Consider the following 57129-nt stretch of genomic DNA (forward strand, 5'->3'; position numbering starts at 1 on the left):
TGCAACCCCAAGTCAAGGAAGGAGGACGAAGTCCGCTTGTACTTCTGGGGAGTTGCAAGCCCCCACTTCAAGCGTTAGCTAAGTGGGGGTAGTTGACATCGTTGCGGCAGTTAAGCAATAATGTCGGGGGCACAAAGTTGCCGCGCTCCAGCCCTTTCGGAACGCCCGGGGCATAGACGTCCGCCCCTTCCTGTTTGGCGATCTCAATATAGCGGTTCACCCGCTCCCAATGATCGCGATGAATGAGCGGTCCCAGTTCGGTCGCGGGGTTCATCGGATCGCCGATGACGATGCGGTCGACGCGCTCTTTCAGCCGGGCGACAAATTCATCGTAAATCGACTGTTCAAGCAAAAGCCGCGAGTTGGCCGTGCACCGCTCGCCATTGAGCGAAAATACGCCCCACACCGCTGCGTCAAGCGCCCGATCGAGATCGGCGTCGGCGAACACGATGAGCGGCGACTTGCCGCCGAGCTCCATCGATGTTTTTTTCAACGTTGCCGCGCTGTTGCGGATGATCTCCATGCCGGTCGTCGTCTCGCCGGTAAACGTGATGAGGCGCACGTCCGGATGGGCGACCAATGCGGCGCCCGCCGTTTCGCCAAACCCGTGCACGACGTTGAACACCCTGCGAGGCAGCCCGGCTTCATCGATGATTTCCGCCAGTTTATTCGCCGTCAACGGCGACCATTCGGCCGGCTTCAAGACAACGGTGTTGCCGGTCGCCAGCGCGGGAGCCACCTTCCACGTTTCCAGCATAAACGGCGTATTCCACGGCGTAATGAGCCCGGCGACGCCGACTGGTTTATAAACGGTATAGTTTAAAAACTGACCATTCACATGATACGCCTCGCCAACAAGGCGCGTCTTCACCATTTCCGCGTAAAAGCGGAAGTTTTCCGCCGCGCGGGCGGCCTGTTTTTTCGCCTGGCTGATCGGAATGCCGGTGTCGAGCGCCTCTAAATAGGCGATGTCGTCCGCATATGTTTCAATCAGCTCGGCAATGCGGAACAAATAACGGAGCCTCTTTTCAACCGGCATCGTCCGCCACGGCCCGTGATCAAACGCCTCCTTCGCCGCCCGAACCGCCGCATCGATGTCTTCTTTCCGCCCCTCGGCGACTTCGTCATGGCTGACGATCCATGGGCCGAGCGGCGTCGCCTGGTCGCGGTTTTTGACGCGGAAATTCGGCCGGTAATAATTTTCTAAGTAATCGCGGACTGCGTAATCGTTGGCAATGGTGTAGCCGGAAATGTAGTCGTACGCCTGTTCCGCCCTCACCCGGCGGGCCGGGCGGCCGATCACCACCGCAAGCTCGCATTCGTAATGCATCATGTTCACCCCCTCCGGACGTGACGGAAATGCCGTGCGTGCCGCTTTCAATATGCCAATCGATGAGCGCGGCAAGCGCCGCAAAATCCACGTTTCCTTCCTCATCAAACGGCGTGACGACCGGCGCAATTGAGCCGCGCAGCCGTTCTTTCGCCTCGCGGTATGCCATCCCTTCTCCCCCTGTCGACTTGTTTTTTCTGAATCTTATTTACATTTTACACAAAATCATATATGAAACCAATCATAAAATCATATATCATGATGATCGCGAAAACGGCCGGCAGAAAACGGCGGTCTTTCTAAATGAGAAAGGTCGGTTTCCGCTTCGCCAATGTCGGTTCGCTTTGCTCGATCGGCTGGCCGCTGTGAACGTCAAGAACGACGGACGCCTCTTCAAACCAGCTGTCCGGCGCCGCATGCCCCCAAAACGTCTGGCGCCTTGGGTCATCCAAATCCCAACGGATCGGCGGAAAATCGGGGTCGCTCGTCAAATAATCGCCGTTATACAGCTCAATGCGATGGCCATCCGGATCGCGCAAATAGACAAAGAAGGCGTTCGACAATCCGTGGCGGCCCGGCCCGCGTTCAATGTTCGGCGCATATCCGGCCGCCGCCAGCACATCGCACGCATGGATCAGGCTGAGCGGGTCCGGCAGCCAAAACCCGATATGGTGAAGGCGCGGCCCTTTTCCGTTCATCAGCGCCAAATCGTGGACGTTTTGCTTCCGGTGCAGCCATGCAGCACAAAGTTTCCCATCCTCTGTTTCCGTATACTCCGAGCAGGCAAAGCCCAAACCATGGACATAAAAGTCGTACGCGTTCTTTACATCTCTAACCGCGCAGTTGAAATGATCGATGCGCTGCACGCGGGCGCCGCGGTATACGTCATACCGCTGCAAAAGCCGCTCTGTTTTCTCCATCTGGGCAAAAAACTCAAGCGGCAGCCCGGGCGGATCTTGCACGCGAAACGCTCTCCCGACGGCGTGCTGGCTTCCTGCTTCCAGCCATTTCGGCTGCAGCGTTTGCGCCGCAAACCATTCATAAAGCGCTTCCAATTGCTGTTCGAAACCGACTTTGTAGCCAAGCGCTTCAACCGCAGGGCGGGGCGCCTTTTTCAATAGAAGGCTATGATGATGATATTCTTCCAGCCCCCCGCAAATACAGATGGCTCTCATCCGCTTCCGTCACGACAAACCCAAGCACCCGTTCGTAAAAATCGCGGGCGGCGGCCAAATCGGTCACATGCAGCACCGCGCGGGCGCAGCGAATAATAGAAAATTTCACCATCCTTCTCCCCTTTCGATCAAATTCAACTCCATTTGCACTGTCACCGCTGGGTGTCAGAAGGAATGAACACGCTTTTGGCGCCGCGCAGAAATTCACGCACGAACTGTTGATACGGCTCTTTTTCATATGCGTCGAAATACGCCATCCCCATCCGAACGGGATCGCCGAAAAAGTCATATTCGTAATGCGTCTGCCGGGCTCCGAACGCGCTCATCGTGAGATCCCAGGCGAGCCGGAACAGCTGAACGCGCTCATAGCCCCACCGTCGCCCCTTGCATCGCGCGGCGGACGATATCGCCAATTTCTTCGTTGTCAAAGTCGGCTTCCGTCGGAATCGCCATCATGCCCGATGCCCCTAAAATGCGAATGATTTCCGAGTGAAGGGAAAAAACAACATTGGCGTCATCTCTTCGTTGCGCCGCCCTTTTTGTTCAACGACCGGCTTTCCAAAAAAAAATCAGGCGCCGTTGGGCGCCTCATCACAACCCTGCCGACCGCTGCAGCCGCTTGGCGATTTCCAAAAAATCTTCGGCCGAAATCCCGGGAGCGAATTCTTCCGGCACTTCGTCCAAATCGGGGATCGCCCCCCCTTGGGGCGCTCCTTCGACCACCTCGAGCGGCTGGCCGTCGCTTGGATGGGTTCCTTTCCAAATGCGGACGATTTCTTTGTAATAGCGATCGCTGAACGTATAAAGACGGCGGTGGACGCCTTGATCCTCATACTTTCTCGCCGCATCGAACACGCGGTTATCGAGGTTCGGGATTGGCAGAAGCTTCGTCACATCAACGCCCGTCGCCACTTCCAACGCCTTGGCGTACGCCAAAACATGAACGCCCCCGCGCACAAGCAAGTAGCCGATCATCTCGCGGGCGGTAGGGTGGTCCGTCATTTCATAGACGCGCATTTTATGCGTGCGCGCTCCGCATTCCAGGAAAAAGTTGTGAAGCAAATCCAAAATCAAGTTGCCGCTGTTGAACACGTACTCCCCCGTCCACGCCTTCCCCATCGAATCGCCGGGAAACGCCGTCTGCGCCGTCGCGATAAAATGATACGTATTGCGCTTGTCTTTCGCATCCTTCATCGGCGCTGTATCCGGATCACCTGGATGGGTGGAGCCGGTCAAGCAAAGGTTGATCGCATTGGACACGAGCTCGACATGGCCAAACTCTTCGGCGGTGATGCTCGCCACCAACTCGTAAAACGGGCGCAGCTTCTTTTTTTGCCGAAAATTGAATGACTGAAACAAATAATTGTTTAACGTCGACATTTCTCCGAAACGGCCGCCAAGCAGCTCCTGGACAGCGGCAGCCGCATTGGGGTCCGCGTATTTGGGCTTCGGCAATTCAATCGCCAGCCGGTCGATCCGCTGAAATACCACGACTCTTTTCCTCCTTTTCCATTAATTGCTGAGGCGAACAGACACCACTTGCGCCAAGCGGATGTAATAAACCGCCTGATGCGCCGAGATGACGATATGGTCTGGCTTCACATCCCTCACCGTTCCTTGGATCGAACCGCGGACGGTTTCCACTACCACTTCTTTGCCGTTCAAAGCTTGGAAAGCGTGGTACACATACGGGTCAACCAAGGCAATAAGCTGCGGCGGCGAAGCATGGGACGCGTAGGGCTGGTTCATTCTCATTTCCTCCCTTTTGATGCGTTGAAGAAGATTCCCTTTTTATCCATATGCCGCCCCGTGCCAAACATGACAAAAAACCAAGCTCCCTAAAAAAGAAAGCGGCCTTGATGCCTACTCATCAAGCCGCTTCCGACGATGGTTACGCCGCGAGAAAGCGGCGAACGCTCGGAATCTTCTGCACCACAAAACGGTCAAACAGCCAAATGACAACAAGCGACAACGCAAACAGCGGCATCACGACCGCCGCAGCGATCATGCCCCCACACCGTTTTCGCCGCTTGGGGATCCTTCACCCGCCTAGGGGCGCCGAGGACGCCTTTCGGTTTGCGCTTGCGCTGCTCAACGCCAAAATGATCAGAAACGGCGCAAAGATGATCCCCGCATAGAAATGCCACCTCCAGACCGCCGCATACATCGGCGGCTGTTTGTCCTCCGCCTTCACCGTTTGTTCCACAGTTTTTCCCCCTGCCATGTTTTTCAGTAGGCAGTATAGAACAAAACTGTGTCCAAACGGTGAGCAATCGGCGAAAATGGTGTGAAATGAAACGGCCGGACAGACTAGTCCGCCTCGTCATCCAATCAACCCAAGACGCAGCGCTTTTGCCACCGCTTCCGTCCGATTTTTGGCGCGAAGCTTCCTTAAGGCACTGGAAATGTAGTCGCGCACCGTAAATTCGCTCAAATAAAGCTGACAGGCCGCTTCCAATGTCGAAGCTCCGTCGGCGAGCAGCTTCAAAATCTCAATTTCTCTTGGCGACAAGGATTCCGCCATCCCTTCCCATTCTTTTTTTGGCGCCTTGATCCATTTCAACAGCAACTCCCCCGCGCTTTGACCAAATTTCATCAGCGCGGGAAACAGGCGGCGGTCAACGGCAAAGAAGCGGCCCGGTCCGCGGTCGAGAACGACGCCTCCAATCATCCGCCCTTCCGTCGGCACATACACCGGAACGATCACCAGCGAGGCCAAACCGAACAGGTCCACATACAGGCGCGGAAACTGTTCGCTCGCCCTCGGCACATAAATCGGACGAAAATGGCGAAACTCATGCACTTCCGCTTTCAATTTCCCCACACTTTCTTTCAACATCGGAATGCTGTCCAATTCCACGCACAAGTGCTGAATTTGCCCGTTGTCCACGCCATACCCGTGCAGGCCGATGGCTGTGCTCTCCTGATTGACAAATTGAAACAGCGCACAGCGGGTGAAAGGAAGAAAATAAGAAAAACCAAAACAAATATGCGCCGCCGATTCCTCAAACGTCTGCGCCCGCAAAATCCATTCGTTAAACAAAATGACGGCGTCTTTCCACAAGGATTCTTTTTTCCACGCGGAATCGCTACTGGGTTTGAATGATTGTTCATTCACTTCATACAACAACCATTCATTCCATTTAAAAAACAAATACCGCACGGCTGGGTGCAGCGCAGCAGCCGCTGACGCATGTGCCTTCAACACTTGATGAACCGTATTTTCCATTAAATTCAGGGAAAATATGACCATCTCCGGATGAAACGCCGCAATGCGTTCGAGCTGCCCATTCGCTGGATGTTCACCCCCGTACGGGAGCAATCTTGCCTGAACGAATGCGCACAGCGTGGAAAACACCTCTTGAACCCGCTCATTCCGCTTGCCAAGCGCTTCGCCGATCCGCTTCCATTCCCGGTTCAATTCCGCCGCATACCTATGCAAGATGTCGGCCGCTTCATGAAGCAAACGAAGCAAATGATCATTTAATTCCTTCGACATCCCCATCCTCCCCCCGCATCCCCGCTAGTGATCGACTACTTTGATCATCTAATTTCTTAATTCGATCGGTCAATTCCTTCTTTTGCCCGTCACGGTTGTCCAACAGCACTTAAAAAATCCGACAAACATAGGGATGTAATGGAATGTATAATTGTCATAAAATTTAAACAGATTCACTAAAGCGCTTACAGCGCTGATCATTCAAAAAAAGGGGGAGGAGAAACGCCATGGAAATGGCAACAAAACCGGTCATCATTGGGGGGCGCACAGCGAAAAAGCCGCTGATCGCCGCGCTGTTGGGAGGGTTCCTGCTGTTAGGCGCCTTGCTGTCGATCTTCGGGCTGACAGGCGTCGCCTATGCCGTACCAATCAGCGGGGTCGGCGAATTTACCGTTCAATTTGACAAACTGAACGGCAGCGGGTTTAAAATGTACGGCGGCGTGGCGGAAGCAGGCAATGCGCCGCAGACGCCGGTCTTCGTCAATGAAATGGATAAAGCGACGATTCAAGGTCTTCGGATTTCGAAAGACTTCCCGGCCTTGGGCATTCGCGTCGTCATCGTGGCGAGCCAACCGGTCTCGATTGACGGCCTCGTACAAAAAGCGACGCAAATCAACGGCAACATCTCCTTCGGCAGCTTGACGATGAAAGAAAGCTATGTCGGCGATACGAGCAACCCAGTCGAGAAAGCGGCCAAAGAATTCACACAAGGAGCCGACAGCATTACGATCGAAAACGGTGATATCAAAACCGTCTACTTATTCCAGCAAAAAGTGTCGCTGCCGGGCATGAAAGTGTACTTTGAAAAACTCAACTAATTCTCGGTAAGGATGAGGGACATTGGGCATCATTCGTTCCAGCTGGCAGGCGTTCGGTCGCTGGCGGAAACGCCGCCCGTTTTGGGGGGCAACGTTTCTCTTGTTATCAAGCCTTGTGATTTTATGGGTTCCGATGCAGCTATACGAAATTTCTCTCGTTCCCGGAAGCATGGTGTTCGTCGGCTTTTTCCTCGGCGGCATGGTCATGTTGATGGGGATTCTTTCCTACGCCATGCCGCGGCTATCCACCTTGCTCGGCATCATCGGTATGTTCAGTGCCATTCTGTCGATCATGGGCGCCTTGGGTGGCTTCTTAGTCGGCACCATTCTCGGCATCATCGGCGGGGCGCTTTGCATCGCCTGGCGCCCGCAATGGGCTGAAGCCGACGCTCCTGCTGCTCATCATGAAGCGGCGGCGGACAAAGAGCCATCCGCCGCAATCGACTAACAGGCGCCGATCGCTCGGCCGAACGAAGCGAAATATTCGTTCGTTCGGCCTTCTTTTTTTATCTCTTTTTCCCGATCACGAATCCATTCATCATGAACAAACGAGGCGCATATTCATATTATGGGCCCATCATCGCTGCAGAACAAGATCGGCGCTAGAGCTGAGGCCGCCTCCGAAGATTCTAGGCATCCATCCTCGCGCCTAGATACACGCTGGAAGGATGCCCAAATGCCTCTTGTCCCTTTGGCATCAAGGGATGAGAGGCATTTTGTTTACTTAGTCACTGTCGAACTCGGTATACAATGCAAGGTAAAAACGCGGTGCAAAATTCGTGCAAAATTTTTTCGTATTCTATCGTTTTTTGGGGATTCCCAAAAAATGAAAAACGACTGCAAATGCAGTCGTATCAAGGGTTTCACAGTTTCTCGTCCGAACCGTTCGGATATCGGAAATGGAGACGGTGGGAGTCGAACCCACGTCCAGAGGCATCGCCACTTAAGCATCTACGAGCGTAGTCGGTATATTTCGCTTCGCCGTCCGTTCCGCCTACCGACAGGCCTCCCGGCGGCTAGCCTGGTTCGTCTCTTCCCTCATCCTCAGGCGGCGGATTTGGGCGTAGCCCGCTTCATATGAGCCCCTCGAACGCCACGCGGGCGATGGCGGGAGGAGCTAGCTGCAGCAATTAGGCAGCTAAAGCGTAGTTTTGTTTGCCAGTTATCTTTAGGTGACGTTTTTACGAGGACGTCCCCCTCGGCTCGCCGCTTAAGCTCGACCTACCCCTGTCGAATCCGGATCGTCCCCGCGGTGCGAAGAGATCGGAACAGCTTAAGCATGGAATAACTGGCTGTTGCACTTTTTATTATACCATGACGCGGTGCATTTTCAATGGGAATGTTTTCAATCTCGCCAAAAAACAGGCTCTTCTCCGAATGTTGTGCCGGATGATTGAGAACACGGCTTCTTGGCACTTGCCAAGAAAAATCAGCCCATCCCATTTTCCGTACACGGCGACGCAAGAAATGCCCCCGCTTGCCGCGATGAACCAAACATCCCTCCGCCGTTCCCAAACCGGCAATGCCCGCCAAAAGCCCGATGTTTCAGGCTCCCGCCCTCGGCAAATGCCCGCTCGGCGGCTTGCCTCTCTACAGCTTTTGCCGCTCGCGGAACGCCCGCTCGATTTCGCGCTGCGCTTCTTTCCGCTTCATGTCTTCCCGTTTGTCGTATTTTTTCTTCCCTTTGGCCACTCCAAGCTCCACTTTGGCAAAGCCATTTTTAATATACAATTTCAGCGGCACGAGCGTATACCCTTGCTCTTTCGTATAGCCGATCAGCTTGTTGATTTCGCGCCGGTGCAGCAAAAGCTTTCTCGTCCGCAGCGGGTCGTGGTTGTAGCGGTTGCCTTGTTCGTACGGGCTGATATGCATGTTATGGAGAAACACTTCCCCTTTTTCCACTTTGGCGAACGAATCTTTCAAGTTCACCCGGCCGTTGCGGATCGATTTGATCTCCGTCCCTTGCAAAACGAGGCCGGCTTCATACGTTTCTTCGATGAAATAGTCGTGGTGCGCTTTTTTGTTTTGGGCGATCACTTTTCCTTCGCCTTTCGGCATCCGTTTTCCCCCTCCTCATCGGCGTTTCTTATTTTACCAAAAACGAAAAGGAAGGAAAAGCCGCCCGTTCGGCTTTTCCTCACCGTTTTTTCTTTTTCTTCTTTTTTGCTTTCGCGGCGCGGCCCGCACCGGTTTTTCCTTTTGCCTCTGCTTTCGGCTTGCCGTTCTTTTGTTTTTTTCCTTCAATAACGACCGGCGCGGCTTTTGCCTTCGGCGGGCGGCGTCCTTTCATGCCGACGACTTCAAAATCGACGATCCGTTCGTCTTTGTTGACGTTGATGACACGGACGGTGATTTCATCGCCGATGCGGTACATTTTTCCCGTCCGCTCGCCGATCATCGCATAACTGCGCTCGTCATAGCGGTAGTAGTCGTCGGTTAAGTAGCTGACGTGCACCAGGCCTTCGATCGTGTTTGGCAGCTCAACGAACAAGCCGAAGTTCGTCACCGAGCTGATGATGCCGTCAAATTCCATGCCGATTTTGTCTTCCATAAACTCGGTTTTCTTCAGATCGTCCGTCTCCCGCTCGGCCTCGACGGCGCGCCGCTCCATGTTGGATGCATGCTCGGCAATCTCCGGCAGCTTTTCCGCCCATTTTCGCTGCGTCTCCGGATCCATCTGCCCGTTGATCAAGTAGGTCCGGATGAGCCGGTGGACGATCAAGTCCGGATAGCGGCGGATCGGCGACGTAAAATGGGTGTAAAACTCAGTCGACAGCCCATAATGGCCGAGGCTCTCGGCGTCATAGCGCGCTTGCTTCATCGACCGAAGCATGACGGTGGAGATCACCATTTCTTCCGGCTCGCCGCGCACCGCTTCGAGAATTTGTTGGAGGGCGCGCGGGTGGATTTGGTTGCCCGTTCCTTTCACGACATAGCCGAAGTTCGTGATGAACTCCAAGAAACGTTGCAGTTTTTCCGGCTTTGGATCCTCATGGACGCGGTACATAAACGGTACGTTCAGCCAATGGAAATGCTCAGCGACCGTTTCGTTCGCCGCCAACATAAACTCTTCAATCAACCGCTCGGCGACCGACCGCTCGCGCAAGACGACATCGTACGGCTTGCCATTTTCATCGACGAGCACTTTCGCTTCTTTGAAATCAAAATCGATCGCCCCGCGCTTCATCCGCTTCGTGCGCAAAATGTCGGCGAGCTCAGCCATCAGCTCAAACATCGGCACAAGCGGCGCGTATTTTTCCCGCAAGGCTTCATCTTTGTCCACCAAAATTTTATTGACATCGGAATACGTCATCCGCTCTGTCGTGCGGATGACGCTTTGGAAAATGTCATGGCGGACGACTTCGCCTTGCGGGGTGATCTCCATCTCGCACGACAGCGTCAGCCGGTCGACTTTCGGGTTGAGCGAACAAATGCCGTTGGACAGCCGGTGCGGAATCATCGGGATGACGCGGTCGACCAAATAGACGCTCGTGCCGCGCTCATACGCCTCGCGGTCGATCGGCGAGCCTTCTTCGACGTAATGGCTCACGTCGGCGATGTGGACGCCGAGCTTATAGTTGCCGTTTTCCAGCTTCGTCACCGTCACCGCATCGTCTAAGTCTTTCGCATCCTCGCCGTCAATGGTGACGATCATCTCGCCGCGCAAATCGCGCCGCCCTTCCAAATCTTGCTCGGTAATCACATCGGGCACACGGTTCGCATGCTCGATGACGTCATCGGGAAATTGAAGCGGCAGCCCATGCTTATAGATGATCGACAAAATGTCGACGCCCGGGTCGTTTTTATGGCCGAGAATTCGGACGACTTCCCCTTCAGCGCTCATCCGTCCTTCTGGATACGAGGTGAGCCGGACGACGACTTTATGCCCTTCGACCGCACCGTTCGCGGCGTGTTTCGGAATGAAAATGTCGTTGACGATCCGCTTGTCATCCGGGATGACAAAGCCGAAATATTTGCTTTCGGTGTACGTGCCGACGACTTCTTTCACCCCGCGCTCCACAATGCGGACGATCGTCCCTTCACGGCGCGCCCCCGATGAATCGGCCTGGACGCGCACAAGCACGGTGTCGCCATGCATCGCGTTTTTCAATTCGGACGGCGGGATGAAAATATCATCCAGTCCCGGCTCCTCCGGTGTGACAAACGCGAATCCTTTCGGGTGGCCAATCACCTTGCCGCGCACGAGATTCATCCGCTCGGGCACGCCGTAGCGGTTGCTGCGCGTCCGGACGATGAGTCCTTCCTCTTCCAGGGCGACAAGCGTTTTGACAAACTCCTTGAATCCATCGGCATCCTCGATGCCAAACGCTTCTTCCAACTCTTCGACCGTCAGCGGCTTATACGCCTCATCGCGCATAAACGTTAAGATGCGTTCGGCCAACACATGATCCATTGTCCATCCCCTCCTTTCTCCATTACCAATCTAACGATTCAAGAAATGCATAAATATCTTCATGCAGCTGATCTTTTTCTTGATCAAGCGTAATCACATGGCCTGATTGCTCATACCACTTGATTTGTTTGACCGGCGATTCAATTTCGTTATAAATGATGTTCGCGCTGTCCGGGTTGATCATCTCATCATGGCGCGCCTGCACAACAAACGTCGGGGCATAAATCAAATCAAGATGGTCACGCACATCGGCGATCAGCTCCTGCAGCGCCTTTAACGTCTTCATCGGCGTCTGCTTGAACTTCTCCATCTCCTGTTCGATCTGCTCCTCTGATTTTCCTTCCCGCTTTTTATACTCGCGCGCATACTCGAGCACGCCTTCGTACATCGTTTCCTCGCTTTTGATGTACATCGGCGCGCACATCGTCACAATGCCCTCTATAGGTACAGTGTAACCTAATTTCAATGAAAATACGCCTCCAAGCGACAGTCCGGCGACGGCGATTTTTTCGTAGCCCTTGTTTTTCAAAAACTCGTAGCCGTTCATGACATCTTGCCACCAGTCATCCGGCCCGGTGTGGACGAGCTCCTCAGGCGGCACGCCGTGTCCTTTGTAAATCGGCGCATGGCACGTATAGCCTTTGGATTCTAAAAAACGCCCGAGCATCCGAACATCAGCGGAATTGCCGGTAAACCCATGCAACAGCAGCACCGCCCGCTCCCCGGCTTCAAAGAAAAACGGCTTCGGCGGAACAATTTTCATCATTCGTTCTCCTTCCTTTCTTGCTGAAATAGAAAAGGCAGCCCGCTTCCCTTTGGACCGCCCCCGTTTTTTGCTTATGATGGTTGGACATAAACAACAAGAATCGCCAACACAAAGAACAAAACGGCCAACACAACCGTCACGCGCTGAAACACCGCATCGAGCCCGCGTGCTTTCTGCTTCCCGAACAATTGCTCGGCGCCGCCGGTGATCGCCCCCGACAGCCCTGCGCTTCGGCCTGACTGCAACAACACAATCGCAATCAGCGCAATCGATACAATGACAAGCAACGTCACAAGCAAGGCATGCATGCCTGACACCTCCAACGACCGACATTGCAATACTTTCACTATACCATAGATCGCCGTTGGCGGCAACTGGCGGGCCTGTCTCAACACGACGAAAGCCCCCTCATTCCTTTTTTGGTGAAACATGTAATCATTTTGAATCATTTTGTATATACTGTGTATATACATTTAGGAACGGAGATGATACAATGAATTCAAAACAAAACAACAGCGTAAAAAAGAAAGGAGAGAATGTGATGTCTACTGTCATCGTGCAAAAGTGGGGGAACAGTTTGGGCATCCGCATCCCAAAAGACGCGGCTGACCAAATCGGGATTCAACAAGGTTCTGAAATGGAATTACATGTCATTGAAAACGAAGGAATCATCACATTAAAGCCGAAAAGAGCACGGAAGAAATACACATTGGAAGAGCTACTCTCACAAATTACCCCTGAAAATCGACATAAGGAGATCGATTTTGGGGTAGAAGGGCGTGAGTGGATCTAATGGCCGCAGACGCGCCGGAAAGAGGAGATTTCGTTGTGTTGAACTTCCATCCACAAGCTGGCCATGAACAAGCAGGAAGAAGAATTGCTCTTGTTTTATCTCCACAAAAATTCAATCAAGCAACAGGATTTGCAGTTGTTTGTCCCATCACCAATCAGAAGAAAGGCTATCCGTTTGAAGTGGATTTGCCAAAAGAAGGAATACTCCTTGAAGGCGGCGCTCCCATTACAGGGGTCATTTTATCCGACCAAATCAAATCATTGGATTGGAAAGCTCGTCATCTAAAAATTTTTAAAAAATACAATCGAGAAGATGCGCAAATAGAGGAAATCGATGAAATCATTGACGAATGCCTGGCTAAAATCGCCACGTATCTGACTTGACCACATCGATGGAGCCGCGAATGAACGAAACGATGCTGAAGAAAAGGCGACAACTCCTTGCCTTTCTCATCCATTCAACGGAATGGCAACGGGAGCGCAGCAAACATTCGCTCCCTCTTCTCTTTGGCAGAGATGAAGGAACGTTTCATCCTCCATCTGCTTGACGCTCCATGAATCGGATGCGGTATGATCATTGTCGTCCACCGCCGAAATGCGTTACAATAGAAAGCAAATCGGCAACGACTGGAGGGACTTCAATGGCAAGACCGGACGAACGAGTCGTCATCGCGATTGACGGCTATCAATTCAAACGGGCGCGTGAGGCAAAGGAAGGGAAAATTTTCGTCACCTCGCCGATCGGGGTGAACTTTACGTTTGACATCAACGTCATGCGCAAGCTGCTTGAGGCGATCGACCGCGACCCGGCGCTCGCGGAACAGTTTGGGCTTCCTTCTCAGGGGGCAAACGAATAACAAAGGAACGGCGGTTGGCCGTTCCTTTGTTGGTTTAGCGGAGAGAGGCCGAAGCTCCATTTTTCCGCAGACGGCGGTGCTCCCTCACGAATCAAATCTTCTAGCGTCCTTGCCATGCCGCCCGCTCGCGGCCGAACGGGTCGTCCTCGACATGGCTGGCGGCCGAAAAGACAAAGGCCGCCTTGCGCTCGCTCGTATACGCCGGCCATGCTTCCGGCAAGTGAGCACCGTTCGGGTCTCCGGTGCGGGCAAACGAGAGCCAAGCGTAATGCATTTCATTGGCGATCGCCTCGCGCTCCGGCCGGTTGCCGACGAAATTCGCGACGCCCGGCTGATGGAGATTGTGAAACACAAACGGCAGCTCGAGCGCGTGGCATGCTTTCAGCTGGCCGCCGAACACCGGCGTCTCATAGTCAAATCGGTACATGTACACATCCGCCCCTTGCGCCGCTTGGGCGTCCGCCGTCCGCAGCATCCCCTCGACAAACACGCGGTACGTCATGATGCGAAGCCACGTTTGCCAAGTAGGCGCCGACGGCTCCGCCGTTTCTTTGTAATAGCGGATGGCCTCTTCTGGCACCGGCCCGACTTCCCGGTTGATTCGGTCAAGAAGTTCCTTTTCGCCAAGCTTTGTCCATGACGGATCCGTCAAGGTAAACAAGTTGTACTCGTCTTTCGTCACGCCGATGAGAATCGGAATGCCGCTGGCCGCCCCGTCGCGGAGCGCTTCAATCGGATGGCGGCGCAATACGCGGCCATCCACCACCGGACCGTACATGACCCCTGAACCGAGCGACAGCGCCGCCCGCAGCAGCTCCTCGGCAGGAATCGACAACAGCCGTTCGCGGTCGCCCGGACGGATGCCAGCCTTATCGAGAATGCGTTCGGTCATCGCCATCGCGGTCTCCGGCGAACGGAGAAGAAGCGATCCCGAACCGCTTTGCAACATGGCGCGCCGAAACAGCCCCTTCGCCTCCGGAAGCGACAACAGCACGCCGACGCTCGCCGCTCCCGCCGATTCACCGAAAATCGTCACATTGTCCGGATCACCGCCAAACGCCGCAATGTTCTCCTTCACCCAGCGCAGCGCCGCCACTTGGTCCAAAATGCCGAGATTCCCGGCTTGCGCGTACGCTTCGCCGAACGAATCACCGAGATGCAAAAAGCCAAACACGTTCATTCGGTAGTTGATCGTCACGACGACGACATCGCCGTGTTTCGCAAACGCCGTCCCGTCATACCACGGCGAAGAACCCGAGCCGAACAAAAAGGCGCCGCCGTGAATCCAGACGAGCACCGGCCGCTTCTTCCCATCCGCCGCCGGCGACCAAACGTTCAGGTACAGCCCGTCTTCGCTCGGCGGCTCGCTCATCCGCCCGAGCAATCCGCTGAAAATCGGATCCGACGGCTGCATCACGACAGGACCGAAGGCAGTCGCCTCCCGCACCCCATCCCATGCCTCAGGCGGTTCCGGCGGCAGAAAACGGCGTTCACCGACCGGCGCTTTCGCGTACGGAATCCCTTTCCAATAGAAAACCCCTTCATTTGTTCCCCCGCGCAACCGACCGTACTTTGTTTCAACAACGGTTTGTTCCATCTTTATCACTCCTGAATATTCAAATGATTCAAAAATAGTATAAACCACCACCTCACCCACGTCTATCGTTTTGCGCCCGCATGAGAGGTGTTCATGCCGCTTCGAAAAGAGAGATGCCTCGCCCATGTACAAAAGTAAAGATAGCCGCAGCCGAAGCAGTGAACACCATGAAGGAGATGATTCGAGGCGCGATCACGCCAAAAACATTTTGTTTAAGTCACGGTGAAACGGTATGGGGCAGTGGTGCTTTAGCCTGCGTGTACAGCATTGCCGAATCCCAACAAACCCTTTCCGCTGGGCTGGAGTTGCTTCGATCGCGGAAAGGCCACAGCATCGTCGAGTTCATTGATAACGCTGCGAAGCAAGATATTCCCATTGATGCGATCAAAAAACAGCTCCATGTCGCCTAAGGAGTACCCTGTTTACCTCTTATGACATGGAAATTATTATAATGAAAAATACTCATCTACAGATAAAAAAACTATTTAAAACCTTTCTATATTTTGTTAAAATTATATAAAAGATTTTGTTCAATCCATTTTCCAGTAAAAGGTGAAAGTGTAAATGAAGAAAATAATTCTTCCTGTAATTTTATTTATCAATCTTGTTTTTATAGTGGGTTACCTCATAGATACCGGGTTCCCCTTCGGTTCTTTATGGCTGGTATGGCTACCCTTTTTCGTTGCTGGTATCATCCTGTCCATTATGTTTCTAGTTCGTTATAGAAAGGAATCCAATGCCAACCTATTTTTATCGCTTGCTGTCTTGTTAAGTAGCCTTAGTTCTTTAGGTCTTTGGAGTTTTTATTATTATTTAGCCCGTGTTATGGGAGGATAAGAGCACGAAAAGAGAAGGTTGGAATAGACCTTCTCTTTTCATAAAAACATTTAGAAAATGCTACCTAATTTTCCTTGCGAGCACAATAATCCAAACTCGGCAACCATCCACCAGCCCGGATCATAAGTAGCGTATGCACAGAGATATCATTCGTAATCGCAACCATCGTCTCCTTTCCCAAAATTAGCCCAACAACGATCGTGAGCTTGGCAGCATCGGTCTAATGCGTTAATTGGTGTTCCACTTCTACACTTGGCTCCAAAGTAATTTTGGTAACAATATTTTTCATTACCAGAACCATAGGAAACTAAGCATCCCTCATACCAGGCTTCGGGTGCGATTTCACCTTCCATTATTTTATCAGTCCCCATTGGTTTTTTAAGCTCTTCTACAAACAAGAAGTAAGAAGCTTCAAAAGGAATTTCAACTTATCTCTAGGAGCCCGGTGATTTACTTAGCAACGAGGTAAAACCTATATTTTCTCAAATTCAGAAACCTTGATAAAACGTGCTTTTGTTTCTCATTCAGCTTCGTCGATTTCTCAAGTATCCTCGTTTTTCACCGGCCTTCTAGAGACAAAGATGTGATTGTTTAAGTATGAGAGTGAAATCATGGGAAATATTTGCAAGAAAATTAAAAAATATAATCAAATCAAAATTGATCTTCTCAAAATAGTTAAGTGTATTGATTGTTGTACGGAAGATGAAAAAGAACTTTACCAGAACAAAGAAGTGACAAGCTTGTTGCCCAAATGATTCGCCGATTTGTTTGAAATCCCTAAGACCCAATATTCAATCACTGTGTATGTAATGGGTGTAATATGGGAAAACGATTGCCTTCTTTTTGTCTCCACCGCCCTTGACGATTCTTTCCCACCTTTGTCGGGTGTTGGTCAAGGGCGACTCCATCCTTGAACATCCCTCCGATACTCAAGGGGATGGTCTATGTGGAGTCTTCATAACGCGCTTTTGACGCGACCCTTTGCTATCCTCGCCCGCCGCAAAAAAAGGCACCTTTCTTGGCAAACAGCCGAAAGGTGCCTGTAATGATTCTGTTATCGGTTATTTTTTCAAATTGTAAAACGAACGGATGCCTTGGTAAATGGCCGTATGGCCGAGTTCATCCTCAATGCGGAGCAGCTGGTTGTATTTCGCGACGCGGTCGGTGCGCGACGGCGCGCCTGTTTTGATTTGGCCGGCGTTCGTGGCGACGGCGATGTCGGCGATCGTGCTGTCTTCCGTTTCGCCGGAGCGGTGCGAGACGACAGCCGTGTAGCCGGCGCGTTTCGCCATTTCGATGGCGTCAAACGTTTCCGTCAGCGTGCCGATTTGGTTCACTTTGATCAAAATCGAGTTGCCGACGCCTTTTTCAATGCCTTCGGCCAGTTTTTTCGTGTTCGTGACGAACAAGTCGTCGCCGACAAGCTGCACTTTTTTGCCGAGCCGCTCGGTCAGCAGTTTATGGCCTTCCCAGTCGTTTTCATCGAGCCCGTCTTCGATCGAGATGATCGGGTATTTCGAGACAAGTTCTTCATACCAAGCGACCATTTCTTCGGACGTTTTGACAACGCCTTCGCCTTCCAAATGATATTTGCCGTCTTCTTTGTTGTACAGCTCGGATGAAGCAACGTCCATGGCGAGCATCACTTGTTCGCCCGGTTTGTAGCCGGCTTTTTCGATCGCTTCGATGATCGTTTGCAGCGCTTCTTCGTTCGATTTCAAGTTCGGGGCGAAGCCGCCTTCATCGCCGACCGCGGTGTTGTAGCCTTTCGCTTTCAGCACCGCTTTTAAGCTGTGGAAAATTTCCGCCCCCATGCGCAGCGCTTCGCGGAAACTTTCCGCCCCGACTGGCATGATCATAAATTCTTGAATGTCGACGTTGTTGTCCGCATGCGCACCGCCGTTTAAAATGTTCATCATCGGCACCGGCAGCGTTTTGGCATTAAAGCCTCCTAAGTATTGGTACAGCGGCAAACCGAGCTCGTCCGCCGCCGCGCGGGCCACGGCAAGCGAAACGCCCAAAATGGCGTTGGCGCCAAGTTTGCTTTTGTTTTCCGTGCCGTCAAGCTCAATCAACGCGCGGTCGATCGCCACTTGGTCGGTCACTTCAAGGCCGATGATTTCCGGAGCGATCACTTCGTTGACGTTTTCCACCGCTTTTAACACCCCTTTGCCGAGGTAGCGGTTTTTGTCGCCGTCGCGCAGTTCGACTGCTTCATATTCCCCAGTCGAGGCGCCGCTTGGCACCAGGGCGCGGCCGAAACCGCCTTCTTCTGTATACACTTCCACTTCTACGGTTGGGTTGCCGCGCGAATCGAGCACTTCGCGGGCGTAAACATCAATAATCGCAGACATGAACACACACTCCTTTTCCTTCGTATCGTTATTTGACAATCAACGATTTCCCTGTCATTTCGTTCGGCTGCGGCAAACCGAGCAAATCAAGCATCGTCGGCGCCAAATCTCCTAAAATGCCGCCGTCTCTCAGCTTGATGCCTTTTTTCGTCACGATCACCGGCACCGGATTCGTTGTATGCGCCGTTTGCGGCTTGCCGTCCGGCGTCAGCACTTCATCGGCGTTGCCGTGGTCGGCGGTGATGATGGCGATGCCGCCTTTGGCCAAAATGGCGTCGACGACTTTGCCGAGGCATTCGTCCACGGCTTCCACCGCCTTGATCGTCGGCTCAAGCTTGCCCGAGTGGCCGACCATATCCGGGTTGGCGTAGTTCAAGATGATCGCGTCGTACTTGTCAGCTGCAATCTCTTTCAGCAGCGCGTCTGTCACTTCATAGGCGCTCATTTCCGGTTTCAGGTCGTACGTCGCCACTTTCGGCGAGTTGATCAAAATCCGGTCTTCGCCTGGAAATTTCTCTTCGCGGCCGCCGCTGATGAAAAACGTCACGTGCGGGTATTTTTCGGTCTCGGCGATGCGCAGCTGGCGCAAGCCGTGCTGCGACAGCACTTCCCCGAGCGTGTTGTCCAAGTTCGTCGGCTTGAACGCCACATACCCTTTCACCGTTTCGCTGAAATGGGTCAAGCAGACAAAGAACAAATGCTTCGGATGTTTCGGGCCGCGGTCAAATTCGCGGAAATCTTCATTCGTAAACGTGTTCGAAATTTGAATCGCCCGGTCGGGGCGGAAGTTGTAGAAAATAATCGCGTCGTTGTCTTGAATCGTCGCCACCGGCCGGCCGTCTTCGCGGACGATGACCGACGGCAGGACGAACTCGTCGTAAATGCCGTGTTGGTACGAATCTTCGATGCACTCAAGCGGATCGCGGTACGTCGGGCCTTCGCCGTACACCATCGCCCGGTACGCCTTCTCGACGCGGTCCCACCGCTTGTCGCGGTCCATCGAGTAGTAGCGGCCCGACAACGTCGCGATTTCGCCGACGCCGTACTCCTTGATTTTTTCCTGCAGTTCTTTGATGTATTGCGGCGCCGTTTGCGGGCCGACGTCGCGGCCGTCCAAAAAGCCGTGGATGTACACGCGCTTCACGCCTTCTTTCGCCGCTAAGCGCAAGAGGGCGTACAAATGGTGAATATGGCTGTGCACCCCGCCGTCGGAAAGCAAGCCGAACAAATGCAAGCTTGTCCCATGCTCTTTCACATGGTTCATCGCTGCCAAAAACGTTTCATTCCGGTCAAACTCGCCTTCGCGGATGGCAATGTTGACCCGCGTTAAGCTTTGGTATACAATGCGCCCGGCGCCGATGTTCAAGTGTCCGACCTCGGAGTTGCCCATCTGCCCTTCCGGAAGCCCGACCGCCTCGCCGCACGCCTTGAGCGTTGTGTGCGGGTATTCGTTCCAATAGCGGTCAAAGTTCGGTTTGTTCGCCTGAGCGACCGCATTGCCGTACGTTTCCTCGCGCAGCGCAAACCCGTCCAAAATGATGAGCGCAACCGGTCGTTTACTCATGGCGCCCCGCCTCCACCAATTGCAAGAATGAAGCCGGCTCCAAGCTCGCCCCGCCGACTAAGGCGCCGTCGATCTGTTCTTGCGCCAAAAAGTCGCGGATGTTGTCCGGTTTGACGCTGCCGCCGTATTGGATGCGGATCGCTTCCGCCGCTTCCGGGCCAAACAGGCGCGAGACGACCGAACGAATATGGCCGCACACGTCGTTCGCATCTTCCGCCGTCGACGACTTCCCCGTGCCGATCGCCCAAATCGGCTCGTAAGCGATGACCGCTTGCTTCACTTGATCCGGCGTCAAGCCGGCGAGCGCTTTTTCCACTTGTGAAGCGACGACCGCATTCGTCTGCCCGGCTTCCCGCTCCTCGATCGTTTCCCCGCAGCAAACAATCGGCACAAGCCCACGGGTGAAAGCCGCCAATACTTTTTTATTGACGGTCTCATCCGTCTCCGCAAACATCTGCCGGCGCTCCGAATGGCCGAGGATGACGTACGTGACGCCGAGGTCTTTCAGCATGACCGGGCTCACTTCGCCGGTGTACGCCCCTTGGTCGGCAAAATGCATGTTTTGCGCCCCGATTTTTAAATTCGTGCCGTCTGCCGCTTGCACCAGCCGATCCAAAAAGAGAAACGGCGCGCAAACGACGGAATCGACTTCATCGGCCGGCGGCACGAGCCCTTTTACGTTCTCGACAAATTGAACCGCTTCCGCTAATGTTTTATGCATTTTCCAGTTGCCTGCAATGATCGGTTTTCTCATCGTTCACCCTTCCTTTCGCTGGGCGGCGCGGACCGCCCCGCTCCCCTCGGGGAATGAAGCTTGGTGTTGGCTGGCGCCCCTCCGTTGGCGAAAAGGCCGCCGCCCATCGCCGCCGGGTTGTCGTCAGCGGCCATTATCGCTTGCCGGGCGGCGCCAACGCGCCCCCAAGCTGCCGCTGCATCGTCATTTGTCGTTTAACGCCACGACCCCTGGGAGCTGTTTTCCTTCCATAAACTCAAGCGACGCGCCGCCGCCGGTGGAAATATGATCCATTTTGTCGGCTAAGCCGAATTTCTCAACCGCCGCCGCCGAATCCCCGCCGCCAATGACCGAGTATGTATCGGCAGCTTCCGCCAATGCTTCAGCGACCGCTCTCGTCCCGTGCGCGAACGCCTCCATTTCAAAGACGCCCATCGGGCCGTTCCAGACAACGAGATTCGACTCGCGAATGACATCGCGGTACAATTCGCGCGTTTTCGGACCGATGTCAAGCGCCTCCCAATCGGCTGGAATCGCGTCAATCGGCACGACTTTCGTGTTGGCGTCGTTCGCAAACCGGTCGGCGACGACCACGTCCACCGGCATATAAAAACGGACGCCTTTTTCTTTTGCTTTTTCCATAAACGATTTCGCCAGTTCGATTTTATCTTCTTCAAGCAGCGACTTGCCGACATCATGCCCAAGCGCTTTGACGAACGTGTACGCCAGTCCGCCGCCGATGATCAAGTTGTCGACTTTTTCAAGCAAATTGTCGATGACGCCGATTTTGTCTTTCACTTTCGCGCCGCCGATGATCGCTGTAAACGGGCGGTCCGGATTCGAAAGCGCCTTGCCAAGCACTTCGAGTTCTTTTTCCATCAAAAATCCGGCCACCGCCGGCAAGTAATGGGCGATGCCTTCCGTCGACGCATGAGCGCGGTGGGCGGCGCCGAACGCATCGTTGACATATAGATCCGCGAGCTCCGCAAACGCTTTGGCCAGCTCTGGATCGTTTTTCTCTTCGCCAGGGTAAAAACGGACGTTCTCAAGCAAGAGCACGTCGCCTTCGTTCAAACGGTCGACCGCCGCTTTCACCTCATCGCCGATCGCTTCATTCGTTTTCACGACCGGCCGTTCAAGCAGCTCGCCGAGCCGCTTGGCAACGGCATCCAAACGCAATTCTTCGACCACTTTTCCTTTCGGGCGGCCGAGGTGGCTCGCCAAAATGACTTTCGCCCCGTGCTCGATCAAATAGCGGATCGTCGGGAGTGCGGCGCGAATGCGTGTGTCATCAGTGATCGCGCCTTCTTCCATCGGCACGTTGAAATCAACGCGGCAGAAGACGCGCTTTCCCCTCACCTCAACGTCGCGGATCGTCTTCTTGTTCATCGTTCGTGCCCCCTTTTGGCTACAGTTTGGACAAAGGAAAAGGAGTGGGGATCATTTCCCCGCTCCCCTCCATTTCCCTATTATAGACTTGAACGGATGGAAAACTCAACGCCAAGCTGGTTTTACAGCCCTTTCAAGGCGATGTAGGCGGCCAAGTCGACGACGCGGTGCGAATAGCCCGTTTCGTTGTCATACCACGAAACGACTTTCACCATTTTGCCTTCAATGACCATTGTCGACAACGCGTCGATCGTCGACGAAGCGGTGCTGCCGTTGTAGTCGCGCGACACGAGCGGTTCTTCGCTGTAGGCCAAAATGCCTTTCAGCTCGCCTTCCGCTGCTGCTTTCAACGCGGCATTCACTTCTTCGACCGTCACTTCTTTTTCCAATTCCGCCACCAAGTCGACAACGGATACGTTCGGCGTCGGCACGCGCATCGCCATGCCGTTCAACTTTCCTTTCAATTCCGGCAAAACGAGCGCGACCGCTTTCGCCGCCCCGGTCGTCGTCGGAATGATCGATTCGGCCGCGGCGCGAGCCCGGCGCAAATCTTTATGCGGCAAGTCCAAAATTTGTTGGTCGTTTGTGTACGAGTGAACGGTCGTCATCATGCCGCGGACGATGCCGAATTGTTCATGCAGCACTTTGGCAAACGGCGCCAAGCAGTTCGTCGTGCACGACGCGTTCGAGATAACATGGTGGCTTTTCGGGTCGTATTTGTCTTGGTTGACGCCCATGACGATCGTAATGTCTTCGTTTTTCGCCGGGGCGGAAATGATCACTTTTTTCGCACCCGCTTCCAAATGTTTGGCGGCGTCTTCGCGTTTCGTGAAGCGGCCGGTCGACTCAACGACGATGTCAACGCCGATCTCGCCCCACGCCAAGTTCGCCGGATCGCGTTCCGCCTTGACGATGATTTCTTTGCCGTTGACGACCAAGTTGTTACCGTTGACGGACACTTCGGCATCCAGACGGCCATGGACAGAGTCGTACTTCAACAAATGAGCAAGCGTATTCGCATCGGTTAAATCGTTCACCGCCACCACTTCAATGTCCGGGTTTTTCAATGCCGCGCGGAAGACGTTGCGTCCGATGCGGCCAAATCCGTTGATTCCCACTTTGACTGCCATCTTATTTTCCTCCTTGCGATTGGATTGTATCAGCAAGGGAGATTACTCCCCTACGAACGCTTTTGCGGCTCCTTCGTCCGTCACCAATAGCGAGTGCGGCGCCCGTTTCATGTACGCGCGAATGGCTTTCGCCTTCGATGCCCCTCCGGCGACGGCGATGACGTGTTCGACATGCGGGAGATGCTCAAGTTGAATGCCGACCGTTTTCACTTTATGGACGACGTCGCCGTACTCGTTGAAATAGTAGCCGAACGCCTCGGCGACCGCATGGCGGGCGATGATGTTCTCCATCTCTACAGGCGGCGTCTTCCGCCGCTTGGCCATCGTCACCGCTTCACCGATGCCATGGACGACCATGCGGCATGATTGGATGAGCTCAAGCACTTCTTTTACCGCCGGCTCTTCGACAAGCGACGCGTACGCTTCATCGCTCAGCTGGTCAGGCACGTGCAGCAACCGATAGCGGCCCATCGCTTTTTCCGCCATTTTCGCACAAATCGTGTTCGCCTGATTCTCGACATCTTCGCCAAGGCCGCCACGCGCCGGCACGAACAACACATCGCGAAGCTTCGAATCCGGCGTCATCATCTCCGCGACCGCCGCCATCGTCGTTCCGCCGGCCACGGCGACGATGTCCCCGGGCTCAAGCAGCTCCTTCATGCAGGCGACACACGCTCTACCCATTTCTTTTTTTACCCAAGGGGAACGGTCGCTATCCCCGGCAACGACAATCACCCGCGGAATGCCGAGCTGTTCCTGCAGCGCGGCTTCCAGCTCTTTGAGTCCGAGCGCTTCCCGCATCAAATCATTGAGCGTATGAAGGAGCGCCTGGCCTTCCTCCGTCAACCGCATGCCCGACACATCGGCGGAAAGCAAGTTTTGTCCTTTCAAAAATTCTGTTTCCGACCGGAGCACCCGCTCACTCATGCCGAGGCTCGCCGCCAGCGCCCGCCGCCCGATCGGCGCCATAAGCGAAATGGAGTGCAAAATCTCGTACCGTTTTTGCATAACGTCAAGCAAGTCGGGCGATAATTTTTTTAATGCCTCTACTAACGGTTGCATCGATCCTTCCCCTTAGCAGAACGTAGGGACGTTTTTTGTCCCGGTATGACATATTATGTCCCACCAATCGATAAAAAATTCCTCCCGCGCCATTTTCATTATAGCAGGAGGACGATAGCCGTTCAACTGTTTCGCACTTGCCGCAACCGCTTTCTCACCATTTCTTTTTCAATCATCCCATACCCGATTTCTTCCCCGTCAAGCTCGACGACCGGAATCATCAACTGATATTTCTCGAGAAGCGCGTCGTCTTCATAAATATCGATCTCTTCCATCGTAAACCGATAGTCTGCCTGCAGCTCCGTCAAAACCGCTTTCGCTTTGTCGCAAAGCGGACAGTTCGTCTTCGTGTACAACCGGATGTGCATCGCGTTCTTCCTTTCTTTCACCGGTCGCATCAAGCTCCGGTGTATTGCTTTCGTTTCGCCGAAGAAGGAATGCGCAGCTGCTCGCGGTATTTGGCGACCGTGCGGCGCGAAATGGCGATGCCGTATCGGCCATGAAGCAAATCGGCCAGCTGTTGGTCAGAAAGCGGCGCCTGTCGGTCTTCCGCCGCGATCAGCTCTTGGATGATCGATTTCACTTGAGCGGAGGAAGCCACCTCGATCGTTTCCTTGACCGTCGCGGCGTTCGAAAAGAAGCGGCGCAGCTCGATCGTGCCAAACGGCGTTTGCACATATTTATGACGCGCCGCACGGCTTACCGTCGATTCATGGACGCCGAGCTCCTCGGCCACCTCGCGCATCGTCATCGGCTTGAGCGCCGAAAGCCCAAACTCCAAACACGGGCGCTGGCGGTCGACAATGACCGCCATGAGCCGAAGAAGCGTCTGTTTTCGCTGCTCTAGGCTTTTTGCAAGCCATGTAAATTGCCGATATTTTTCTTTGATAAACTGTTCGGCATGCCGATCGCTCGATGCGGCGATGCGCCGCTCGTACTCCCGATTCCATCCGAGCTCCGGATGGATGTCATCATTATAGGCGGCCATCCAGTCCCCTTCCGCCCCGCGGACGACGATGACATCCGGCACCACCAAAGGCGGTGTTTCGCTCGAATAGTGAATGCCCGGCCGCGGCTCGAGTGTGCGAATGAGCTCGAAGACGCGCTGCAGTTCGCCAAGGCTGACGCCAAGCTGCTTGGCCAGCGTTTTCCACGACTTTTCCGCAAAAGGAATAAAATGATCACGAACGATCGTTTCCGCCAGCTCGTCGCGCTCCGGAAGACGTTCCAGCTGCAAAAGAAGGCATTCCGCCAAATCGCGGGCGCCGACTCCCGGCGGGTCAAGCGACTGCACAAGGCGCAGCCCCCGTTCCATCTCTTGTTCCGATGTGGAAAACCGCTCCGCCAGCTCGGCAAGCGGCACGCGCAAATAGCCGTCCTCATCGAGCGAGGCAATGAGATAACGGACGATGCGCTCTTCTTGATCATCGAGCTTGCATGCAGGCAGCTGCGAAAGCAAATAACCGCCAAGCGTCTCTGCGCGGGCGCCGATGTTCTCGAGCCATTGCTTTTGGTCTCTTTCGGTCCGGCTTGGCCGTTGCCGCACCCGAGTGCGGCGAATTTCCAAAAACGGGTTTTCCAGCGACTGTTCATATAAAAACGCTTCCAAATCCACTGCGGAATATTGCAACAGTTCAATCGCCTGCACCAGTTCCTTTGTCAGCGACAGCTGCAGCCGCTGCTCTTGCCATAACTCCGCCCTCATCGTCACGCCTCCCTTTCTTTTATTGTACACGACGGGAGCAGGAGGGGGTAGGAGAAATTTTTGACGGCGGAAAGCGGCCTTGTCGACCGCCCGAACCGGCGCCTGTTCAGACGAAAAAACCCAATGCCCCGCCCGAGCCCTTGATTTGGGAACCCTCTCGAGGAAAGCGGCGCGTCCGCTGCTGATCTAAAAGAAAAACAGCCTCCTAGGCGGCTGTTTTGCCTCGGCAGGATTATAACCATATACCAAGTATATGTTTTTTAACCTAAGGGTCTTTATTCCTTCCCATTTCCTCCTCACCGCCCCGCGCACTCGTTTATACGTATCGCGCCGGACCCCATGATCTCCATCCAGTCGCCCCAGGTCATTCTGTCCTTTTTCTTCATGTGGTTTAGCTTTTGTTATCGTTCAATACCTCGTGCAACTTCTACACGTGTATCACCTCACCTAAATAAAAAACGCCGCCCAATCGGGTGACGCAACGGAAGGAGGATTCGGTTTGCACCTTTCACTTATTAGTGGCATTTACACGACAAAAAACAAAAAATTGATTAAAAACTGTTTATACGTGTTAAAATACGTGTTATAATGTAATTAAGGAGGGAGGGAAATGAAGAGTTACTCTTCAAAGGAATTAATAAAAATCATACAACAAGATGGGTGGTACATAGTAAGAACAAGTGGCAGTCATCATCAGTTTAAACATCCCAGTAAACCTGGACTAGTAACCATCCCCCATCCAAAGAAAAACTTACCGATCAAAACAGTAAAAAGCATACTCAAACAGGCGGGACTATTATAAGCCCCCTAAAGGAGGTTAACATATATGCACAAAAAAGACCGCTATATTTATCCAGCTATTTTCGATTACAGCAGCGATGGAATATCTGTTGAGTTTCCTGATCTTCCTGGCTGCTTTACTTGCGGAGATACAGAAGAAGACGCTTTTAAAATGGCTAAAGAGGCGATGGCATTACACTTATACGGCTTGGAACAGGAAAATGAAGAGATTCCTGAGCCTTCAAAAGTATCGGAAATTCAAACAGAAAACAATCAAGTAATCGTGTTCATCGAGGTATGGATGCCACCTTTTAGACATGAAATGGAAAACAGAGCCGTTAAAAAGACGTTGACTATCCCGAAATGGCTTGATGATCTAGCGAAAGAACATAACGTGAACTACTCCCAAATTCTTCAAGAAGCATTAAAGAAGCATCTTGGCGCTACCGACCGATAAATACATTATAAAAAGCCTCTTCACTCGCAAAGGCAGCAGAAGAGGCTTTCGTTTATACGTTTTTTTTATTTTTTCTCCGACCGTTCAATCATTGTCTGAACACCACTTGAAGAGGTACACAAATCATTTGCAACTGTAGTCTGGATGAAGAAAGAGCGCTTCCAGATACTCCGTGGCGCCATACGCTTTGTCTGCGGACAAGGTCCGAATCGTGATCGACGGTTGGCGAAACCGAATCGAAGCCAGCTGCTCCAAACTCGTTTCCCGTTCCGCCATATTGTCACTACTCTGCAAACGTACTCGCATATTTTAGATGAGATGGAACAAAAAGAATCCCGGCAGGTCGTCTCGCGATGGCGGAACTGGATCGTACCAAATAGCCGTGCAAAATTCGTGCAAAATTTTTTCGGATTCTATCGTTTTTTTCGGGATTCCCCAAAAATGAAAAACGACCGCAAACGCGGTCGTATCAAGGAGTTTAGGAATTCTGATCCGAACGGGTCGGATACAAGTAGCGCCCTCGGCAGGATTCGAACCCACGCTAAGAGAACCGGAATCTCTCGTGCTATCCACTACACTACGAGGGCATATCGATTGATTGTTTTGCTGTTCCGTTCTGTTGCATGTTCTATTATAGCAGGATCGAAAAAAAATGCAAGGGGAAAATGCAATAAAAAAAGAGGAAAAATTGGGCGCCCATTCCACACCTTATCGCCTGCACCGACGGCCGCGGTTCTTCGCCCCGGTTGCAGAGGCGGCGGAAAACAGTGGTTTAAAAAATGAAAAAGCGGTTATGATGAAAAGAGGGATGTTCGCCGTCGTTCGCGAATATATATAACTGGCGGGAAGAGGGCATTTTGTTTGACCTTCATTGACCATTCGTGTATGATGAAGGCGTACATACTTTATGAAAGGGAAAAGGAGGCGTTTTGGATGTATTTGATTCCGACGGTCATTGAACAGACGAACCGCGGGGAACGGGCGTATGACATTTATTCGCGGTTGTTGAAAGACCGGATCATTTTCCTCGGCAGCCCGATCGACGACCAAGTGGCCAACTCGATCGTGTCGCAGCTGCTGTTTTTGGCGGCGGAAGACCCGGACAAAGACATTTCCTTGTACATCAACAGCCCGGGCGGTTCGATCACGGCCGGCTTGGCGATTTACGACACGATGCAGTTCATTAAGCCGGACGTATCGACGATTTGCATCGGCATGGCGGCATCGATGGGGGCGTTTCTGCTGGCGGCTGGCGCCAAAGGAAAACGGTTTGCCCTTCCGAACAGCGAGGTAATGATCCACCAACCGCTCGGCGGCGCCCAAGGGCAAGCGACGGAAATCGAAATCGCCGCGAAGCGCATTTTGTTCTTGCGCGACAAACTGAACCGCATTTTGGCGGAAAACACCGGCCAGCCGATCGAAGTGATCGAACGCGATACGGACCGCGACAACTTCATGACAGCGCAAAAAGCGATGGAATATGGCATTATCGACCGGGTGCTGACGCGTTCGGACGAAAAATAAGCCGAAACAATAAAGGCTGCTTCGGAAACGGAGCAGCCTTGTCTCATATTTGCCCGCGAACGCACCGACGGTCGTTCCGGCGCACCACTCACTTTTCTTTTTGCACATAGGCGGCGAGCTTTTCGATCGCTTCTTGCTCATCCGGACCGTCGGCAATGAGCGTGACCACCGCTCCATGGCCGATGGCGAGGCTCATCAAGCCCATAATGCTTTTCGCGTTCACCCGTTTCCCGTCTTTTTCTAAAAACACATCAGCGGAAAAACGGTTTGCCTCTTGGACAAACAACGCCGCCGGGCGCGCCTGCAGCCCGGTTTTCAATTTCACTTCGACTTGTCTTTCCACCATTCTCCATCTCCCCTTTACAGCGATTTATGGAAGTCGACCGGCTTTCCCGCCCGCAGCCGCTCCGCGATCTCATCGATTTTGCGCAGTCGATGGTTGATGCCGGATTTGCTGATTTTGCCGCCGGCGACCATCTCGCCAAGCTCTTTCAGCGTCACGTCTTGATGCTCGATGCGAAGCTTCGCGATTTCCCGCAGCTTCGCTGGCAAGGCGTCGAGGCCGATCGTCTCGTCGATGTAGCGGATGTTTTCGACTTGACGGAGTGCAGCGCCGATCGTCTTGTTCAAATTGGCCGTCTCGCAGTTGACAAGCCGGTTGACCGAGTTGCGCATATCGCGGACGATGCGGATGTCTTCAAAGCGGAGCAGCGCCTGGTGAGCGCCGATGATGTTCAAAAACTCGGCAATTTTCTCCGCCTCTTTTAAATACGTAATAAACCCCTTTTTCCGTTCCAACGTTTTCGCATTTAAAAAAAAGTGGCTGTTCATCAGTTCACATAAAGAGCGGTTATGATCCTCGTACAAAGAAAAAATCTCCAAGTGATACGAGGACGTCTCCGGATTGTTGACTGAGCCGCCGGCCAAAAACGCACCGCGCAAATACGAGCGCTTGCAGCACTTTTTCTTGACAAGTTCCGGATCGATGTCATGAATGAACGAAAAATCGCCGTTCCAAATGCAAAGATCACGGAGCAGCGGGGCGGCGCCGTCGGTAATGCGGACGATATACACGTTATTTTTCTTTAAACGCATTTTTTTGCGGACAAACAGCTCAACCGCGACGTCATACCCTTTTTTCAACAGCGTATAAATGCGCCGGGCGATCGCCGCATTTTCCGTTTGGACATCGACCGCCATCCGCCCGCCGGAAAACGCCAGTGAGCCGTTCATGCGCAACAGCGCCGACAGCTCGGCCCGCAAGCAGCAGCGCTTGACCTCTAAATTCGTCAGCTCCTTCTTCGTTTCGGACGCAAAAGACATGATCGTTCCACCTCCATTCGCTCCCGTACCGGCCGGTTGGAGGTGCCCAACTCTCGGCGCGGCCATGCGGCCGCCGCCCCTCGCGCCCCGTCTCCTTGGCCTATGCGTATGCGGACCAAGCACACAGCGCCCGCCGTCTAGCAGCGGGGAAGCAGCCCGAGAAGGAGGGCGGCGACTTTCCCTGTATTATGGCGAATGACCCCATCCTCGTACGTGACAATATCGTCGCGGATGACTTGCAACGAAAGCCCGCTGCTGTCGTCACGCACCGGCTCGGCCCGCTCCTCTTCATACCGGCGGCGGATGGATTCTGGAATCGCCCCGCTGTTGACGATGACAGCATCCAAAAACGGGACGCCAAGATGGTCATGAAGCGCCTTCACATGGTCGCTCACCGTATAGTGCGGCGTCTCGCCGGCCTGGGTCATAATGTTGCATATATAGACTTTTTTCGCCTTCGCCTTGCACACTTCCTGCCCGATTTTCGGCACGAGCAAGTTCGGCAAAATGCTTGTGTACAGACTCCCCGGGCCGATGACAATCAAGTCGGCGCCGCGGATGGCGGCGGTCGTCTCCGGCAACGGTTCAATATCTTCCGGGGTTAAAAACACCCTCTTAATTTTTTTCCCCGCGCCAGGAATTTTCGACTCGCCCGAAACAATGGTACCATCTTCCATTTCCGCGTGCAACACGACGCTTTTGTTCGCCGCCGGCAACACTTGGCCGCGCACGTTCAACACTTTGCTCATTTCGCGGATCGCCTTCACAAAATCGCCGGTGATCGATGTGAGCGCCGCCAAAATCAAATTGCCGAGCGAGTGTCCCGATAAGCCGTTGCCGTTTTGAAAACGGTGTTGAAACAGCTCAACAATAAGCGGTTCGACATCAGACAGCGCGGCGAGCACGTTGCGCACATCCCCAGGCGGCGGGATGTGCAGTTCATCCCGGAGCCGCCCGGAACTCCCCCCGTCATCGGCGACGGTGACGATAGCCGTCAAGTCAAGATCGTGCTGTTTCAGACCCCGAAGCAGGACGGGAAGCCCAGTGCCGCCGCCGATGACGACGATCTTCGCTGCTCGTTTGTCTCTCATCGATGCGCTTCCTTTCTCCTCTCCATGTCCCGGTGCGAGACAACCGTTTTATAATCGGCGGAAAAATGGCGGGCGATATGCTCAGCGAGCGCCACGGAACGATGCTGACCGCCCGTGCAGCCGATGGCGATCACCAGCTGGCTTTTTCCTTCGCGCTGGTAATACGGCAGCATAAACGCCAGCAAATCAATCAGCTTTTCCAAAAACTTTTGCGTTTCTCCCCATTTGAGCACATATGACGCCACTTCCTCATCGAGCCCGGTTTTCGGCCGCATATGCTCAATGTAGTGCGGGTTCGGCAAAAAGCGGACATCAAACACCAAGTCAGCGTCAATCGGGATGCCGTATTTAAATCCAAACGACATAACGTTGACCGTAAAGCCGGACTGGGCGTGCAATGAAAACTGGCGGACGATTTTCTCCCGCAGTTCGCGCGGCTTGAGCCCAGTCGTGTCATAAACGATTTGCGCCCGCCCTTTGAGCTCCTCAAGCAGTTTCCGCTCCAGGCGGATGCCTTCAAGCGGCGGCTCATTCGGCGCGAGCGGATGCGTCCGCCGCGTTTCTTTATAGCGGGCCACAAGCGTCGAGTCTTGCGCATCCAAAAACAAAATTTGCGGCATAATCCACGCCTGCCCGGCCAACTCATCGAGCGCGGCAAACAAGTGGTCGAAAAAGTCGCGGCTGCGCAAATCCATGACGAGCGCGACTTTATTCATTTTATTCCCGGACTCTTTCACAAGCTCCAAAAACTTCGGCAACAGCGTCGGCGGCAAGTTGTCGACGCAAAAAAAGCCGAGGTCTTCAAAGCTTTGGATCGCCACCGTTTTGCCCGCCCCGGACATGCCGGTGATGATGACGAGTTGAATCGGTTGCTGCGCCCCGTGTTTCCCCATTTTTCTGCTCCCCTTCCGCTAACTTGGATCAAGACGATATGAAAGCAGCTCAAACTCCTCCGTATATACAAACGTTCCGTACATGACCCCTTCGCCTTTGACAGCGTATTCTAAAATATGGTAGTCTCCTGGGGCCATCGGCAACGTGGACAGCGCTTCAACCTCATGCCAAGCGAGCGTCCCTTCTTCGGAAGACGGCACGTTTTCGCCGATGAAGTCGTCGGCGAAAAACGTAAACATCATCCACTCCGACACCGTTTCATTCCCGTTTTTCATCACGATCGTAAAAACGCCCTTGAGCCTCGGATTTTTCAAATAAATGCCCGTCTCTTCCCGGTATTCACGAATGCAAGCTTCACGCACCGTTTCACCGGGCTCCATTTTGCCGCCTGGGGCGACCCACCACCCGCGCTTTGGTTTTTGCAAAAGCAACACGCGGCCGTCTTTATATAGTACGCAATTCGTTACCCGTTGCAAGTCGTTCCCCCCAACTGTTGCGCGCATCTCATTGTTTTTATTTTACCATAAATGGCTAGGCCGCTCCACCTTCAAACCGTTGGAAAACGCCCGTCTGTCAAAACGCCGGCGGCCTTCCCGCACTCCGCCCGGCCAACGCCTTTCGCGCCCAGCGAGCGCCAGACAAAAAAAGACGCGGACAAATGCCCGCGCCAAAAAGGATCTATATAAAAGGGGGTCAATTGCTTACTTATAGCATACGACAAATGTGTTGCGCTCGTGTTACATCTGGGTTAAATAACCATTACGATTTGATTGCGATTTGGTTACCGGATCAGCTGACTCCTTGCTTATGGAGCTTTTCTTTCAGTTCCTCAACGTAATGCTGGGCGCTTTGCGCAGCGATGCTGCCGTCGCCGGTGGCCGTCACGATTTGCCGGAGCGTTTTTTCCCGCACATCGCCGGCAGCGAAAATGCCCGGTACTTTCGTTTCCATTTTCTCGTTCGTCACAATATAGCCGTTTTCATTCGTGATGCCAAGGCTCGCAAACGGCTTCGAGAGCGGCACCATCCCGATGTAAATGAACACGCCGTCGCACGGAAATTCACGTTCTTCGCCCGTTTGCGTATGCACAAGCGTCACGCTGCCAACTTTCCCGTCTTTTTCGTTGATTTGTTTTACCGTATGATTCCAGATGAAGTCAATTTTTTCATTGGCAAACGCCCGGTCTTGCAAAATTTTTTGCGCCCGCAGCTTGTCGCGGCGATGGACGATCGTCACTTTGCTGGCAAAGCGCGTCAAATACACCCCTTCTTCGACCGCCGAGTCGCCCCCGCCGACGACCACCAGTTCTTTTCCTTTAAAAAACGCCCCGTCGCACACCGCACAGTACGACACGCCGCGGCCGCCGAGCTCCGCTTCCCCTGGCACGCCGAGCTTTTTGTATTCCGCCCCGGTGGCGATGATGACGGCGCGCGCCTTGTACTCTTTGTCGCCGACGATGACCGTTTTGTACGCCTCGCCGTCGATGATGTCTTTCACATCGCCGTAAGCGTATTCCGCGCCGAATTTTTTCGCATGCTCAAACATTTTCGTCGCCAATTCCGGCCCTAAAATCGTCTCAAAGCCCGGGTAGTTTTCCACTTCTTCGGTATTCACCATCTGCCCGCCCGGGACGCCGCGCTCGATCATCAAGGTCGACAAATTGGCGCGAGATGTATAGACAGCCGCCGTCAGCCCCGCCGGGCCAGCTCCGGCGATAATGACATCGTAAATTTTTTCCTCTGCCACACCGTCCACTCCTTCGCTCGAGAATCCTTCCATTTTCATCGTATAGAAGTCGGTTCGCCCTGTCTATTGATTTGCTCATGACCATAGTTGGCGCGCTTTTTGCACATATTTTCCCACCGTTGCCGCCGAGACGCCGTATTTGGCCGCCATCTCTTTTTGCGTCACTTTCTCTCCTTGCTGGCGGCGCCACATGTATTCAATCGCCGCCGCCCACGCCGCTCCGTTCGCAAACCGTTCGCCATCGGCCAGCGGATGGACGGCAATCGCAAACGCAAAGCGGCAGAGTGCTTCCTTTTCTTCATTATTTGCCGAAAGCGCATCGACCATGCGGCCGACGTTCCCCGCCCGGGCGGACGGGCCGTCGGTCAAGCCAAATAAAAACGAGTCGATGAATGGACGCAAGCGCGGGTCGGCCGGCAACAAGCGGCAGACCGCCAGCGACATGGCCGTTTCCTCCGCTTGCTTCGAGCGGCTGAACAAATATAAGCCGTACAACTGGTCAGCCAATCCTTCCTGCTCAATCCAGCGGATGATGCGGGCAAACGCTTCGTCGAACGACGGAACAGCCCACGGCTCCTCGCCGCGCTTTTCCGGATGAAACACGAGAAACTCTTCCCACATGTTCCGAGCGAGCGATTCATGCCCCGTATGGTAGGCGGTGCAGGCGAGCCAGTAGTAAAACGGCCCGTCGCCGCGAAAGCCGCTTTTGTACAGGCGGTGCAGCCAGCGGAACGCCAAATCGAACCGTCCGACAAGCGCGAACGTCGCCCCGAGCTTGTATTGATGCTCATGGAAAAACGGATAAAGCCCGGCGAGCGTCCGGCAAAGGGAAGAGACTTGCTCCTGATCATGCAAGTAATACGCGAAAACGAGCGCATTGCAAAGCGCATGCAAGTTGCCGGGGTCGCGCTCAAGCACATTCTCCAGCTTCTCTTTTGCCTTCTCGACCTGGCCGCTGTAAAAATACGCAAGCGCCAGGTTGTTGTGCGCCGCCCACACGTCCGGATAGCGGGCGACAATCGCCTCGAGCGCCTCAATCGCTTCCGCAAACCGCTCCTCCTCAAGCAACCGGCGGGCGCGATCCTCGAGCGCCATAAGGTCTTCCTGCTCCTCCGTCCATTCCGGACCATCGAGCCGAAGCAGCTCAAGCAAGTCGGCGGCATCGTCGGCAAACTCCCCGTCCGGCTCATTCGCCAAGTACTGTTCAGCGTATTGCCGAGCCTCGCGGAACAAGCCGAGGCAGGCGAAATTGTTCGCCAAAAAATACAAACAGTCGTCCATCGTTTCATCGAGATCATGAATAATTTTGAACAGCCATTGGTTTGAAAACTGGTATTCACCAAGTTCGGACAATACTAGCGCCAGCTGCAGGGCAAACGACGCATCGCGCTCATCCAAACGGACGGCGCGCTCGAAATACTTCCTCGCCTTATGCAAATCGCCCCGATCGTATGCTTTCATTCCTTTTTTGAAAAAATACTCTCCGTTCTGGATAAACGGCACAATCGTCGCTTTTCGTGATGACTGCTTCAGTTGTTTTCCCATTCTGTCCTCCGTTGTCCGTAAAATTCGTCGAACAACAGTATATCATATTGGCCGCTGAAACAAACAACAAAACTCAGCTCAAAAACATGGCAGCCGCGCCATCGCCGTCCGCCAAACGGCGGAGACGTCAAAAAAGGATGCCCCGCCCTCCGGCTGCCTCCGCGGTTCGCTCACGCGAGCCATGAGCCCGGCAGTCTGAGTGGCGGGCATCCCGTTTTCCCATTCCTCCGTTTCCAATCGTCCCCGTGAACAAGCCTTCGCCAACCATCGGCTTACGATTAGGTTTGTTCCGCTGCTTCCGTTTTTTGTGCGTGCCGCTCGGCAAGCGTTGCCAGCACGGCGTCAAGCGGCAGCTTTTGTTCCCGCAACAGCACAAGCAAATGGTACAACAAATCAGCCGCTTCCCATTTCAGCTCGTCATGACTCCGGTTTTTCGCCGCAATAATCACTTCGGCCGCTTCTTCGCCGACTTTTTTCAAAATTTTATCGACGCCTTTTTCAAACAAATACGTCGTGTACGACCCTTCTGGCCGTTCGGCGTCGCGCTTGGCGATGATCTGTTCGAGCTTGTTCAAAATGGCGAACCGGTCGGCCTGCGGCGCGCGCGCCGCGCCGTCCAGCGAGCGGGAAAAGCACGAATACGCGCCCGTATGGCACGCCGGACCCGCCGGCTCGACGAGCACAAGCAGCGCATCGGCGTCGCAGTCGTAGCGGATGTCGACAACGCGCTGCACGTTTCCAGATGTCGCCCCTTTATGCCACAACTCTTGGCGCGAGCGGCTGTAAAACCACGTTTCGCCCGTCTCCAATGTTTTTTCGAGCGACTCTTTGTTCATATAGGCGAGCGTGAGCACTTCCTTGCTTTGCGCATCTTGGACGATCGCGGGCACCAGCCCTTTTTCGTCAAAGCGAATGTCCGCCGTCATCGCACGTTCACCCCTTTTTCTTTTAAGTACGCTTTCACTTGCCCAACCGACGTCTCTTTGTAGTGGAAAATCGAAGCCGCGAGCGCCGCGTCTGCCTTCCCTTCCGCAAACGCTTCGAGGAAATGCTCGGCCTTGCCGGCGCCGCCGGACGCAATGACCGGAACGCTGACCGCTTCGCTCACCCGCCGCGTCAAGGCAATATCAAAGCCGTTTTTGCCGCCATCGGCATCCATGCTCGTCAGCAAAATCTCCCCGGCGCCAAGACGGACCCCTTCCTGCGCCCAAGCGACGACTTCCCAATTCGTGGCGTTGCGGCCGCCGTGCGTATAGACGCGCCATGAACCAAGCGTTTCATCGTATTTCGCGTCAATGGCGACGACGATGCATTGCGAGCCGAAAAAGTCCGCCCCTTCCGCGATCAAGGCCGGATGGAGCACCGCGGCGGTGTTGAGCGACACTTTGTCCGCGCCCGCGCGCAGCATCCGCTTCATATCGTCAAGCGAATGAATCCCCCCGCCGACCGTAAACGGAATGGCGAGCTCGGCAGCGACGCGCTCGACGACATCGACCATCGTTTTCCGCCCTTCATGGGAAGCGGAAATGTCCAAAAAGACGAGCTCGTCCGCCCCTTGCTCATCGTACGCCTTCGCGAGCTCCACCGGATCGCCGGCATCGCGCAGCTGGACAAACTGCACTCCTTTGACGACGCGGCCGTCTTTCACATCGAGGCACGGGATGATGCGTTTCGTGATCATCGCTCGCTCACCGCCTTTAACGCTTCCGCAAGCGTAAACTGATTCGTATAAAGCGCCTTGCCGACGATCGCCCCACCGATGCCTTGTCCAGCATATTGGCAGAGCGCGCGCAAATCGTCAAGCGAGCTGACGCCGCCAGAAGCAATCACTTCTTTTCCCGTCGCCTCGGCCAACCGGACCGCGGCGGCGATGTTCGGGCCCGACAGCGTGCCGTCCGTTGCAATGTCCGTAAAGACAAACGTCTCCGCCCCCGCCTCGGCGAGCATCCGCCCGAGTTCTTCCGCTTTCACGTTGGACGTCGCCAGCCACCCTTCCGTCGCCACGAAGCCGTCGCGGGCGTCAATGCCAATCACGATGCGGCGGCCGTATGTTTGGAGCATCTTTTTCACAAACGGCGGATCGGCAATGGCCGCGCTTCCTAAAATGACGCGGGCGACCCCATTTTCTAAATAATGCACGATATCCTCTTCCGTCCGGATGCCGCCGCCGACTTGCACGTTGACGCCCAGGCGGGCCGCTTCAATGACAAACCGGTCGTTGACGCGCCGCCCTTCTTTCGCCCCGTCCAAATCGACCATATGAATCCACTCCGCCCCTTGGGCCGCGAATTGCTCGGCCATCGCGACCGGCGAATCGCCGTACACCGTTTCTTTGCTGTAATCGCCTTGCAGCAGGCGGACGCATTTGCCGCCGCGCATATCGATCGCCGGATACACCGTAAACGCCGCCATCAGCGATTCCCCCTTCCCGTGACGATGCCGACATAATTGTTCAAGATGCGCATGCCGACCGCCCCGCTTTTTTCGGGATGAAACTGCGTGCCCCAGACGTTGCCGCGCCCGACAACCGCCGGAACGTCCACGTCATACTCGCTGCTCGCGAGCACGACGTCCTCATCGCCCGGGACGACGTAATACGAATGGACAAAATACACATGCCCTTCCTCGACGCCATGAAGAAGCGGCGACGGGCGATGGAAACGGAGCCGGTTCCAGCCCATATGCGGCACTTTATACCGTTCACCCGTTTTCGTCACACCCGGAAAGCGGACGACGCGGCCGCGCAAAAGCCCAAGCCCTTTGGTCGGCCCGTTTTCCTCGCTTTCGTCAAACAACAGCTGCATCCCTAAACAAATGCCAAGCAGCGGCGTGCCGTTTTCAGCCGCCGCACGGATGAAATCGGCCAACCCGGTTTCACGCAAAATGTGCATCGCATCGCGAAACGAGCCGACACCGGGCAAAATCAGCCCGCGCGCCTGCTCGAGCTCCTCTTTGTCGCCGCTTAGGACATACGGACAGCCGAGCCGCTCGAGCGCTTTGCTGACGCTGTATAAGTTGCCCATGCCATAGTCGATGATCCCGATCATCGTCATCCCATTCCTTTCTTCCCTGATCCATGCCCATCCCCTTGTTCAATGAACAACGGTATGGCGGCATGCTTTTTTACGGCGCTCCTTCCATGTGCAAACCTCTCCTTGGCATCCGGTCGCCTTTCCTGCATCCATGGAGCTTTTCCCGCAGGAAGCGCTGCCTCGATCCGACCGCCTTTCCTGCGCCTGCGGAACTCTTTCCCCACGGGGGGCGCCCCACTCCATCGGCTACAGCATCCCTTTTGTCGACGGAACGCCTTTGACGCGCGGGTCGATCATCGTCGCTTCATCGAGCGCCCGCCCGAGCGCTTTAAACACCGCTTCGATCATATGGTGCGTATTGCGCCCGTAATGGACGATGACATGCAAGTTCATGCGCGCTTCAAGCGCCAGTTTCCATAAAAACTCATGGACGAGCTCAACATCGAACGCGCCGACTTTCGCTGCCGGAAACTCGCCGCGAAACTCAAAATGCGGGCGATTGCTCAAGTCGATCACAACTTGCGCCAAGGCGTCATCCATCGGCACAAACGCGTTGCCGTACCGCTTGATTCCTTTTTTGTCGCCAAGCGCTTCCTTGATCGCCTGCCCGAGGCAAATGCCGATGTCTTCCGTCGTATGGTGGTCGTCAATATGCGTGTCGCCTTTGGCGTCAATGCGCAAATCGAACTGGCCGTGTTTCGCAAACAAATCGAGCATATGGGTCAAAAACGGCACGCCCGTTTCCAGTTCGGCTTTTCCTTCACCATCAATCGCCAAACGCAGCTCAATGCTCGTCTCGTTCGTCGTTCTCGCGACCGTCGCTTCCCTTGCCATCGTTCATTCCCCCTTCTTCAGCCGCATCTCAACGGCGCGCGCGTGCGCCTCGAGCCCCTCGAGGCGGGCAAACGCGGCGATTTTGCCGCCGTGTTGTGCCAATGCCGCATCGCTGTAAACGATCACGCTTGATTTTTTCACAAACTCATCGACACTCAAACCACTTGAAAACCTTGCCGTCCCGTTCGTCGGCAGCACGTGGTTCGGCCCGGCGAAATAGTCGCCGACCGGCTCGGAGCTGAAGCGGCCGAAAAACATCGCCCCTGCATGGCGGAGCTTCCCTAATAGCGCGAGTGGTTCGGCCGTCATCACTTCCAAATGCTCCGGCGCCAGTTCGTTCACGACATCGACCGCTTCCTCAAGCGTCTCCGTGACGTAAATGGCGCCATGGTTCTCAAGCGCCGCTTGGGCGATGCCGCGGCGCGGCAGCGTTTCAAGCTGTCGTTCGACTTCACTCGCCACCGCCAGCGCCAATTTCATCGACGGCGTCACCAAAATCGCTGACGCCCGCACGTCATGCTCGGCTTGCGACAACAAATCGGCCGCAATCTCATCCGCATGCGCCGTCTCATCGGCGAGCACGACAATTTCGCTCGGCCCGGCGATCATGTCGATCGCCACATGCCCAAACACTTCCCGCTTCGCCAATGCGACATAAATATTGCCCGGCCCGAAAATTTTGTCAACCGGCCGGATCGTTTCCGTCCCGTACGCGAGCGCGGCGATCGCCTGCGCGCCGCCGACTTTGTAAATTTCCGTCACCCCAAGTTCATAGGCCGCCGCCAGCACGCCAGCCGGAAGCGCGCCGTCTTGGTTTGGCGGCGAGGTGATGACAATCCGCTTCACTCCCGCCACTTGTGCGGGAATGACGTTCATGAGCACAGACGACGGGTAAGCGGCCGTCCCGCCCGGCACGTACAATCCGACCGCATCAAGCGGCGTTACCTTCTGCCCGAGAATCGTGCCGTCTTCGTTCGTCATCCACCATGATGAGCGCTTTTGCCGCTCATGATAGGCGCGAATGTTGGCCGCCGCTTCGCGAATGATCTGAAGCATCTCCGCGTCCATCGCCGCATGCGCCCGCTCCAGTTCCGCTTCCGTCACCTTGAGCGAATCCAAGCGGACGCCGTCAAACCGTTCCGTGTATTCTTTCAGCGCTTCGTCGCCGCGGGCGCGCACAGCGGCGATGATATCGAGCACCGCACGCCGCTGCTCCTCCGTTCCGCTTTCAATCGTCCGCCTTAGCGACACGCCACCTCGGATCCGTTCGATTTTCATCGTTCGCTCCCCTTTCTATGGCATCGATCCGTTTTCCTCCACCAAGCCCCCATCAGCGCCGCGGACGCCGTTCCGCCAACGCCGCGCCGAGCCTCCATCAAGCTCTCTGCGGACAACCGCCCGTTTCCATCTTTTTCTATGGTTGTGGAATCACCGCCGCCAATCGGTCGACCAACCGCTCAATGTCCCCGCCGTTTAGCCGGTAGCTCGCCGGGTTGACAATCAGGCGCGACGTCACCTCGGCGATTCGTTCCAGCTCGACAAGCCCGTTTTCTTTCAACGTCCGTCCGGTCGAAACGATATCGACGATCCGGTCGGCAAGGCCGATCAGCGGGGCGAGCTCGATCGAGCCGTTTAGGCGGATGATCTCAACTTGCTCACCTTGTTCGCGAAAATACGTCGACGCGATGTTTGGATATTTCGTCGCCACCCTTGGCGCGATTTCATTCATCTTGGCACCGGGCAGCCCGGCGACCGCCAAATGGCAGCGGCTGATGTGCAAATCGAGCAGCTCATAGACGTTCCGTTCTTCCTCCATTAAGACATCTTTTCCCGCTATGCCCAAATCCGCCACCCCATGTTCGACATAGGTGACGACATCCATCGGTTTCGCCAAAATAAAGCGCATCTGCTCCTCCGGCACGTCAATGACGAGCTTGCGCGACTCGTCAAATTCCGGCGGCAGCACATAATCCGCCCGCCGCAGCAGCTCGACCGCCTCATCAAAAATGCGCCCTTTTGGCATGGCAATCGTCAGCATCACTCTTCCTCCCTGCTCGTCGTCATGTGCAAACGCGGCGCTTTTCCGCCAAACTCTCCCTCTCGCCGAACTAGCGCAGCCGGACACCCTCGTGGCTTTAGCCGTTCCATCTCCCGCCTCATCGACAGCCGTTCCATTCGTTCCTGTTCGAGACGTTCTCCTCTTTTTGCGGCATTCATTGCCCGCTGCGGCCAAGCAAATAGACGATCGACCGGTAGCGCTGGCTGTAGGCATCAATATCACGAATGCCGGCAATGTGCTGCAAGACGACGCGCTTGCCTTCCGCCCGTTTCGCCTCGGCGAGCTCCACCGCTTCCGCCAGCCGCTCTTGGCTAAAGACGATGCACTCGATGTCGCCGCGCACATCCGTTTCCCCAATCGCCTCAATCAACCGATCGACGCGCAAGCCAAACCCCGTCGCCGGCGACGGGCGGGAAAACTTCGCCAGCAAATCATCATACCGGCCGCCGTTGCCGATCGGGAATCCGACTTGCTCGGCGTACACGTCAAATAAAATGCCGGTGTAATAGCTCATATGGCTGACAAGCGCCATATCGAGCTTCACCGCCTCGGCCACCCCATACGTCCGAAGCGCTGCCATGAGCGCCGCCAGCTCGTCGGACGCCCGCCGCCCCTCCTCGCTTGTGACGAGCGTTTTCGCCTGTTCGATCACGTCCGTTCCGCCGCGCAAGGAAAGAAGATCCAACAGCCGCTTTTGATCGATCGACGAAAGCGGCCACGACTTCACATGTTCGCGGTAACCGACGTAATTTTTCTCATATAAAAAACGGCGCAATACACTCGCCCGCTCCTCATTCCCTAAAATCTCCAAAAACAGCGCATTGACATACCCGATATGGCCGATGGCCACCGAAAAGCGGCCCAACCCCACGCGCTTCAACAACGCGACCATTAAGCTGATGACTTCGGCGTCGGCAGCCACCGTGCCGTCGCCGATCAGCTCGACGCCGATCTGCTCAAACTCCGCCGGCCGGCCGCCCTCGCGCTGCTGGGCGCGGAACACGTTGGCGTTGTACGCCAACCGGAGCGGATTGCCGTCGTCATAAAGCCTTGACGCCGCCACCCGGGCGATCGGCGCCGTCATATCGGGCCGCAGCACGAGCGTATGCCCTTGCTGGTCGAGAAGCTTAAACAGCCGATGATCGGCAATCGCCGACGCCGCCCCGACCGTTTCATAATACTCAAGCGTCGGCGTTTCAATAAACTCATACCCCCAACGCTCAATTTCCTCCGCCATCACCGAGCGCACTTGCTTTTTCAACTCATATAAAAACGGCAGCGTATCGCGCATGCCCAACGGTTTTTCAAACATGAACAACTTTTTTGCCATGTCCCCACGCCCTTTATCGAAATACTTTAGGAAATACTTTAGTTTGCTAATATGGTAGAGAAGTGAAGTTATTAGTAGTTTACTCCTTTGCGTCCACAGCGTCAAGAGGAAACGCGCCATCCGCAATAAAATGGATAAGGACTCTTCCAGACGAAGAAACGCCTGTCCATTTCGCTCCACCTTGTGCATACGGCTGCTCACGAAATCTCCAAGGCACAAAAAAACTCCGAATCGTCGAATATGTAGAAGCGACAAGAAGTCATGCTTCCGGATACGAAAGAGAACCTTCGTCGTGGAACAGAGAACTCTTACTTCATAAAAATAGTTTGTTCATTCATTTTACCATTTTTTCAGAATCTTTTCTCTCCGCAAACAAAAACCCGCCCCCGTTACTCGGAAGGCGGTTCGTTCGTGCGGACGATGCGCATCGGGCAACCCGCGGCCATCGCCCCGGGCGGGACGTCTTGATGAACGACCGTGCCGGCGGCGACGACGGCGCGGTCGCCGATCACCACGCCGGGCAAAATGGTCGAGTTCGCGCCGATCATCGAGGCGGTATTCGTTCACTAAATATTCGTGGGCGAGAATCGGCTTGAGAAAATCAAAGAGCACAAAAAAATACCACATCTACAAGTGCAAGAACAACGATTGCCCGTTTTACTAAGCCAATCTTCGCCGGATGACCAAGAAGGAGCGCTGACGTTTCAAGCAAGATTCTCAAGCCTTCGAGTTGCAGTGTCGATTCCGGGAGTTCCTGTTTGACTTTCTCCCTTTGGTTCCATCATCACTCATCAAACTGAAGGTCGATTTGTCCCGGATGGCCGTTTCACCGCACATTCTGGGGGCTCGTATTGACGTACCACGTCAACTTCGTGATGTTCTCCCGCATGACGGAGGCAGCCATGAAGGACATCCACGGCGGGCGTGTCGATCTCACATCAGACGGTGCTCAATGATGAATATTATAAAATATTCGATGTTTTAGTGTTATATATTGTTGGTAATTCGCATTTTCAAACCCAAAAAAGCAAAAGACGGCGTTTTCAAATTAACAAGCGAACAAATGGACTTGATTGACGAAAAAATCCGTAGGATGTACACTAAACTTAGAAAAGATCCAGAAAACCGTTCTTGACACTTCTGTCAAAATGCTTTATTATTTTCTTTGCATGAGATTCGGAAAACAAGCATACGATAAATAATGCCCTTTGAGTTCCTTGAACTCAAGTGCGGCCAAAAATATTTTTCAACTGACCGCCGCATGCGCGGTCCAAAAGGAAAAGCCGCCCCATTTACGGGGCGGCTTTTTACGTGTTTCGCTGACTTTGCATCTTGTGAACTCTCTCTTATACACCTTCACCGAAAGTTGTTATTCCCATTCTCACCTAAACAGGTTAGACGTCAACTACCCCCACTTCGCTAACGCTTGAAGTGGGGGCTTGCAACTCCCCAGAAGTGCGAGCGGACTTCGTCGTCAAGTACACTTTGTGGTGAAGAGCCAACAATTTTTAGTTCTGCCACCTAAAGTTTCATATTTTCATCATTGATCCTATATAAATCCAACTGGAAGTTTAACTTATAGGGGGCAAAAAAAACAGACTCTCTGTTTTTTCGTTTCTTTCATTTTTTCCTATTCCAAAATGGAAAACCGCCCCCGTTCAATCGGAAGGCGGTTCACTCCGGCGAACGATGCGCATCGGGCAGCCGGCGACCATCGCTCCGGGCGGGACGTCTTGATGAACGACCGTGCCGGCGGCGACGACGGCGCGGTCGCCGATCACCACGCCGGGCAAAATGGTCGAGTTCGCGCCGATCATCGTATTCGTCAACCAAATATTCGTGGGCGAGAATCGTCGTGTTGTAGCCGATGACGCAGTTGCGGCCGATGTGAATTTTTTCTGGGAAGAGAATGTCCGGCATGACCATAAAGGCGAGCGCCGTTTGCTCGCCGATGTTCATGCCGAGAAACGTGCGGTACAGCCAGCGTTTTAGCGGCAAAAACGGCGTGTAGCGCCCGATTTGAATGATGATGACGTTTTTCAGCACTTTCCAAAACGATACGGTGCGGTACAATTGCCAGAGCGAGTTCGCTCCTTGGACAGGGTATTTGGTCGTTCGTCTCACCGGGAGGATGATTCCTCCTTTCATTCGTTGATGCCGACAATGGCGAGCAAGTCGCTCATTTTCTCGAGCATATAGTCCGGTTTATATTGTTCCAAATATTGGCGCCCTTTAATCGCCCACGCGACGCCGGCTGTTTTCACCCCAGCGTTTTGGCCGGCCAACATGTCGTGGTAGTTGTCGCCGACCATGAGCGCTTCGTCCGGTGTTGACTGCAGCACCTCAAGCGCCTTGTAAATCGGCTCGGGGTCCGGCTTTGGCCGCGTGACGTCATCAAGGCCGATGACGCACGAGAAAAACGGTTCCAACCGCGTTTTCCTTAACCCCATCAGGGCGGTGTCGTGCATTTTCGTCGTCACGACGCCGAGGCGGAAGCCATGGCGGTGCAGCGTTTCGATCGTTTCATACACGGTGTCAAACTCGCGAATCAGTTCGTCATGATGGGCGTGGTTGAACGTGCGGTACGTCTTCACCATCTCCTCGACCCGTTCCGGATCGAGCGAGCCGAACGTTTCATAGAGCGACGGGCCGATGAACGGCAGGACGTCCTCACGTTTGTAACGGCCCGGATAGTACTTCTCCAACGTATGCAAAAACGACTGGATGATGAGCTCGTTCGTATCAATCAATGTGCCGTCAAGATCAAACAAAATGGTGCGAATCGTCATGAAGCGGCTTCCTTTCTAGTCGGTTGTTCAAAGCGGCGCCAAACGAACGCCACCGCCATTGTCAGCAATACGGCCGTCACCAAGCGGATGAAAAGCAGCGGCCAAACAGAGATGCCAAGCGGGACGAAAATGAGCGTATCTTCGACGACCGCATGGCAAGATACGAGAAAAATGAACGCCAGCGTCAAGTCGCGCTTCGAGACGCCGTCTTCTTTCGCCGCCTGAATCATCACCCCCGCCCCGTACGCCAAGCCGAACACAAACCCGGCGGCGAGCGTGAGCGATGTGTTCGCGCTCATGCCCAGCATCTTCGTCGCCGGCGCCATCCAGCGCGAAACGGCTTCGATCCAATGGCGTTCTTTTAAAATTTGAATGACCGTCATGAGCGGAATGACGATCGCGACAAGCTGCACAATGCCGGCGGCCGCTTTTTTCAGCGCCGCCAAGATGATCTCTCCCCAGCCGGACGGCGGGGCGGCTTCATGCGTGACAAACCCGTATTGGGCGATCTCCTGCCCCCCATCCCAGAAATGGGCGATCAACAAACCGGAGACAACGGCCAAGCCAATGCGCACGGCGAGCATGAGCCAAACGCTCATACCCGTCCGCGAAGCGACGGAAGACTCGACGATCAAGTTGTGAGAAAAGGAAAGCATGACCGCGAGAATGAACACTTCCTTCACCGTCAACTCGATCGTCAGCATCGCCCCGATCGCCGCGTACAATCCAAGCAAATTGCCGAGCACAAGCGGCACAGCCGCATCGCCGGATAAGCCGAACCATTTCATCAGCGGCGTAACCCCATCAATGATCCATGAAAAAAGCGGCGTCGGCTGTAGCAACGCCAACAGGAGCGTCACGGGGAAAATGATTTTCCCCAGCGCCCACGATGTCTTCAGCCCGGCGAGCACACCGCGCTGCAACGTTCCTGTCATGGTCTCCTCTCTCCTTTGCTTGCCTTGATCACCGCGGTGCGGTGAAACCTTGATTCTCTGGATGCCGCGCACCGCATCTTGTTCATCCGTCCGCACCTAACCGAAAAAAGCGGGAATGCAGCTCCCCGACAAGATTGTTCCCGCTGCGAAGCGCGGCGGCGAAGGAGCTGCATTCATCGCGGTTTCCCGCAAACCGAACAAGTCCGCAACGTTTCGCCGCCTCAAACGGCTATTCATCCCGATAGCGCGCGTCCGCCCAGCCTTTTGTCCGGCGCACGATCCAAAGCGCGACGGACAAAACGATGAGCGTCACGGACACGACTTGCGCCGCGCGCAGGCTGCCGGCGAGCATCAAGCTGTCGGTGCGCATCCCTTCAATCCAAAAGCGGCCGACGGAATACCAAATCAAATAGGACAAAAACAGCTCGCCGCGCCGCAAGTTGACGCGCCGGAGCCAAAGCAAAAGACAAAAACCGGCCAAATTCCAAAGCGATTCGTACAAAAACGTCGGATGCCAATAGCGGCCGTCAATGTACATTTGGTTGATGATCCAGTCAGGCAAATGCAAGCTCTCCAAAAACGCGCGCGACACCGGGCCGCCGTGCGCCTCTTGGTTCATAAAATTGCCCCAGCGCCCGATCGCCTGGCCTAAAATGATGCTTGGCGCGGCAATGTCGGCGAGCTTCCAAAACGACAGCCCGCGCGCGCGGGCGAACACCGCGCCCGTCGCCACCGCGCCAATCAAACCGCCGTGAATGGCGAGGCCCCCTTGCCAAATTTTTGGAATCTCTGACAAATGCTTTGAATAATAGTCCCATTCAAACAGCACGTAGTACGCCCGCGCGCAGACAATGGCGATCGGCACGGCAAATAACACCAAATCGACAAACGTCTCTTTCGGCAAGCCGCGCCGCACCGCTTCGCGCGTCGCGAGCCACAAGCCGATCAAAACGCCTGTGCCGATAATGACCCCGTACCAGTAAATTGTAATCGGACCGAGATGCAAAAACACGCGGTCGAGCGGCTGAATCGTCGATTCCATCGTTTCCACCTCCTATGCTTCATGCCCAAACGAGATCCATTCCTTTGACGCAAGAAACATCAGTCGTAATCGTGCGCGCCGTCTTCGATGGCGTCGCTCAATCGCGCCGAAAACTCCTCAGCCGCGTTGACCCCGAGCCGCTTCAGCCGGAAATTCATCGCCGCCACTTCGACGATGACCGCCAAGTTGCGCCCCGGACGAACCGGAATCGTCAATTTCGGCAATTCGGTATCCAAAATTTTCACTTTCTCTTCTTCCAACCCAAGCCGGTCGTACTGCTTCTCCGGATCCCAAAGCTCCAAGTCGACGACGAGCGAAATGCGCTTATGCGTCCGCACCGCCCCCGCGCCGAACAGCGTCATCATGTTGATGATGCCAAGTCCGCGAATTTCGAGCAAATGTTCAATCAACTCGGGCGCACTGCCGACGAGCGTGTCTTCATCTTCTTGGCGGATTTCCACACAGTCATCGGCGACCAACCGATGGCCGCGTTTGACGAGCTCCAGCGCTGTTTCGCTTTTGCCGACGCCGCTTTTGCCCGTGATCAACACCCCGACGCCGTACACATCGACCAACACCCCGTGCACCGCGGTCGTGGGGGCGAGCTTGCTTTCCAAATAGTTCGTCAACCGGCTGGACAGGCGGGTCGTTTTCATCGTCGAGCGCATCACGGGCACCGACTGGCGCTCCGACGCTTCGATCAACTCCGGCGGCACTTCCAATCCACGCGAGACGATGATGCCTGGCGTAATGTCGGTGCAAAGCCGCTCCATCCGCGACCGTTTCTCTTCCGGCGTCAACGTTTCATAAAACGACAGTTCCGTCCGCCCGAGCAGCTGCAGGCGCTCAGCGGGGTAATAGGCGAAATAGCCGGCCATTTCAATCCCCGGCCGCGACAAGTCGCTCGTCGTAATCGGGCGGTAAATGCCTTCCGCGCCGCTCACAAGCTCGAGCTGGAACTGTTCAATGATGTCTTTCGTCCGCACTTTCGGCATACGCAGCCTTTCTCTCCTTTCCTCATCTTTTTTCATTGTAGCACGTTTCGTTTCGCCATTGAAGAAAACATTCCGCAGAAAACAAAACAAGGACGGTTCCCCCGTCCCGATCACGCCCAATCCATCAAGCCGAAACGATCTTTCCTGCATCGCTTCTCCAACGGCGAAACATTGCCGCATCCGCCTCGCGGACACACGGCGCCACCCGCTTGGCAATGAACCGCAACCCGTTACGACCGGTTGCGGAGCGGCTCGATCACCGCTTTTTGCACAAGCAAATGGAAAAACGACAAGACGATCGACGCAAGCAGCGCGGTGCCAAAGCCGCCGATTTGAAACGCATCGCCCATCAGCCCTGCAGTCATCATGAGCGTGATGGCGTTAATGACAAACAAAAACAAACCGAGCGTCAACACTGTCACCGGCAGCGTCAACAAGATGAGCACCGGGCGCACGACGGCGTTGAGCACCGCCAAAACGACGCTCGCCAAAAACGCCGCGCCGATGCCGCTGAAGTGAATATCGTCAAAATAGCCGTCAATCGCCATGAGCAACACCGTATTGATCAACACACCGATCAACCAATTGAGCATCCCATCACCATCTTTATTCGAGTCTCGCGCCCGCCGACCATCCCTTTTGACAGGCCCAAAAAAGCAGGGCCGCGGCATCGCTGGCAAACGGACGCTTTCTCTTATTTTAACACTTGAATCCCTTTTATGACATTCCAAACGATGACAACAAGATTCACCGCCCCAGCAACGAGGAACCCAAGCCAGACGAGCCCACCGCCAAAAAGAAGCGATTCCTCGCCCCAATGGCCGAACAGCACCGGCGACGCGGCCAACGCAATGAACAAGAGGATCGTAACGGCCGGAATCAAATGCGACACGAGCGACCGCTTCGCATGATGTTTCACTTCCACATCCTCCACGACAAAATAGACGACAATCGGCAAAAGAAACGGCGCGAAAAAGACGCTGAAATAACAAAGCGCAGACAACACTTTGTTCGTCGACAAGTGGAAATCCCCTTTCCATCCTCTTTTACCTTGTATATACGACTATATACGCCCGCGGCTTGGAAAAGTTTCCTTTTTCTCTTTTTCAAAGTTTTTTCTCTTTTCCAAATCGTCCGGCTCCCATATGCCAAAGCGGCCAAGGCCTTTACGCCTTCGCCGCTTCATATTGCGCCTGCATGCGCGCCCGGTCGCGTTCGAGAATCGGTTTTAAGTAACGGCCGGTGTGCGATGCCTCGACCTCGGCCACCTCTTCCGGCGTGCCGACGGCCACGATTTGCCCGCCGCGGTCGCCGCCCTCTGGGCCTAAATCAATAATATAGTCCGCCGTTTTGATGACGTCCAAATTATGCTCGATGACAAGCACGGTATCACCGTTGTCGACGAGCCGATGGAGCACGTCAAGCAACCGGGCGATGTCATCGACATGAAGCCCGGTCGTCGGCTCGTCCAAAATGTAGAGCGTCCGGCCGTTGGAGCGGCGGTGAAGCTCAGCGGCGAGCTTGACGCGCTGCGCCTCGCCGCCGGAGAGCGTTGTCGCCGGCTGACCGAGCTTCATATACCCAAGCCCGACGTCATAGAGCGTCTCGAGCTTGCGTTTGATTTTCGGGATCGAGGAGAAAAAGTCGAGCGCATCTTCGACCGTCATGTCCAAGACATCGGCGATGTTTTTCCCTTTATACGTCACCTCAAGCGTTTCGCGATTGTACCGTTTGCCGTGGCACACTTCGCACGGGACGTACACGTCCGGCAAAAAGTGCATCTCAATTTTGATGATCCCATCGCCATGGCACGCCTCGCAGCGCCCGCCTTTGACATTGAAGCTGAACCGCCCTTTTTTGTAGCCGCGCACTTTCGCTTCGTTCGTTGAGGCAAACACGTCGCGGATGTCGTCAAACACCCCGGTGTACGTCGCCGGGTTCGACCGTGGCGTGCGGCCGATCGGCGACTGGTCGATGTCAATGACTTTGTCGAGATGCTCCAGCCCGCGAATGTCGCGATGCTCGCCCGGCTTGGCTTTCGCCCGGTTGAGCTTTTGCGCCAGCGCCTTATACAGCACTTCGTTGACAAGCGTGCTTTTGCCCGAGCCCGACACCCCGGTGACAGCGACAAACGTGCCGAGCGGGATTTTCACCGATACGTTTTTCAAGTTATGCTCGCGCGCGCCGACCACCTCAAGCCAACGTCCGTCCGGACGGCGACGCTCGGCCGGAATCGGGATGAATTTTTTCCCCGATAAATACTGGCCGGTGAGCGAGTTCGGATTGTCCATCACCTCTTCCGGCGTGCCGGCGGCGACGACCTCGCCGCCGTGAATGCCCGCCCCCGGACCAATGTCAATCAAATAGTCCGCGGCCAGCATCGTATCCTCGTCGTGCTCCACGACAATGAGCGTATTGCCGAGGTCGCGCATGCTTTTCAACGTCGCGATCAAGCGATCGTTGTCGCGCTGATGAAGCCCGATCGACGGCTCGTCGAGGACGTACAGCACCCCCGTCAGCCGCGAGCCGATTTGCGTCGCCAAGCGGATGCGCTGCGCCTCGCCGCCGGAGAGCGTGCCGGCTGAACGGCTGAGCGTCAAATAGTCGAGGCCGACGTTTTGCAAAAAACCGAGCCGGTCGCGAATTTCACGCAAAATAAGGCGGGCGATTTGCGCCTCTTTTTCGGTCAGCTCGAGCCCTTCAAAAAAGGCGAGCGCCTCGGTCACCGACATGGCAGTGACCTCACCGATATGCTTGCCGCCGATCAAGACGGCCAGGCTTTCTTTTTTCAGCCGGTAGCCTTGGCATGTCGGACATGGTTGTTCCGCCATATACTTTTCCATCTGCTCGCGAATGTAATCGGAGCTTGTCTCCCGGTAGCGGCGCTCGATGTTGCGAACGACGCCTTCAAATGCGATGTATTGTTCACGCACTTGGCCAAAATCGTTCGTATAGCGGAAATAAATCGGCTCACCGCCGCTGCCGTACAAAATTTTATCGAGCTGCTCTTTCGGCAAATCTCTGACCGGCACGTCCATCGGGATGCCGTAATGGCGGCACACGGCTTCGAGCAGCTGCGGGTAGTATTGCGAGCTTTGCGGCTCCCACGGAGCGATGGCGTGTTCTTTTAACGTCAGCTCATCGTTCGGGATGACCAAATCGAGATCCACTTCGAGCTTCGCCCCGAGCCCGTCGCAGTCCGGGCAGGCGCCGAACGGACTGTTGAACGAAAAGAGGCGCGGTTCAAGCTCCCCGATCGAAAAGCCGCAGTACGGACAAGCGTGCTTTTCGCTGAACAAGAGCTCCCCCTCGCCGATCACGTCAACGACCACTTTGCCGTCGGCGAGCTTCAGCGCCGTCTCCAACGAATCGGCAAGCCTGGCGGCGATGCCGTCCTTGATGACAATCCGGTCGACGACGACATCAATCGAATGTTTTTTGTTTTTTTCAAGCTCAATGTCCTCCGTCAACTCGCGCATCTCGCCGTCAATGCGGACGCGCACATACCCTTGTTTGCGAATATCCTCCAATGTCTTGGCGTGCGTCCCTTTTTTTCCCGAGACGATCGGCGCCAAAATTTGCATTTTCGTCCGCTCTGGATAAGCAAGCAGCCGGTCGACCATTTGCTCGATCGTCTGCGATTCGATTTCAATGCCGTGCGTCGGACAAACAGGGCGGCCGATGCGGGCGAACAGGAGCCGCAAGTAATCGTAAATTTCTGTCACCGTGCCGACGGTTGAGCGCGGGTTGCGGCTCGTCGTTTTTTGGTCGATCGAAATGGCCGGCGACAATCCTTCAATCGCATCGACGTCCGGTTTTTCCATCTGCCCTAAAAACTGGCGGGCGTACGCCGACAGCGATTCGACGTAGCGCCGCTGGCCTTCCGCGTAAATCGTATCAAACGCCAGTGACGACTTCCCCGACCCTGACAGCCCGGTCAAGACGACGAGCTTGCCGCGCGGGATTTCGACGTCAATGTTTTTCAAGTTGTGGGCGCGCGCCCCTTTGACGATAATTTTATTCATTCCGTTCACCCGGCCATCACCCTTCCGCTTTCAATTCGAAAATAATATCGCGCAGCTGGGCGGCCCGCTCGAAGTCGAGCGCTTTGGCCGCCTCTTTCATTTCCGCTTCGAGCGTTCGAATCAGCTCTTCCCGCTCTTGTTTCGTCATCGCTGCCGCCGGCTTTGCCTCGTACATCTCCGTCTCTTCCGCCGCATACGTCGCGCGGATGACGTCGCGAATCTCCTTTTTCACCGTGCGCGGCACGATGCCGTGCTTTCGGTTGTACTCTTCTTGAATCGCGCGGCGCCGCTTCGTCTCTTGAATGGCGATTTCCATCGATTTCGTCACTGTATCGGCGTACATGATCACATGGCCGTTCGCGTTGCGCGCCGCCCGGCCGATCGTCTGGATGAGCGAGCGCTCCGAGCGCAAAAACCCTTCTTTGTCGGCGTCCAAAATGGCGACAAGCGACACTTCTGGGATGTCCAATCCTTCCCGCAGCAAGTTGATGCCGACCAGTACATCGTATTTGCCGAGCCGCAAATCGCGGATGATTTCAATGCGCTCGAGCGTCTTAATTTCCGAATGCAAATACGCCACCTTGATCCCCGCTTCTTTTAAATAATCGGTCAAATCCTCCGCCATTTTTTTCGTCAGCGTCGTCACGAGCGTCCGTTCATTCCGCTCGACGCGCTCATGAATTTCGCCGATCAAATCGTCGATTTGCCCTTTCGTCGGGCGGACGTCGATCGTTGGGTCGAGAAGCCCGGTCGGGCGGATGATTTGTTCGACAACGCCCGGGCTGTGTTCAAGCTCGTACGGCCCTGGCGTCGCCGAGACGTAAATAATTTGATTGATTTTTTGCTCGAACTCTTCAAACGTGAGCGGCCGGTTGTCGAGCGCCGACGGCAGACGGAAGCCGTGGTCGACGAGCACTTGCTTGCGCGCCCGGTCGCCGTTGTACATGCCGCGCAGCTGCGGCAAGGTGACGTGTGACTCATCGACGATAATCAAAAAATCGTCCGGAAAATAGTCAAGCAATGTATACGGCGTCGATCCCGGCGGCCGCAGCGCCAAATGGCGCGAGTAGTTTTCGATGCCGGAACAAAAGCCCATCTCGCGCATCATTTCCAAATCATAGCGCGTCCGTTGCTCCAGCCGCTGCGCCTCCAACAGCTTTCCTTGGGCGCGCAGTTCGGCGAGCCGCTCCTCAAGCTCTTGTTCGATGTTTTGAATGGCGAGCCGCATTTTCTCCTCGCGCGTGACGAAGTGCGACGCCGGGAAAATGGCGACATGCTCGCGCTCGCCGAGCACTTCGCCCGTCAAGGCGTCCACCTCGCGGATGCGCTCGATTTCATCGCCAAAAAATTCGACGCGAATGCAATGTTCATCGCGCGACGCCGGAAAAATCTCGACCACATCGCCGCGGACGCGGAACGTGCCGCGGCGAAAATCGATGTCATTGCGGTCGTATTGGATGTCAACGAGCCGCCGCAGCAACGCGTTGCGCTCGATTTCCATCCCCACGCGCAATGAAACGACAAGCTCGCGGTATTCTTCCGGCGACCCTAAGCCGTAAATGCATGAGACGCTGGCCACGATGATGACATCCCGGCGCTCAAACAACGCCGACGTTGCCGAGTGCCGCAATTTGTCGATTTCATCGTTGATTTTCGCATCTTTTTCAATGTACGTATCCGTCTGCGGCACGTACGCTTCCGGCTGATAATAATCGTAATAGCTGACAAAATATTCGACGGCGTTGTGTGGGAAAAACTCTTTCAGCTCGCTGTACAATTGACCGGCGAGCGTTTTGTTGTGGGCGATGACAAGCGTCGGCTTGTTGACTTGGGCGATCACGTTCGAGATCGTAAACGTTTTGCCCGTCCCCGTCGCCCCAAGGAGCGTTTGATGTTTCACACCCCGCTGCAAGCCGTCCACAAGCTTGGCGATCGCCTGCGGCTGATCGCCTTGCGGTTCGTACGGCGACACTAATTGAAAACGGCCCTCCACCGTTTCGCCTCCTTCTTCAATCCATCTTTCCCCATTGTATCATATCCTCTGCGCAGATGCACAAAAAATGCGAACTGGTATTCGTTCCAACCTGCACAGCGATTTCCATTCCGTCAGGCCGCTTCCAGCTGCATAGATGAAAAAGCGGACCGCTGCAGATGGGTCCGCTTCTCTGTCATTTCTTTAAGTTGTCCAACATTCGACCCGCCAACAGAAAACCGGCAATCGTCGAGGCGATGTCGGCGACGATTTCGTGCAGCTCGTCCGTATACCCTTTGGCATACGAGGCGACAAGCAAGGCAACGGTCAACAACAACGCAATGTAACGGTTGTACGTCACCCGCGCAAACAGCAGCAACAAAAGGCACGGGATGATAAGGGCCGCGAGAAACCACATACGTCTAGTCTCCTTTACGACACAGCTTCGGACGCCGAAGCGCCTCGTTGATGAACGAACAGCAGACCAAGTTCGTGGTGGCCGTCTTCATACACCGCTCCTTGAACGAAGCGGATCTCGCCGTTATGGCTGATGACTTCCAGCTTGCAAAACGCGCGGTTGCGCTGGAGCGCCTCGTAAAACTCGGCCTCAGTCTGCACTGGAACGCCGTTCGCTTTTACAATCACTTCACCAATGCTTAACCCCATTTGTTCCGCTTTGGAATTCGGGAGCACCCCGACGATCACCACGCCTTGCGGATGGCGGGCAAACCGGGGCGGGCGGGCGCGGTCGGCGCGGTGACCGGAAAAGGCAATCCACTCCCGCCCAATGATGGCTGCAGCTCCTGCGGCAGCCCCTAGCAACGGATGCCATAATCCGAAGACGGCCAGCACGGCGACAAGCCAAGCGAGGCGAAGCACGCGCCGCCCTTCTTCACGAGCTGCTTCCGCTGGCAGCACGTGCTGCCGGCGCTGCGAAAAGCCGAGAAGAAACGGCACAAGCCAAAACGAATAGCCGTCCCCAGCTGGAATGAGCGGCCACCACGAAACCGACGGCAACGCGCCGTCGGATATCGGCAGCACGACCGGCACAAACCAAAACCGTTGCGTCCACTGCATGCCGACAATCATTCCGCGTTTGCTTCTCGCAAGCTGCGGCGAGGCCGCCCCATTTCGCGAGCGGAGAATCAGCCATCCTTCCGCCAACAGCAACAACACAAGCAGGGCGGCAAGCGCCCCTCCATCCGCCGCGCCGTCTGACAACAGATGAGCGGCAAGTCCGCTTGGCCCCGCCAAGCCGAGCAAGACGAGCGCTCCGCCCACTGTATAAGCCGGTGAAAGGAGGCGCGCCTCCATCGTCAGGCCAAGCAGGATCGTCAACCCCGTCACCGCCCACACCGCATCCGGCGGCAACGCGAGCCCGATGCCGGACGCAATGACAGACAGCACAGCGCCCGCAACCCATCCCCACGTCCAAAGCCCACGCCATTCTTGCCCCAGCCGATAGACGCGTACATGAAAATCGCGGCGCTCCCGCTTCACCCGCCGCCAGCCGGCACCCCAGGCCAACAGCAGGCCGTAATACAAGAGCGGCTGCCGCCACACATCGGCGACGCCTTCCAACCATTCCAATCCCCAAGTTGCCATCCGCCTTCCCCCCTCGCTTCGTTCCCCATTCTTTATCTTCTATTCTACCAAATGACTGGGACAAATCCCATGCCTGCCGCCATCTTTTTTGCCTGAATGGCGAATTTGCGCTGTTTTCCACTTTCTTTGCCGAATGGACACTAGTTTTGTCGCCCGGGCAGGATTTCTTATGCCAATGAAAAAAGGGATATAGAAGAAGACAAAAAAGGAGGAGTGGAACGATGGAGTTAAAAACACCCGACGTTGCCGCCCGTCTCGGAGTGTCGCCAAAAACGATCCAGCGCTGGGTGCGGAAATACAACATTCCGCTGCCAAAAAATGAAGCCGGCCACTACTTGTTTGACGAAAAAACGATCGCCCTGCTTGAGCGGGTCAAATTTGAACAAGGCGCCGCGCTGGAAACGCAGCCGAAAGCAGAACCGAAAACACCGCCGGCCCCTAGCCGTCCTTCAACATCGCCGCCGAACGTTCCTATTCATGCCCTGTTTCAAGAATATGTCGGACCGGAAATCAGCCGCGTCTCCCTGCGCCTTGATCAACTCGAGCAGCAACTGGAACAAAAAGCGGATGACGTCGTTTCCGTTCAATTGCTGCACCACCGACGGGAGATGGAAGAAATCACCGCCCGCCTGACCGCCTTGGAACAGCTCGTCGCCCGCCTCGAGCAACAGCTGAATCACCAGCCGCCCGCCCCGCACAATCCGTCCGAAGAACCGAAGCGGAAACGGCGCGGCCTCGGGCGGGTGATGAACTTGTTTGTCTAACCGTGCAAAAGCACAATCAGCCCCACCAAACAGGCAACGAGCTTGTCGCGCCGCGCTCTGCCTTAGGCAGGGCGTTTTTTCTGCCCTTCCTTATGATCCGCCCTTTTCCTTCTCTTCACTGCTTCTTTACTCTTTTTTTATTCTTTTTTAATCAGCGTTCTTTATAATGTCCCGTGTTGCCAATGCTACGCCTGTCCAAAAAGGGGGAGCAACAAGTGAAACAGATTGAACGCAGGGCCATCGACGCCGCCTTTCTCATCTTGGCGCTCTATCTTTCTCCGCTTTACCTTCTCGGCGAGCATGCCCACATTCGTGTCCATGACAATATGGACTCAAACATCGCCTGGTACCGCGTGCTTGCCCGA

General features: G+C 54.9%; 53 protein-coding genes, 1 tRNA gene, 1 other RNA gene and 9 pseudogenes (1 of these 64 only partly in view). 13 read left to right on the forward strand and 51 right to left on the reverse strand.

Annotated elements, in window-relative coordinates:
* Positions 1–100: 100 nt before the first annotated feature.
* The 8 genes and pseudogenes from CV945_RS08225 to CV945_RS08265 form a co-directional block, all read right to left on the reverse strand.
* Positions 101–1333, reverse strand: a pseudogene (locus tag CV945_RS08225) (aldehyde dehydrogenase family protein); the annotation flags it as partial.
* Positions 1266–1499, reverse strand: a pseudogene (locus tag CV945_RS17840) (dihydrodipicolinate synthase family protein); the annotation flags it as partial. The pseudogenes CV945_RS08225 and CV945_RS17840, both read right to left, overlap by 68 nt.
* Before the next feature lie 130 nt (positions 1500–1629).
* Positions 1630–2614, reverse strand: a pseudogene (gene hpaD / locus CV945_RS08235) (3,4-dihydroxyphenylacetate 2,3-dioxygenase).
* A 43-nt stretch (positions 2615–2657) separates the two neighbouring features.
* Positions 2658–2994 (reverse strand): annotated as a pseudogene (locus CV945_RS08240) (4-hydroxyphenylacetate 3-hydroxylase C-terminal domain-containing protein); the annotation flags it as partial.
* A 102-nt stretch (positions 2995–3096) separates the two neighbouring features.
* A complete protein-coding gene (locus CV945_RS08245) occupies positions 3097–3996 on the reverse strand; it encodes a manganese catalase family protein (RefSeq protein ID WP_047818969.1) in 900 nt (299 codons plus the stop codon).
* A 21-nt stretch (positions 3997–4017) separates the two neighbouring features.
* Positions 4018–4254, reverse strand: a complete 237-nt coding sequence (locus CV945_RS08250; protein ID WP_011232507.1) for a YuzF family protein — start codon at positions 4252–4254, stop codon at positions 4018–4020.
* Positions 4255–4546: 292 nt separating this feature from the next.
* The gene (locus CV945_RS08260; protein WP_165754816.1) at positions 4547–4711 is read right to left on the reverse strand and encodes a hypothetical protein; all 165 of its coding nucleotides are present in this window, start codon (positions 4709–4711) and stop codon (positions 4547–4549) included.
* 117 nt (positions 4712–4828) lie between these two features.
* Entirely contained in the window at positions 4829–6004 is a 1176-nt protein-coding gene (locus tag CV945_RS08265; protein WP_100659540.1) for a helix-turn-helix transcriptional regulator, read from the reverse strand.
* A 227-nt stretch (positions 6005–6231) separates the two neighbouring features.
* Here CV945_RS08265 and CV945_RS08270 point away from each other — a divergent pair, with 227 nt between their 5' ends.
* Complete coding sequence (locus CV945_RS08270) at positions 6232–6822, forward strand: DUF6230 family protein (RefSeq protein ID WP_047818971.1); 591 nt, start codon at positions 6232–6234, stop codon at positions 6820–6822.
* A gap of 22 nt (positions 6823–6844) precedes the next feature.
* Complete coding sequence (locus CV945_RS08275; RefSeq protein ID WP_100659541.1) at positions 6845–7270, forward strand: DUF6114 domain-containing protein; 426 nt, start codon at positions 6845–6847, stop codon at positions 7268–7270.
* A 449-nt stretch (positions 7271–7719) separates the two neighbouring features.
* Here CV945_RS08275 and ssrA read toward each other — a convergent pair.
* From ssrA to secG, 5 genes are all read right to left on the reverse strand, one after another.
* Positions 7720–8071, reverse strand: a transfer-messenger RNA (tmRNA) gene (gene ssrA / locus CV945_RS08280).
* Between the two features lie 341 nt (positions 8072–8412).
* Positions 8413–8880 (reverse strand): SsrA-binding protein SmpB, encoded by a 468-nt coding sequence (gene smpB, locus CV945_RS08285; RefSeq protein WP_013144268.1) that lies wholly within the window; start codon positions 8878–8880, stop codon positions 8413–8415.
* A 79-nt stretch (positions 8881–8959) separates the two neighbouring features.
* Complete coding sequence (rnr, locus tag CV945_RS08290; RefSeq protein ID WP_044743777.1) at positions 8960–11236, reverse strand: ribonuclease R; 2277 nt, start codon at positions 11234–11236, stop codon at positions 8960–8962.
* A gap of 22 nt (positions 11237–11258) precedes the next feature.
* Entirely contained in the window at positions 11259–11999 is a 741-nt protein-coding gene (gene estA, locus CV945_RS08295) for a carboxylesterase (protein WP_033008930.1), read from the reverse strand.
* Between the two features lie 74 nt (positions 12000–12073).
* Positions 12074–12310: a preprotein translocase subunit SecG gene (gene secG / locus CV945_RS08300; RefSeq protein ID WP_094239185.1), complete on the reverse strand. Its 237-nt coding sequence runs from the start codon at positions 12308–12310 to the stop codon at positions 12074–12076.
* A 185-nt stretch (positions 12311–12495) separates the two neighbouring features.
* On the opposite strand from secG, the gene CV945_RS08305 reads away from it, so the two are divergent.
* From CV945_RS08305 to CV945_RS08315, 3 genes are all read left to right on the forward strand, one after another.
* Complete coding sequence (locus CV945_RS08305) at positions 12496–12795, forward strand: AbrB/MazE/SpoVT family DNA-binding domain-containing protein (RefSeq protein WP_044743778.1); 300 nt, start codon at positions 12496–12498, stop codon at positions 12793–12795.
* Entirely contained in the window at positions 12795–13178 is a 384-nt protein-coding gene (locus CV945_RS08310; RefSeq protein WP_100659576.1) for a type II toxin-antitoxin system PemK/MazF family toxin, read from the forward strand. Before CV945_RS08305 ends, CV945_RS08310 begins: the two co-directional genes overlap by 1 nt.
* A 257-nt stretch (positions 13179–13435) precedes the next feature.
* On the forward strand, positions 13436–13651 hold the full coding sequence (locus tag CV945_RS08315) for a hypothetical protein (protein ID WP_100659542.1): 216 nt from the start codon (positions 13436–13438) through the stop codon (positions 13649–13651).
* A gap of 100 nt (positions 13652–13751) precedes the next feature.
* On the opposite strand, the gene CV945_RS08320 is transcribed toward CV945_RS08315, so the two are convergent.
* Positions 13752–15248, reverse strand: coding sequence for a carboxylesterase/lipase family protein (locus CV945_RS08320; RefSeq protein ID WP_100659543.1), 1497 nt, complete (start codon positions 15246–15248; stop codon positions 13752–13754).
* 233 nt (positions 15249–15481) lie between these two features.
* Here CV945_RS08320 and CV945_RS08325 point away from each other — a divergent pair.
* Both CV945_RS08325 and CV945_RS08330 read left to right on the forward strand, forming a co-directional pair.
* A pseudogene (locus CV945_RS08325) lies at positions 15482–15658 on the forward strand (IS701 family transposase); the annotation flags it as partial.
* A gap of 154 nt (positions 15659–15812) precedes the next feature.
* A complete protein-coding gene (locus tag CV945_RS08330) occupies positions 15813–16085 on the forward strand; it encodes a hypothetical protein (protein WP_029761341.1) in 273 nt (90 codons plus the stop codon).
* A 1061-nt stretch (positions 16086–17146) separates the two neighbouring features.
* Here the strand turns inward: CV945_RS08330 and eno are convergent.
* The 8 genes from eno to rpoN all read right to left on the reverse strand — a co-directional run bounded on the left by eno (position 17147) and on the right by rpoN (position 26022).
* On the reverse strand, positions 17147–18439 hold the full coding sequence (eno, locus tag CV945_RS08335; protein WP_033012093.1) for a phosphopyruvate hydratase: 1293 nt from the start codon (positions 18437–18439) through the stop codon (positions 17147–17149).
* Positions 18440–18467: 28 nt separating this feature from the next.
* Positions 18468–20003, reverse strand: a complete 1536-nt coding sequence (gene gpmI, locus CV945_RS08340) for a 2,3-bisphosphoglycerate-independent phosphoglycerate mutase (RefSeq protein WP_094239189.1) — start codon at positions 20001–20003, stop codon at positions 18468–18470.
* Complete coding sequence (tpiA, locus tag CV945_RS08345) at positions 19996–20757, reverse strand: triose-phosphate isomerase (RefSeq protein WP_015375781.1); 762 nt, start codon at positions 20755–20757, stop codon at positions 19996–19998. The genes gpmI and tpiA overlap by 8 nt, the downstream gene beginning before the upstream one ends.
* A gap of 183 nt (positions 20758–20940) precedes the next feature.
* Positions 20941–22125 (reverse strand): phosphoglycerate kinase, encoded by a 1185-nt coding sequence (locus CV945_RS08350; RefSeq protein WP_100659544.1) that lies wholly within the window; start codon positions 22123–22125, stop codon positions 20941–20943.
* Between the two features lie 122 nt (positions 22126–22247).
* Positions 22248–23255: a type I glyceraldehyde-3-phosphate dehydrogenase gene (gene gap, locus CV945_RS08355; RefSeq protein WP_100659545.1), complete on the reverse strand. Its 1008-nt coding sequence runs from the start codon at positions 23253–23255 to the stop codon at positions 22248–22250.
* A gap of 42 nt (positions 23256–23297) precedes the next feature.
* On the reverse strand, positions 23298–24317 hold the full coding sequence (locus CV945_RS08360) for a sugar-binding transcriptional regulator (RefSeq protein ID WP_100659546.1): 1020 nt from the start codon (positions 24315–24317) through the stop codon (positions 23298–23300).
* A 122-nt stretch (positions 24318–24439) separates the two neighbouring features.
* The gene (locus CV945_RS08365; RefSeq protein ID WP_033006443.1) at positions 24440–24685 is read right to left on the reverse strand and encodes a glutaredoxin family protein; all 246 of its coding nucleotides are present in this window, start codon (positions 24683–24685) and stop codon (positions 24440–24442) included.
* A gap of 29 nt (positions 24686–24714) precedes the next feature.
* Positions 24715–26022, reverse strand: a complete 1308-nt coding sequence (rpoN, locus tag CV945_RS08370) for an RNA polymerase factor sigma-54 (RefSeq protein WP_100659547.1) — start codon at positions 26020–26022, stop codon at positions 24715–24717.
* A gap of 610 nt (positions 26023–26632) precedes the next feature.
* On the opposite strand from rpoN, the gene CV945_RS08375 reads away from it, so the two are divergent.
* Positions 26633–26824, forward strand: coding sequence for a type II toxin-antitoxin system HicA family toxin (locus tag CV945_RS08375; protein ID WP_033012080.1), 192 nt, complete (start codon positions 26633–26635; stop codon positions 26822–26824).
* A 24-nt stretch (positions 26825–26848) separates the two neighbouring features.
* Positions 26849–27259, forward strand: a complete 411-nt coding sequence (locus tag CV945_RS08380) for a type II toxin-antitoxin system HicB family antitoxin (protein ID WP_033012079.1) — start codon at positions 26849–26851, stop codon at positions 27257–27259.
* Positions 27260–27382: 123 nt separating this feature from the next.
* Here CV945_RS08380 and CV945_RS17045 read toward each other — a convergent pair whose 3' ends face one another.
* Complete coding sequence (locus tag CV945_RS17045; RefSeq protein ID WP_033012077.1) at positions 27383–27535, reverse strand: hypothetical protein; 153 nt, start codon at positions 27533–27535, stop codon at positions 27383–27385.
* On the opposite strand from CV945_RS17045, the pseudogene CV945_RS17845 reads away from it, so the two are divergent.
* Positions 27536–27604, forward strand: a pseudogene (locus tag CV945_RS17845) (multidrug DMT transporter); the annotation flags it as partial.
* A gap of 170 nt (positions 27605–27774) precedes the next feature.
* Here the strand turns inward: CV945_RS17845 and CV945_RS08390 are convergent.
* A tRNA-Arg gene (locus tag CV945_RS08390) sits at positions 27775–27846 on the reverse strand.
* Positions 27847–28192: 346 nt separating this feature from the next.
* On the opposite strand from CV945_RS08390, the gene clpP reads away from it, so the two are divergent.
* Positions 28193–28783, forward strand: a complete 591-nt coding sequence (gene clpP, locus CV945_RS08400) for an ATP-dependent Clp endopeptidase proteolytic subunit ClpP (protein WP_033012074.1) — start codon at positions 28193–28195, stop codon at positions 28781–28783.
* An 88-nt stretch (positions 28784–28871) separates the two neighbouring features.
* Here clpP and CV945_RS08405 read toward each other — a convergent pair whose 3' ends face one another.
* From CV945_RS08405 to CV945_RS08550, 27 genes and pseudogenes are all read right to left on the reverse strand, one after another.
* Entirely contained in the window at positions 28872–29129 is a 258-nt protein-coding gene (locus tag CV945_RS08405) for an HPr family phosphocarrier protein (protein ID WP_100659548.1), read from the reverse strand.
* Between the two features lie 14 nt (positions 29130–29143).
* The gene (whiA, locus tag CV945_RS08410) at positions 29144–30106 is read right to left on the reverse strand and encodes a DNA-binding protein WhiA (RefSeq protein ID WP_033012071.1); all 963 of its coding nucleotides are present in this window, start codon (positions 30104–30106) and stop codon (positions 29144–29146) included.
* A gap of 137 nt (positions 30107–30243) precedes the next feature.
* Positions 30244–31197: a gluconeogenesis factor YvcK family protein gene (locus tag CV945_RS08415; RefSeq protein ID WP_100659549.1), complete on the reverse strand. Its 954-nt coding sequence runs from the start codon at positions 31195–31197 to the stop codon at positions 30244–30246.
* Positions 31194–32090: an RNase adapter RapZ gene (gene rapZ, locus CV945_RS08420; protein ID WP_100659550.1), complete on the reverse strand. Its 897-nt coding sequence runs from the start codon at positions 32088–32090 to the stop codon at positions 31194–31196. Before rapZ ends, CV945_RS08415 begins: the two co-directional genes overlap by 4 nt.
* An 18-nt stretch (positions 32091–32108) precedes the next feature.
* A complete protein-coding gene (locus CV945_RS08425; RefSeq protein ID WP_033012106.1) occupies positions 32109–32567 on the reverse strand; it encodes an NUDIX hydrolase in 459 nt (152 codons plus the stop codon).
* Positions 32568–32880: 313 nt separating this feature from the next.
* Entirely contained in the window at positions 32881–33837 is a 957-nt protein-coding gene (gene trxB, locus CV945_RS08430; RefSeq protein ID WP_033012068.1) for a thioredoxin-disulfide reductase, read from the reverse strand.
* 75 nt (positions 33838–33912) lie between these two features.
* On the reverse strand, positions 33913–35382 hold the full coding sequence (locus tag CV945_RS08435; RefSeq protein WP_100659551.1) for a tetratricopeptide repeat protein: 1470 nt from the start codon (positions 35380–35382) through the stop codon (positions 33913–33915).
* Positions 35383–35660: 278 nt separating this feature from the next.
* The gene (hisIE, locus tag CV945_RS08440) at positions 35661–36308 is read right to left on the reverse strand and encodes a bifunctional phosphoribosyl-AMP cyclohydrolase/phosphoribosyl-ATP diphosphatase HisIE (RefSeq protein ID WP_100659552.1); all 648 of its coding nucleotides are present in this window, start codon (positions 36306–36308) and stop codon (positions 35661–35663) included.
* Positions 36305–37063 (reverse strand): imidazole glycerol phosphate synthase subunit HisF, encoded by a 759-nt coding sequence (gene hisF, locus CV945_RS08445; RefSeq protein WP_100659553.1) that lies wholly within the window; start codon positions 37061–37063, stop codon positions 36305–36307. Before hisF ends, hisIE begins: the two co-directional genes overlap by 4 nt.
* A complete protein-coding gene (gene hisA, locus CV945_RS08450) occupies positions 37060–37794 on the reverse strand; it encodes a 1-(5-phosphoribosyl)-5-[(5-phosphoribosylamino)methylideneamino]imidazole-4-carboxamide isomerase (protein ID WP_100659554.1) in 735 nt (244 codons plus the stop codon). The genes hisF and hisA overlap by 4 nt, the downstream gene beginning before the upstream one ends.
* Positions 37794–38435, reverse strand: coding sequence for an imidazole glycerol phosphate synthase subunit HisH (hisH, locus tag CV945_RS08455; protein ID WP_100659555.1), 642 nt, complete (start codon positions 38433–38435; stop codon positions 37794–37796). Before hisH ends, hisA begins: the two co-directional genes overlap by 1 nt.
* Before the next feature lie 225 nt (positions 38436–38660).
* Entirely contained in the window at positions 38661–39248 is a 588-nt protein-coding gene (gene hisB, locus CV945_RS08465; RefSeq protein ID WP_033012056.1) for an imidazoleglycerol-phosphate dehydratase HisB, read from the reverse strand.
* Positions 39249–39251: 3 nt separating this feature from the next.
* Positions 39252–40526, reverse strand: a complete 1275-nt coding sequence (gene hisD / locus CV945_RS08470) for a histidinol dehydrogenase (protein WP_063329602.1) — start codon at positions 40524–40526, stop codon at positions 39252–39254.
* Positions 40527–40662: 136 nt separating this feature from the next.
* Positions 40663–41286: an ATP phosphoribosyltransferase gene (gene hisG, locus CV945_RS08475; protein ID WP_033012052.1), complete on the reverse strand. Its 624-nt coding sequence runs from the start codon at positions 41284–41286 to the stop codon at positions 40663–40665.
* A gap of 175 nt (positions 41287–41461) precedes the next feature.
* Positions 41462–42637: an ATP phosphoribosyltransferase regulatory subunit gene (locus CV945_RS08480; protein WP_044743796.1), complete on the reverse strand. Its 1176-nt coding sequence runs from the start codon at positions 42635–42637 to the stop codon at positions 41462–41464.
* Between the two features lie 389 nt (positions 42638–43026).
* Positions 43027–43225, reverse strand: a pseudogene (locus CV945_RS08485) (acyltransferase); the annotation flags it as partial.
* 1070 nt (positions 43226–44295) lie between these two features.
* Positions 44296–44761: pseudogene (locus tag CV945_RS17850) on the reverse strand (acyltransferase).
* A gap of 20 nt (positions 44762–44781) precedes the next feature.
* Complete coding sequence (gene ppaX, locus CV945_RS08505; RefSeq protein WP_044743798.1) at positions 44782–45426, reverse strand: pyrophosphatase PpaX; 645 nt, start codon at positions 45424–45426, stop codon at positions 44782–44784.
* Positions 45423–46361 (reverse strand): nucleoside recognition domain-containing protein, encoded by a 939-nt coding sequence (locus tag CV945_RS08510; RefSeq protein WP_044743799.1) that lies wholly within the window; start codon positions 46359–46361, stop codon positions 45423–45425. Before CV945_RS08510 ends, ppaX begins: the two co-directional genes overlap by 4 nt.
* A 229-nt stretch (positions 46362–46590) precedes the next feature.
* On the reverse strand, positions 46591–47403 hold the full coding sequence (gene lgt, locus CV945_RS08515; RefSeq protein ID WP_100659556.1) for a prolipoprotein diacylglyceryl transferase: 813 nt from the start codon (positions 47401–47403) through the stop codon (positions 46591–46593).
* Positions 47404–47462: 59 nt separating this feature from the next.
* Positions 47463–48398, reverse strand: coding sequence for an HPr(Ser) kinase/phosphatase (gene hprK / locus CV945_RS08520; RefSeq protein ID WP_100659577.1), 936 nt, complete (start codon positions 48396–48398; stop codon positions 47463–47465).
* Between the two features lie 230 nt (positions 48399–48628).
* Entirely contained in the window at positions 48629–48991 is a 363-nt protein-coding gene (locus tag CV945_RS08525; RefSeq protein WP_033012049.1) for a phage holin family protein, read from the reverse strand.
* 101 nt (positions 48992–49092) lie between these two features.
* A complete protein-coding gene (locus CV945_RS08530; protein WP_100659557.1) occupies positions 49093–49419 on the reverse strand; it encodes a magnetosome magnetite crystal formation protein family in 327 nt (108 codons plus the stop codon).
* A 145-nt stretch (positions 49420–49564) separates the two neighbouring features.
* Positions 49565–52423 carry an excinuclease ABC subunit UvrA gene (gene uvrA, locus CV945_RS08535; protein WP_100659578.1) on the reverse strand — a complete coding sequence of 953 codons (2859 nt, stop codon included), beginning with the start codon at positions 52421–52423 and terminating at the stop codon, positions 49565–49567.
* 16 nt (positions 52424–52439) lie between these two features.
* Positions 52440–54416: an excinuclease ABC subunit UvrB gene (gene uvrB / locus CV945_RS08540; protein ID WP_100659558.1), complete on the reverse strand. Its 1977-nt coding sequence runs from the start codon at positions 54414–54416 to the stop codon at positions 52440–52442.
* Between the two features lie 175 nt (positions 54417–54591).
* Positions 54592–54813 (reverse strand): CsbA family protein, encoded by a 222-nt coding sequence (locus tag CV945_RS08545; protein WP_033012047.1) that lies wholly within the window; start codon positions 54811–54813, stop codon positions 54592–54594.
* Positions 54814–54827: 14 nt separating this feature from the next.
* Entirely contained in the window at positions 54828–56000 is a 1173-nt protein-coding gene (locus CV945_RS08550) for a PDZ domain-containing protein (RefSeq protein ID WP_033012046.1), read from the reverse strand.
* Positions 56001–56221: 221 nt separating this feature from the next.
* On the opposite strand from CV945_RS08550, the gene CV945_RS08555 reads away from it, so the two are divergent.
* Together CV945_RS08555 and CV945_RS08560 are read left to right on the forward strand one after the other, a co-directional pair.
* Positions 56222–56764 (forward strand): MerR family transcriptional regulator, encoded by a 543-nt coding sequence (locus tag CV945_RS08555; RefSeq protein ID WP_100659559.1) that lies wholly within the window; start codon positions 56222–56224, stop codon positions 56762–56764.
* Between the two features lie 215 nt (positions 56765–56979).
* Positions 56980–57129 (forward strand): annotated as a pseudogene (locus CV945_RS08560) (DUF6044 family protein); it runs 679 nt beyond the window's last position.

The sequence above is a fragment of the Geobacillus sp. Manikaran-105 genome (assembly GCF_002809955.1).
GTDB lineage: Bacteria > Bacillota > Bacilli > Bacillales > Anoxybacillaceae > Geobacillus > Geobacillus thermophilus.

Bases quoted from the DNA above. Each gene is read 5' to 3' on its own strand.
- CV945_RS08250 (WP_011232507.1), bottom strand. From the start codon at position 4,254: ATGAACCAGCCCTACGCGTCCCATGCTTCGCCGCCGCAGCTTATTGCC.
- CV945_RS08265 (WP_100659540.1), bottom strand. From the start codon at position 6,004: ATGTCGAAGGAATTAAATGATCATTTGCTTCGTTTGCTTCATGAAGCG.
- CV945_RS08270 (WP_047818971.1), top strand. From the start codon at position 6,232: ATGGAAATGGCAACAAAACCGGTCATCATTGGGGGGCGCACAGCGAAA.
- smpB (WP_013144268.1), bottom strand. From the start codon at position 8,880: ATGCCGAAAGGCGAAGGAAAAGTGATCGCCCAAAACAAAAAAGCGCAC.
- rnr (WP_044743777.1), bottom strand. From the start codon at position 11,236: ATGGATCATGTGTTGGCCGAACGCATCTTAACGTTTATGCGCGATGAG.
- estA (WP_033008930.1), bottom strand. From the start codon at position 11,999: ATGAAAATTGTTCCGCCGAAGCCGTTTTTCTTTGAAGCCGGGGAGCGG.
- secG (WP_094239185.1), bottom strand. From the start codon at position 12,310: ATGCATGCCTTGCTTGTGACGTTGCTTGTCATTGTATCGATTGCGCTG.
- CV945_RS08305 (WP_044743778.1), top strand. From the start codon at position 12,496: ATGAATTCAAAACAAAACAACAGCGTAAAAAAGAAAGGAGAGAATGTG.
- CV945_RS08310 (WP_100659576.1), top strand. From the start codon at position 12,795: ATGGCCGCAGACGCGCCGGAAAGAGGAGATTTCGTTGTGTTGAACTTC.
- CV945_RS08315 (WP_100659542.1), top strand. From the start codon at position 13,436: ATGGCAAGACCGGACGAACGAGTCGTCATCGCGATTGACGGCTATCAA.
- CV945_RS08320 (WP_100659543.1), bottom strand. From the start codon at position 15,248: ATGGAACAAACCGTTGTTGAAACAAAGTACGGTCGGTTGCGCGGGGGA.
- CV945_RS08330 (WP_029761341.1), top strand. From the start codon at position 15,813: ATGAAGAAAATAATTCTTCCTGTAATTTTATTTATCAATCTTGTTTTT.
- eno (WP_033012093.1), bottom strand. From the start codon at position 18,439: ATGTCTGCGATTATTGATGTTTACGCCCGCGAAGTGCTCGATTCGCGC.
- gpmI (WP_094239189.1), bottom strand. From the start codon at position 20,003: ATGAGTAAACGACCGGTTGCGCTCATCATTTTGGACGGGTTTGCGCTG.
- tpiA (WP_015375781.1), bottom strand. From the start codon at position 20,757: ATGAGAAAACCGATCATTGCAGGCAACTGGAAAATGCATAAAACATTA.
- CV945_RS08350 (WP_100659544.1), bottom strand. From the start codon at position 22,125: ATGAACAAGAAGACGATCCGCGACGTTGAGGTGAGGGGAAAGCGCGTC.
- gap (WP_100659545.1), bottom strand. From the start codon at position 23,255: ATGGCAGTCAAAGTGGGAATCAACGGATTTGGCCGCATCGGACGCAAC.
- CV945_RS08360 (WP_100659546.1), bottom strand. From the start codon at position 24,317: ATGCAACCGTTAGTAGAGGCATTAAAAAAATTATCGCCCGACTTGCTT.
- CV945_RS08365 (WP_033006443.1), bottom strand. From the start codon at position 24,685: ATGCACATCCGGTTGTACACGAAGACGAACTGTCCGCTTTGCGACAAA.
- rpoN (WP_100659547.1), bottom strand. From the start codon at position 26,022: ATGAGGGCGGAGTTATGGCAAGAGCAGCGGCTGCAGCTGTCGCTGACA.
- CV945_RS08375 (WP_033012080.1), top strand. From the start codon at position 26,633: ATGAAGAGTTACTCTTCAAAGGAATTAATAAAAATCATACAACAAGAT.
- CV945_RS08380 (WP_033012079.1), top strand. From the start codon at position 26,849: ATGCACAAAAAAGACCGCTATATTTATCCAGCTATTTTCGATTACAGC.
- CV945_RS17045 (WP_033012077.1), bottom strand. From the start codon at position 27,535: ATGGCGGAACGGGAAACGAGTTTGGAGCAGCTGGCTTCGATTCGGTTT.
- clpP (WP_033012074.1), top strand. From the start codon at position 28,193: ATGTATTTGATTCCGACGGTCATTGAACAGACGAACCGCGGGGAACGG.
- CV945_RS08405 (WP_100659548.1), bottom strand. From the start codon at position 29,129: ATGGTGGAAAGACAAGTCGAAGTGAAATTGAAAACCGGGCTGCAGGCG.
- whiA (WP_033012071.1), bottom strand. From the start codon at position 30,106: ATGTCTTTTGCGTCCGAAACGAAGAAGGAGCTGACGAATTTAGAGGTC.
- CV945_RS08415 (WP_100659549.1), bottom strand. From the start codon at position 31,197: ATGAGAGACAAACGAGCAGCGAAGATCGTCGTCATCGGCGGCGGCACT.
- rapZ (WP_100659550.1), bottom strand. From the start codon at position 32,090: ATGGGGAAACACGGGGCGCAGCAACCGATTCAACTCGTCATCATCACC.
- CV945_RS08435 (WP_100659551.1), bottom strand. From the start codon at position 35,382: ATGGGAAAACAACTGAAGCAGTCATCACGAAAAGCGACGATTGTGCCG.
- hisIE (WP_100659552.1), bottom strand. From the start codon at position 36,308: ATGACGGCGGACATTCGCTTTGACGAAAAAGGGCTGGTGCCCGCGATC.
- hisF (WP_100659553.1), bottom strand. From the start codon at position 37,063: ATGATCACGAAACGCATCATCCCGTGCCTCGATGTGAAAGACGGCCGC.
- hisA (WP_100659554.1), bottom strand. From the start codon at position 37,794: ATGGCGGCGTTTACGGTGTATCCGGCGATCGATATGCGCGGCGGCAAA.
- hisH (WP_100659555.1), bottom strand. From the start codon at position 38,435: ATGACGATGATCGGGATCATCGACTATGGCATGGGCAACTTATACAGC.
- hisB (WP_033012056.1), bottom strand. From the start codon at position 39,248: ATGGCAAGGGAAGCGACGGTCGCGAGAACGACGAACGAGACGAGCATT.
- hisD (WP_063329602.1), bottom strand. From the start codon at position 40,526: ATGAAAATCGAACGGATCCGAGGTGGCGTGTCGCTAAGGCGGACGATT.
- hisG (WP_033012052.1), bottom strand. From the start codon at position 41,286: ATGCTGACGATTGCCATGCCAAAAGGGCGCATTTTTGATGAGGCGGTC.
- CV945_RS08480 (WP_044743796.1), bottom strand. From the start codon at position 42,637: ATGGCAAAAAAGTTGTTCATGTTTGAAAAACCGTTGGGCATGCGCGAT.
- ppaX (WP_044743798.1), bottom strand. From the start codon at position 45,426: ATGACGATTCGCACCATTTTGTTTGATCTTGACGGCACATTGATTGAT.
- CV945_RS08510 (WP_044743799.1), bottom strand. From the start codon at position 46,361: ATGACAGGAACGTTGCAGCGCGGTGTGCTCGCCGGGCTGAAGACATCG.
- lgt (WP_100659556.1), bottom strand. From the start codon at position 47,403: ATGGAATCGACGATTCAGCCGCTCGACCGCGTGTTTTTGCATCTCGGT.
- hprK (WP_100659577.1), bottom strand. From the start codon at position 48,398: ATGCCGAAAGTGCGGACGAAAGACATCATTGAACAGTTCCAGCTCGAG.
- CV945_RS08525 (WP_033012049.1), bottom strand. From the start codon at position 48,991: ATGCTCAATTGGTTGATCGGTGTGTTGATCAATACGGTGTTGCTCATG.
- uvrA (WP_100659578.1), bottom strand. From the start codon at position 52,423: ATGAATAAAATTATCGTCAAAGGGGCGCGCGCCCACAACTTGAAAAAC.
- CV945_RS08545 (WP_033012047.1), bottom strand. From the start codon at position 54,813: ATGTGGTTTCTCGCGGCCCTTATCATCCCGTGCCTTTTGTTGCTGCTG.
- CV945_RS08550 (WP_033012046.1), bottom strand. From the start codon at position 56,000: ATGGCAACTTGGGGATTGGAATGGTTGGAAGGCGTCGCCGATGTGTGG.
- CV945_RS08555 (WP_100659559.1), top strand. From the start codon at position 56,222: ATGGAGTTAAAAACACCCGACGTTGCCGCCCGTCTCGGAGTGTCGCCA.